Genomic DNA, 54,813 nt, shown 5'->3' with positions numbered 1-54,813 from the left:
GCCATCCCACCATGGGCGCAATATCGGAACACCTCCTCAAACGCCGGTTCACAGCCAAAAAGCCCAACGAAAAATGGCTGACCGACGTGACCGAACTCAAAGGGAGTGACGGCAAACTGTACCTCTCGCCAATATTGGACTTGTTCAACCGCGAAATCGTCGCCTACGCCATGAGCCGCAATGCTAACAGCGACATGGTGAAGGAAATGATCGAAAAAGCCGCCCCCCGGCTGACTGATAAAGGAACGATGCTTCATTCCGACCAAGGTGTGCTGTACCGTACGGCGGGGTATAGGGAATTGCTTGCGGAGCATTCCATGATTCAAAGCATGTCGCGAAAGGCGAATTGTTGGGACAATGCGCCGATGGAGAGTTTCTTTGCGGTGTTGAAGACGGAGTGTTTCTATCGTGCAGGGGAATTGACGGCGGACGAATTGATGAAACAGATAGATGACTATATGGATTACTACAACCGGGAGCGTTGCAGTTTGAAATTGAAAAAGCTGAGTCCTGTCGCATACAGAACCCAGCTTGCACAGAGCGCCTGAAAAGGCTTTTATGAGTGTCCAAGATTTGGGGGCCAGTTCAATGTTTTTCAGACGGCCTTTTGAATATTGATGCGTTTATTTGGCAGGGACGGCGGGCAGGGAACCGTTCAAGAGATAATGAATGGTTTCTTGAACCGTACGGATGGCATTGCCAAACGGCAATGGGTCTTTGCCTCGGAAAAACAGGCCTTTATCAACTTCGCCGCGGAATGCCGCGGAAAGTTGGATGTCAATACAGAATTGACCGGCTTTGGCCAAACCGTCGCGCAAGCCGCAGCTGGTCAGGCAGTTCAGGCCTTGGGTGCAACGGCGCGGATCGTTTTTGGCATTGGCTTGCAATTTGGCTTCACGTTTGATGTAGCTGTCGAGGAATTTGGTGCGCACGCCGCGAGCAGGCAAACCGGCAACAGACATGAATTCAACCACTTGTTCGGTTTCCGCACCGGTCAGCGTTTTTTTGAAGTTGATGTGGGCATCGCCTTCTTCGGTCACGGCAAACGCGGTACCGATTTGGACGGCGGACGCGCCCCAGTTTTTCAAGGCTGTTTTGACTTTTTCAAAGTTTGCCATGCCGCCGGCGAGTACCAACGGGATTTTTTCGCTTTCCAAGCCCAAGTTTTTGAATACTTCAAACGTTTCTTCAATAACGCGTTTGAACTCGAATTTGGCATCGTTCACGCCGTCAACGGTCGCCGCACCCAAGTGGCCGGCTGCGTGGGCAGGGTGTTCGATAACGATGGCATCGGGCAAGATGCCTTTTTTCATCCAACGTTTCAAAACGATGTTGATACCGCGTGATTCGGACAAAATAGGGAAGAGGGCAACATCTTTGTGGTAGCCCTCTGCCATTTCCGGCAGATCCAAAGGCAAACCTGCACCCATCACAATCGCGTCTGCACCAGATTCGCAGGCCTGACGGACGTAGGCGGCATGGTCTTTGACGGCTTTCATGACGTTGACGGCAATCATGCCTTTGCCTTCTGAATCGACTTTGGCTTTTTTGATTTCACGGTCAAGCGCGATGCAGTTGAGGCGGGTGTATTTTTCTTCGCTGGAATCAATTTTTGATTCGGCCAGCAAATCTTCGTGCAAGTGGCGCAAATCGACGCTGGCAATTGTACCCACGCCGTTTTCGCGCGCAACCGCGCTGGAGAGTTTTGATGCGGAAACGCCTACACCCATACCGCCTTGTACGACGGGGATCAGTGATTTGCCACGGATAATCAATGGGTCAAAGTTGTTTTGCATGAATGCTCCTTCATAGATTCTGGATGGCGCCGTCTGAAATCCTATGAAATGGATTGGATAACGGACTGATGTGTATATAAATAAGTGTGTTTTTCGCCGCCGTTTTTCAGACGGTATGGGGCGTGTTTTTAAAATTTTAGGAATTATACTCTAAGTTAGTGTAAAAATTAGAGTATTAATACAGTTTTTTGAAGGAAAAATTGAAAAGTCTTGTTAATAAAAGAATAAATTTTATGGTGGATTGAATTGAGGAGAAGAAATTGCAAACAAAATCTACAAAGAAAAAAGGCCGTCTGAAATTTCAGACGGCCTTAATTATGGGAATCAGACAGATGTCGGATTACATTTGTTTTTTAGCAGCGTCAATGGCGTGTTGGTCGGGGTTGATCAAGATTTCAACGCGGCGGTTTTGTGCGCGGCCTTCAACAGTAGCGTTGGAGGAGATGGGTTGACGGGAGCCGTAACCGAAAGTGCTCAAACGGGTGCTGCTTACGCCGCGGGATTGCAGGAAGGTGGCAACGGATTCGGCGCGGTTGCGAGACAATGGCTCGTTGATGGCATCGTTACCGGTGTTGTCGGTGTGGCCGTTGATGGTCAAAGTCGTGTCAGGATATTGAACCAAAGTTTGCGCGGCGGCAGATAAGGCGCTTTGAGCATGGCCGCTCAGGGCAGCGCTGCCGGTAGCGAAGGTTACGTTTTCAGGCATAACCAGTTTGATTTGGTTGCCTTGACGTTCAACTTCGATGTTGGTGTTGGCCAGGCTTTGACGCAGTTTTTTCTCTTGGTAGTCCATGTAACCGCCGATACCGGCACCTACTGCACCACAAGCCAATGCGGAGTTACGCGCGCCTTTACCACCATGGGTCAGCGCACCAACGATGCCGCAAACAGCCGCACCGCCCAAACCGTACATAGCGGTTTTGCTGGCGGATTGTTGACCGGTAGCAGGATCGGTCACACAGCCGGTGAGTGCCAAAGGAATTGCAGTAGCAATAACGGTCAGGGGTTTCAAGAATTTCATGTCGTATCCTCTTTTTAGATGACGGATCGGGCCGTCTGAAAAAATGAATAAAAACCGCGTGGGTTATTACGAATTAATGATACCGAATATCCGAAACGCAAAAGAATGGGTTTAACCCGATATTACGCAAATATTTGCCAGTTAACATAATACTGAAACATTTCTGCATTTGTCTGACCGTTTGGCCACTTTGTCGCCAGATAAAAAGCAGGTTTCTTTACGATTTCTTCCGTTTTTCCTTTTTACGGCGATACCAGCTGACAAATGCCCATTTCAATCTGACTTTGACATCGTATCCCACCGAGCCTGCGCCCAGTATGAACAAAACGGCGGAGACGGGCAGGGCGAAATGATGGCCGGCCAAATGATAACCCCATACGCCAACGATGCCGCCCAGTAAAAACGACAGCATTAGGCCGCTTAAAAGCCACATTTTCGGTTTGTTGACGCGGACGTGCGGCAGGCGCGGATGATGTTGTTTGGAATAATAAAGTGCGCGTGAAATTTCAATGCCCAAATCGGTTGCCGTGCCGGTCATGTGGGTGGAGCGGATGGCAGAGCCGGACAAAAGCGTAATGACGGTATTGTGCATGCCCATGATAAAGCACAATAAAAACAATGCTAAAGACGGCATGATGAAATCCAAGCCGCCAAAATCCCATTCCATCGCGGTAATGCCGAACAAGCCGAAGATCAACAGATAAACCGCTTCCAGCCACATGGAAAAACCAAAGCTGCCACGGAAACGCATTTGCTGCGTCCACAAAATCACCCAGCCCGAATGCGCGGCTCCTGCAACAAAACACAACACGCTGATTGTGGCAATAATGGCCACACTCCACTCTTGAAGATACAAAACATCTGCCAACAGCGACATTGAGCCGGTAACGTGGGAGGTATAACGTGAGAATGCGAAGTAACCGCCGGCATTAATCGCACCGGCAAGAAAGGCCATGATGTAGCCCAGCCGTCTGAAACGGGCATCGGAAATATTGTGTTCGTGCAGGTACGGGCGGTCTGCCTGCCAAAACGGCGGCGTGTGTTGCCTATGGTGGCGCGGTCGGTAAGAGTGGGGTCGTTTGTCGTCGTTCATTGATTTGAGGATAGGGGCGAGTGTTTATACTGGGTGTATTTTATATGCAACTGCCTGTTGCCAAGAACAAATAATATAAAGTGTCCCCAAGTTGCTACACTTGCCCATTGCAAGATGAGGGCGTACATTAATAGCCATACATGAGTATAAGGAAACATCCGATGAATTCTATCCGCCTGACCTTATTGATTGGTGCTGCCGCATTACTTGCCGCCTGTGCCACCACGCCTGAGCAAAAAGCCGCACGCGCCCAAGCGCAGAAACGTTATGAGCAGGATCTTCAAGTACATCTTGCCGCTCAATGCGACCAAGAGACTGCCGCGCTGATCCGCCGAAAATTTGACGAAGAAGGCAAACCCGGTGCCGCAACTGTGGAACAAAAAGCCTTCCGCCTCAAATATATCGACAAAGTTTCCGATCCGATGTTCCAAGCCTGCTACAAAATGGCATGGCAAAACTATATTTCCCAAGAACAGCTGCGCGAAGCCCGCTACTATCGCTATTACGACGATTGGGGCTATCCGTTTGGCCGTTATCCTTGGTGGTGGTAAGGTATTAACAAACTTTAGGGTCGTCTGAAAGCATATATTTATTGGTTTCAGATGGCCTAAGGTTTATTGAAACGGCAATAACGTTTACAATAGCCGCCTATTCAAACACAATACCACCACCCATGAACATCTGGCTTGGACAGCGACACGCGCCCAAATTTCCGCAAGGAGCCGCCGTAACCATCGGCAACTTCGACGGCGTACACCTCGGGCATAAACACATTCTACAAAAACTCAAACGAGAGGCAGACCAGCGCGGTCTGCCTGTTGTCGTTGTTGTTTTTGAGCCTCAGCCCAAAGAATTTTTTGCGCGTAAAGCCGGGAAAAAGCTGCCTTATCGCATCAGCCCGCTACGTACCAAATTGCGCCTTTTGCGTGAAACCAGTTGTGTAGATGCCGTTTGGGTCTTACGTTTTAACCAAGCTTTCTCCAATATGAGTGCACAAGCGTTTATCGACCAGCTTTTGCGCCAAACGCTCAATACGCGTTATCTGCTGATTGGCGACGATTTCCGTTTCGGTGCCGGCCGTGAAGGCTGTTTTGAACTCTTGGCTCAACAACCTGATATGCAAACCGAGCGCACGCCGTCCGTTATCGTTGAAGACATCCGCACCAGCAGTACCGCCGTCCGCCAAGCCCTTTCAGACGGCAAGTTGGAATACGCCAAAAAACTGTTGGGCCATGATTACGTGTTAAGCGGCAAGGTCAAACACGGGCAAAAACTCGGCCGCACCATCAACGCGCCTACCGCCAATGTCCAGCTTCCTCCGTATCATTATGCGTTAAGCGGCGTATTTGTCGTTGAGGCAGACGGCACATTCGGCACGTGCCGAGGCGTTGCCAGCTTTGGTTTTAACCCCACTATCAGCAACAACCGCTCGCAAAAGTTGGAAGTCCATCTGTTCGATTTCAACGGCGATTTGTACGGCCAGCGTATCTTCGTCCGTTTCCTGCACAAACTGCGTGACGAGAAAAAATTTGAGAGTATCGAAGCATTGAAAACCCAAATTTTGCAAGATATGGAAGATGCGAGGGTTTGGGAAGCATAGAAACGCTTCTAGATGCTTATAAAATCAAGATAATTGGGCTACAATAAGTCCTTTGAATTTTTTCAGACGGCCTGTTCTTTTAAAATGAGCAATCAGGCCGTCTGAAACCGAAATACCGCAACAATAGAGATCAAAAAATGACCGATTACAGCAAAACCGTAAACCTGCTCGAAAGCCCGTTTCCGATGCGCGGCAATCTTGCCAAACGCGAGCCTGCGTGGCTGAAAAGCTGGTACGAGCATAAACGCTATCAAAAACTGCGCGAAATCGCCAAAGGCCGTCCGAAATTCATCCTGCACGACGGCCCGCCGTATGCCAACGGCGACATCCACATCGGTCATGCCGTCAACAAAATCCTCAAAGACATCATTATCCGCAGCAAAACCCAAGCCGGTTTCGACGCGCCTTATGTGCCGGGCTGGGACTGCCACGGCCTGCCCATCGAAGTGATGGTGGAAAAGCTGCACGGCAAAGACATGCCCAAAGCGCGCTTCCGCGAATTGTGCCGCGAATACGCTGCCGAACAGATTGCCCGTCAGAAAAAAGACTTCATCCGTCTGGGCGTGTTGGGCGATTGGGACAACCCCTACCTGACCATGGATTTCAAAACCGAGGCGGATACCGTGCGTATGCTCGGCGAAATCTACAAATCGGGCTATCTCTACCGCGGAGCGAAACCGGTTCAATTCTGCTTGGACTGCGGCTCTTCGCTGGCGGAAGCGGAAGTGGAATACAAAGACAAAGTATCGCCTGCGATTGATGTTGGCTATCCGTTTAAAGACACCGCCGCGCTTGCCGCCGCATTCGGTTTGTCAGGCATCGAAGGCAAAGCGTTTGCCGTGATCTGGACAACCACGCCTTGGACTTTGCCTGCGAGCCAAGCTGTTTCAGCTGGCGCAGACGTGGTGTATCAACTGATTGATACGCCTAAAGGCAAATTGGTGTTGGCCAAAGATTTGGCAGAAGATGCGCTCAAACGTTACGGTTTTTCAGACGGCATTGCTATTCTTGCCGAAACCACCGGCGACAAGCTGGAAAACCTGCACATGAATCATCCGTTCCTCGAACGCGATATTCCCATGCTCAACGGCGACCATGTGACCACCGATGCCGGTACCGGCTTGGTACATACTGCGCCTGCTCATGGTTTGGAAGACTACGCCGTCTGCAATAAATACGGCATTGAGCTTTACAACCCCGTCAACGCCGAAGGCAAATACATCAGCGAAACGCCTCGTGTCGCAGGCATGAGCGTTTGGGAGGCGAATCCCGTCATCCTGCAATGGCTGGAAGAAACCGGCAACCTCTTGGCAAGCAGCAAAATCGAACACAGCTACGCCCACTGCTGGCGCCACAAAACCCCGCTGATTTACCGCGCGACAGGTCAATGGTTTGTCGGCATGGACAAAGCCGGCAGCGACGGCAAGACCCTGCGCGACAAAGCCATCAAAGCTGTGGACGACACCGAATTCTTCCCGTCTTGGGGTCGCGCTCGCCTCGAAGCCATGATCGAAGGCCGCCCCGACTGGGTCGTTTCACGCCAACGCTATTGGGGCACGCCGATGACTTTCTTTGTTCACAAAGAAACCGGTGAACTGCATCCAAACTCTGCCGAGTTGTTGGAAAAAGTTGCCCAAAAAATCGAAGGAAAAGGCATCGAAGCATGGTTCTCTCTTGATAAGAGCGAACTCTTGAGCGCGGAAGATTGCGAAAATTACGACAAACTTTCCGACACTATGGACGTATGGTTCGACTCAGGTTCGACTCATTATTCCGTTGTGAAACAACGCGAAGAATTGGAATGGCCGGCTGACTTGTACCTCGAAGGCAGCGACCAACACCGTGGCTGGTTCCAATCATCTATGTTGACCGGTTGTGCCTCATCAATGGGTCGCGCGCCATACAAACAGCTGCTGACCCACGGTTTCGTGGTTGACCAAAACGGCCGCAAAATGTCGAAATCCATCGGCAATGTCGTTGCACCGCAAGAAGTTTACAACGAGTTCGGCGCGGACATCCTGCGCCTGTGGGCGGCATCCACCGATTACAGTGGCGAATTGGCGATTTCCAAAGAAATCCTCAAACGCGTAACTGAAAGCTACCGCCGTATCCGCAACACCTTGAGCTTCCTGTTTGCCAATCTCAGCGACTTCAATCCTATTGAAGATGCCGTGCAACAGGCAGACATGGTGGAAATCGACCGCTACGCCGTGGTATTGGCACGTCAGCTGCAAGAGCGTTTGGCAGGCGATTACTATCCGCGCTACGCTTTCCACTTCTCTGTAAAAGACATTGTTTCTTTCTGCTCGGAAGACTTGGGCGCGTTCTACCTTGATATCCTGAAAGACCGCCTCTACACCACCAAAGCAGACAGCCATGCACGCCGTAGCGCGCAAACTGCCCTGTATCACATCACTCGCAGTTTGGTTCTGCTGATTGCTCCGATTTTGTGCTTCACCGGCGAAGAAGCGTGGGACATCATCGGTGGCGGAGAAGAAGACAGCGTCCTCTTCCACACATGGCATGAGTTCCCATCTATCAATGAAAAAGCCGAAGCCGAACTGGTGAAAAAATGGACGGCAGTCCGCGAAGCACGCGAAGCAGTAACTGCCGCCATCGAGCCTCTGCGTACGGATAAAACCGTCGGTTCTTCATTGCAAGCCGAAGCCGAAATTACGGCTCCGGAAGAAATTGCCGATTATCTGAACACTTTGGGCGAAGAATTACGTTTTGCTTTGCTGGTGTCTAAAGCTGAAGTGAAAGTAGGTGATGAACTTGCTGTAACCGCTAAAGCCAGTGATGGTGAAAAATGCGAACGCTGCTGGCACTACACCCACGATGTGGGCGTAGTTGCAGGCCATGAAACCATCTGTAAACGTTGTGCAGACAACGTTGATGGCAAAGGCGAAGACAGACATTACGCTTAATGGTTTGGTCTAAGATAAAGGCCGTCTGAAAACTTTGAAAATAGGTTTTCAGACGGCCTTTGTTTATTGAATCTGTTTCGTATAGCGAATAGATTTTGAAGGGTAATTGGGATTTGTTACTTAGGTAAAATGCAGGATAGGGGTTTAAGTTATTTCAGAGTAGGAGTTTAATTGCACAAAATAAAACTATTACTTCAGAGAAAATTTGTTGAGGATATAGGAATTACGAATAATCATTTGTCTAGAATTGAGATTAATTATTACAATTTTGGATTCGTAATTCTTTAATAAAACAATGAGGTATCATATGCGCCCTAAAGATAAGTTTGACATCAAGGCTTGCAAAAAAATTAAGGACTGCAACGATGAGGAATTAATTGAGATGGGGGAGTGGCTCTCAGGATGGTTGGGAGATGCGAACTTTCCTGTTTTTAGTGAAATTGTCGAAATCTTTGTAGAACGACAAGATATATTACTTCCATTCGTTTCAAATATTTTTTACTCAAATGATAGTATATGCATTTATTGGGTTTTACTTGAACTTTATCCAAAATTATCCTATCAGAACCAAGTAGCCTTAACCATTGATTTGGAGCATTGTCTTCATAATATTTCAGAAAAATTAACTTTGGATGAAGATGATGAAAACCTTAAAGAAATCTTGGAAAAAGTTTTAAATTAAGTTGGATACATATTTAATGATTTTGAAATAATGTATTGTTGGAGAAAGTACCTTTCAAAGGGTCTTACTTATTCGATGTGCTTTGAACCTTCAAATAGCCTCATATTTGCATTTTCTCATTAAACGGAAACTTTCGTTTTATCCAATATAAAAGGCCGTCTGAAACAAGTTTTCAGATGGCCTTCAGCTATTCTATTGCTAAGTAGAAATTAGCGTGCAGAGCAGGAAGTTTCTACTTTGTTGCCGTATGGATCAGTGAAGCCGAAGAATGCTTCGCTGCCTTTTTGATGCCATTCAGCGCCTTTGCCGAACAGGCCTTGGTTGGCAACATAGCGTTCGCCTGAACCTGCAACGGCAGAAGACAGGGTGGCAACTTTGTCGTCCAGACGCAGTTCAACTTGGTTGGTGCTCAGGTTGCGGACTTGTACAGACAGGCCGTTTTCGCAGCTGAATGATTGAACACGGTCATGGCTGTGCATGTCATGATGTTGGTGGCCATGTTCGTGTGCATGATTGTGCTCATGATGTTGACCATGGTCATGGCGATGGGCTTCAGGTGCGGCACAGGCAGCGAGGCTCATGGCGGTGGCAATTGCAAGCAGGGCTTTTACTTTCATTTTTGACTCCTATGGTCAGTGTTGAAGGAAGAATGTAGCGGCATGTTATAAATATCTTTATGGCTTCACAATAGGGATAACCATTATTTACTTTTTCTTCCTGTTTCCGGGAGTATGGCAGGATTCTTTGTAGTTTTGATATGAATGATTAATGCCGTTTGAAAAAAAGCCGCACTTGCGCTAGAGGTAAACGAAAGTGCGGAAAATTCAGAGAGTTACATTGAAAGAAGGATAGGACAGCTTAACGCTGGCGTGCTTTAAAACGGGGATTGCTCTTGCAAATGACGTACACTTTGCCTTTTCGGCGGACAATTTGGCAGTCGCGGTGTCGTTTTTTTGCAGTTTTCAGAGATGAGAGAACTTGCATCATTTATCCTTTCTGAAAGAAGACATCATGGATTGGTAACGTTGGTTGAACTTGCTGGCGCGACCTTCGACATTGACGTTGCGTTGTTTGCCTGTGTATACGGGGTGGGACGCGGAAGAGGTATCAAGAGAGAAGAGGGGATACTCTACTCCGTCTTTCCAAACCATGGTTTTTCCGTGGGCATTGGCACATGAACGGATGAGCCATCCTTGGTCCGCACCGCTGTCGTAAAACAGGACGGTACGATAGTTGTCTGGGTGGATATCGGGTTTCATTTTTTTCTCCAGTAAATGTTATGGTATAACATTATACTCCTAGAAAAAGAGCAGGCAAGTGTTTTTTGGTTTTTCTTTATCACGGGGTTGCGGCATTTTGATAAAATATGCTGTTTCAGACGGCTTTTTTTATGAGGCCGTCTGAATATTTTGTTTTCTAATGATAGGGATATGATGTATTTGTATAAGGGTTTCAGATTGGGTGGTGCGGTAAGCAAGGTTATGCCGATTATCCATGTATTGTCCAAGCTGGGGCTGTTGTTTTCACTGCTGTTGGCAGTGCCGACACTGATGTCGTATTTTTATCACGACAGCGCGTTTATCGTGTTTGCCTATACGGCTTTGACGGTATTGTTGGTGTCGTGCGTTACTTGGGTGCTGACTTTGCGTTTCAACCGTGAATTGCGGCCGCGTGACGGATTTACCTTGGTATTGATGCTGTGGCTGGCCTTTGCCATTGTGGCGGCGATGCCGATTTATTTCTATATGCCGTCCATGAGTTTCACCGATGCGTTTTTTGAAGCGATGTCGGGGCTGACGACAACGGGGGCAACAGTGATTTCCGGCTTGGATACGCTGGATCCGTCGGTGAATTTTTGGCGGCACATGCTCAACTGGCTTGGCGGTATGGGTATTATCGTGCTGGCTGTGGCAATTTTGCCGATGTTGGGCGTGGGGGGGACGCAGCTCTTCAAAGCGGAAATTCCGGGTATGGATAAGGAAAGCAAGATGGCTCCCCGTATTTCGCAAGTGGCCAAACGGCTGTGGTTTGCCTATGCGTTGACAACTGCTGCGGCCTTTGTATCCTTACATATTGCCGGCATGGGCTGGTTTGATGCATTGTGTCATGCGATGTCGGCTGTGGCTTTGGGTGGTTTTTCGACACATGATGACAGCGTTGCCTATTTTGATTCTGTGGCAGTCGAATGGACATTGATGTTTTTTACTGTCTGGGGCGGTATCAATTTCGCCAGCCACTTTACTGCGCTGGGCAACCGCTCTTTGCAGGTGTATTGGAAAGATGAAGAATGCCGTTCCATGTTGTTGGTTTTGTCGGGCAGTATTTTGATTTCGGCATTGTATTTATGGCAGCAGGACGTTTATCAAAGCCTTGGCGAAGCTTTGCGCTTTGTCAGCTTCAACTTTGTGTCCATCGGATTGGCAAGCGGTTTCTCCAATGCAGACTTTGCTCAATGGCCGCTGATTGTGTCGTTGTGGATGTTTTTTCTGTCGAACGTATTGGCAAGTTCAGGCTCTATGGGGGGCGGTATTAAAAACGTGCGTGCGTTGGTGTTGTTCAAATTCAGCTTGCGTGAAATGTTGATTTTGCTACACCCGCGTGCGGTTCGTACGGTAAAGGTCAACAACCGCTCCATTCCGGATCGTATGGCGCTGACCGTCATGTCGTTCATCTTTATTTACTTTATGACGGTCATCGTATTCAGCTTTTTACTGATGGCGGCAGGCTTGGACTTTTTATCCGCCTTTACGGCAGTCATTGCCTGTATTACTAATGCAGGGCCGGGTTTGGGGGCAGTTGGTCCGTCGCATAATTACGCCGCGCTGAGCGATGTACAGAAGTGGCTGTGTACGGCGGTGATGTTGTTGGGACGTTTGGAGATTTTTACCGTTCTGATTTTGCTGACTCCGGCATATTGGAAGAAATAAGTTTGAGAAAAAGGCCGTCTGAAATTTCAGATGGCCTTTTCATAATGGCTGGGATTAAGCGTATTGCTTGAGCAATTCTTTGAATTGTTCGCCAGTTTCAGGGTGTTTCAAACCGTAAGCCACGGTTGCTTCAAGGTAACCTAATTTGCTGCCGCAGTCGTAGCGTTTGCCATCAAACGCATGAGCTAACACAAACTCATGGTCGAGCAAGCGGGCGATACCGTCTGTCAGCTGGATTTCGTTACCTGCACCGCGAGGCAGGTTGGTCAACAAGTCAAAAATACGTGGGGTCAGAATGTAGCGGCCGACAACAGCGAGGTTGGAAGGTGCTTCTTCCGGTTTTGGTTTTTCAACTATGTTGGTGATACGTTGATAGCTTTTCAGTTTTTCAACTTCAACGATACCGTAAGAGCCTGTTTGAGAAGGATCAACGGTTTCAACGCCTAAAACGCTGTTACCGCTTTGGTTGTACACATCAACCATCTGTTTCAATGCACCTTTAGGCGCATCAATCAAATCGTCTGCCAAAATAACGGCAAAAGGCTCATCGCCAACAGCAGCTTGAGCGCATAACACGGCATGACCCAAACCCAATACTTCAGTTTGACGGATGTACAAGCAGGTAATATTCGGAGGCAGGATATCGCGAACGTGTGCCAACAGCTTGTCTTTTTGACGCAATTCCAATTCGGTTTCCAACTCGTATGCTTTGTCGAAGTGGTCTTCGATGCTGCGTTTGTTACGGCCGGTAATGAACACCATTTCGGTACAGCCGGCTTCAACCGCTTCTTCAACTGCATATTGAATCAGAGGTTTGTCCACGATAGGCAGCATTTCTTTGGGGCTGGCTTTGGTCGCAGGCAAGAAACGGGTGCCCATACCGGCAACGGGAAAGACGCATTTTTTAATGGGTTTCATATTATTATCCTATTTTAACTATGGGTTTATACCCGAAAAGTGTAAAGATGTAGTCGTATGTAACAATAATACCACATGATAAAGTATCAGGCGGCTCGAAAAAGACTGTATATACTGTCTTATCCCAGCAACGTCAGTAATTCTTCTTCGGTTAATACAGCTACGCCCAAAGTTTGGGCTTTTTCCAATTTACTGCCTGCAGCTTCTCCGGCGACAACGTAGTCGGTTTTTTTTGATACGCTGCCGGAAACTTTACCGCCTGCAGCCTCAATCATGGCTTGGGCTTGGTCGCGTTTGAGTGTGGGTAAAGTCCCTGTCAATACAAAGGTTTTACCTGCTACGGCTTCATTAATGCCGTCTGAAATAGTTTCATCTTGAAGATTAGACCGCGTTTGAGCAAAGAAAGTTTTCATATTTTCAAGCAGGGTTGCGTTTTGCGGTTTATTGCGCCATGTCTGCCAATCGGCAGGCAACGCTTTGTCAGTTTGCAAACCTTCTATGCTTTGTCCGGCAAGCTCCCACAAGGCCAGTGCTTTGGTTTCGCTGATTTTAAAATCTGGCAGGCGGGCAATCCAGCGTTGCGGTTCAGCATGGCGTAGCGGAGGGATAGTGACAGCCTGGCTTTGCGGGGCAACACCTACAGCCAGCAGCTCGTCTATCATCGCCTGTTGTGCTTTTTGGGCAAAAAAGTGAGCGATGGAGCGGGCAACCACCGTGCCGATATCGGGCAGGCAGGCGAGGATGGGTTCGGGTGCATAGCGGACGTTTTCCAGTGTGCCGAATGCCTGTGCCAGCGTTTTGGCGGTGCGTTCGCCGACGTGACGGATGCCGAGGGCAAAAAGGAAGCGGGCAAGTTCGGGTGTTTTGCTGGCTTCTATGCCTGCGAGGATGTTTTCTGCCCATTTGGTCGGCTGTTTTTTAACGTTTTTGGCAAGCAGAGTATTGCCAGTCTCACCTTCAAAGTCTTCAATTTCACTGTTTGATGGTTCTTCCTCATTAGCCGATGCTTTATCCGCTGTTTCCTTCATTTTTTGCAGGGTTGGAATATCGAGGCGGTAGAGGTCGGCGAAATGACGAACCAAATCTTGTGCGACCAGCTGCTCGATTTGTTTTTGTCCAAGTCCGTCAATGTCCATGGCTTTGCGTGAGGCGAAGTGGATTAAACCTTGCGCGCGTTGTGCTTGGCAAAGCATGCCACCGCTGCATCGGGCAACCGCTTCGCCTTCTTCGCGTTCGATTTCGCTGTGACAGATAGGGCAATGGGTGGGTAGGCGGTAAGGTTTGTGAATCGGTTCGGATCGGGTTTCAGAAGGTGTTTCAGCAAACAAATCGTCTTGCAGGCCGTCTGAAACGGAAATCTTGGTCTCCTGCATTGGGCGGCGTTCAAAAATCACGCGCACCACCTCGGGAATCACATCTCCTGCGCGGCGCACGACAACTGTATCGCCAACGCGTACATCTTTGCGCGATACTTCGTCCTGATTGTGCAGGGTGGCGTTGGTAACGGTAACGCCGCCGACGAATACAGGTTGCAGGCGGGCGACGGGGGTTACTGCGCCGGTGCGCCCGATTTGTACATCAATGGCTTCGACAATGGTCAATGCTTCTTCGGCAGGAAATTTGTGGGCAATGGCCCAGCGCGGCGCGCGTGAGATGAAGCCCAGTTTTTCTTGTTGTGCCAGACTGTTGACTTTGACCACCATGCCGTCAATTTCGTAAGGCAAAGTAGGACGTTTTTGCTGCATTTGCTCGTAAAATGCCAATACTTCGTCGATATTTGGGAAACAGCCGAAATTGCTATCGGGCAGGCTGAAGCCAAGCTCTTTACAATAGCTCAGCTCTTGCAGGTGTTCTTCTGCGATAAAACCGCCTTGTTGTCGGGCAATGGAATAGGGGAAGAAATGCAGTTTGCGCTGTGCCGTAATGCGCGAATCGAGTTGGCGCAGACTGCCGGCGGCGGCATTGCGCGGATTGGCGAAAGGTTTTTGTCCGTTTTCAGCCTGTCGTGCGTTTAAAGCGGCAAAATCGGCTTTAAGCATCAGGACTTCGCCGCGTATTTCGATAAGTTCGGGAATGTTTTCTCCATGCAGGCGCAGGGGGATGTTGGATACGGTTTTGACGTTTTGGGTAACGTCTTCGCCCGTTGTGCCATCTCCACGGGTTGCCGCTTGAGTCAATACGCCGTCGCGGTACAGCAGGCTGATGGCCAAACCGTCAAATTTAGGCTCGATAACATATTCCGGTTTTTCGCCGTTTAATCCGCCATGAACGCGCTCATCAAAAGCGTACATTTCGGCATGGTCAAACACGCCGTTTTCATCTTGTGGTGAGAAGGCGTTGGTTAGTGACAACATAGGTACTTCATGACGCACTTCATCAAAGCCTGCCAAAGGTTCACCACCGACGCGCTGGGTTGGGCTGTCGGGCAGTTTCAACTCAGGATGATTCAGCTCCAATGCTTCAAGCTCGCGGAACAATTTGTCGTATTCGGCATCGGGTACGCTGGGTGCATCGAGGGTGTAGTATTCGTAGGCGTAGCGGTTGAGGAGGTCGGTCAGGTATTTGATACGTTGTGTGGTTGGGTTCATGAGCAATCGAAATAGAGTTTTCAGACGGCCTGAGGATAGAGAGGCCGTCTGAAAATCGATGAATATTGAAGATGAAGGGATTTTACCTGAAAAAAGCGGATATGCCGTCATTGCATATCCGCTTTTTGATTGGGGAAGTTTAAGAGAACAGGCGCAGGGCTTGTTTACTGCCGGGTTTGATGCCGACTTTAAGCATTTCTTCCTGACGGGCTAAAACGTAGTTGCGTACGTCTTTAAGCCATTGGGTAGAAACTTCTTCCATTTGGTCGTTAACCAAATCCAAGCTGAGTTGGCCGGAGAGTTTGACTGCCAAGTCCATAAATTTGTCGAAAGTTTTTTCTCTGGCCGGAACATGCGGAATATCCAGAAGCATGCTGAAACCGCGGTAGGCTTGGTTGTCCAACAGAGGGTTGGTAAACGGTTTGTTGTCCAAAGTATGGATGGAGAACAATTGAGGGTTGTTGTTGTCGCCGAAGTGGAAAGCGCCGTCTTCGCCTAGTTTGAAGCCTGTATCTTCCACGGCGGCACGCAATTCTACGCCGCTGATATTGGAATGGGAAACCAAGTGAATGGCGATGGTTTGGTCAACACGCGCACAGAATTGGTCGAGGGCTTGCGCGACTTCGGTGAATGCATCCAAGTCGGTATGCAAAACTTTTCCGTCCATCAGTTGGGCAAAAGCATCAACCTGTTGGTCGAAGTGTTGCAGCTCTTCACGCGCGGCTAAACCGTTGCGGCTGACAGCCTGCAGGCCCATAACGAAGCCTTGGTAGTAAACACCCGGAATCGGCTCGGCAACGCGGAAATGGTCGTCCATGGTGCAACCGATGATTTGGAAGCGGTGAGTGCCGGAAAGGCGCGGCAGTGCGTGTAATTCTTGGGCTTGTTTCAGGGAGATGTAGGCCATGTAGTCGAAGCGCGGATCAAACCAAGGCAACTCGACTTGCGATAATTCGTCCAAGCTGATCAATGGTACTTGTGCCACAGGCTCGGTAGCGGTTTCAACCGGAGCAGAAGCGGCTTCGGCAGGGCTTACGGTAATTTCGTTGTTTAAGCCGATAACAGTGTGTTGGACTTTTTCTTCTGCGGAAAAGTCGTCTTCCACAGTCAACTCGACATCCGTTTTAATCTGTGTAGGGTGGGCCAGTTTGGCTTTTGCCGCGTAGATTTCATCTTGCTCTTGCAGGTTGCGCAATGCCTCTTCGGTTTTTTTGTTTTTCTTGATAAACAAACCCTGTCCGCCGGTTTCTTTACTGTCGCGGACGTGCTTGGTTTTGCTGGTCAAAAGCGCATCTTTATCGGAATGGCCGAATTGTTCGCGCACTTGTTTGCGGTATTGGTTTTCCTGGTACATGTTGTAACCGATGACCGCCAAAAGGGCGGCGAGGGCTAAGACGATGAAAATCATGGAGTAATCACTTTTTAAAAAGGCAGCATTCCGTCTTTTTCAGGGTGCGGAATCTTGCTGCATGGGAAGTTCGTTGGAGCCGGACTTTATGCGTCCGAATGAATAGCTGAATTATAACGAAAATAAACGGTTGTGACAGCATTATGTCTGCCAATCATTGTTCAGGCCGTCTGAAAGTTATCCGCGCCGGACGGGGAAACCTGCTTTTTGAAGGCGTGGCCAATCGAAGAAATGTCCGGGATCGGTTTTCCTGTCCGGCGCGATGTCCTGATGACCGGTAACGGCCTGAATCGGGTAATGTTCGGAGATAGCGGTCAGCAAGGCTTGCAGGCTGGTGTATTGTGCTTCGGTAAAAGGCTCGAAATCGCAGCCTTCCAATTCGATACCGATGGAAAAGGCATTGCATTTTTCTCTGCCTTGAAACGACGATACGCCGGCATGATAGGCCATGTCGTCGCAGGAAACGAATTGGACGGTTTCGCCTTTACGGCTGATGAAAAAATGGCTGGAGACGCGCAGGGTATGGATGATGCTGAAGAAAGGATGCTCGTCAGGGTTGATTTGGTTGGTAAACAAATTTTCCACTGCCCCCGTGTTGTACTCAAAAGGAGGAAGGGAAATATTGTGGAGGACAACCAATGAGATGTCTTCATCCGGTTCGCGTGGGCTGAAATTGGGCGAATGAGTTTGGCGTGCATTCAGCCAGCGGCCGTTTTGCCAAATGTTTTTTGAAGGGGAATTCATGGTTTCAGACGGCCTTTCGGGATAGGAAAGCATACGTTAGGGAAGGTGGCAGGCGTGGTGGACTTATTTTCGGTTATACTGTCGCCCAACACGTTCACAAACCAAGAATCCTACCATGCTGAAAAAATTGTTGAAATGGCTGGCCGTATTTTTGACGGCATTTGCCGCCGTGGTTGCCGCATTGTTGTTTGTTCCGAAAGACAACGGCAAACCATACCGTATTACCATTACCAAAAACCAAGGTATCTCTTCCGTCAGCCGAAAACTGGCTCAAGACGGCATCGTTTATAACCGTTATGTGCTGGTAGCCGCCGCATATGTGATGGGCGTACACAACCAACTTAATGCCGGCTCTTACCGCCTGTTTTCCAAAGTATCGGCTTGGGATATTTTAAAACGCATTAAAAAAGGCCGTCCTGATTCGGTCAGCGTGCAAATTTTGGAAGGCGCGCGTTTTGCCCAAATGCGCCGTATTATCGACAACACTGCCGACATTGCCCATGACACGCGTGGTTGGAACGATGAAAAATTGATGGCCGAAGTAGCGCCCGATGCCTTAAGCAGCAATCCTGAAGGACAGTTTTTCCCAGATAGTTACGAAATTGATGCCGGTGGCAGCGATCTTCAAATTTACAAAATTGCCTACCGTAAAATGCGGGAGAACCTGCAAGAAGCATGGGACGACCGTCAAAGCGGCCTGCCTTATAAAAATCCGTACGAAATGCTGATTATGGCGAGTCTGATTGAAAAAGAAACCGCGCATGAAGACGACCGCGCCCATGTGGCCGCCGTATTCGTCAACCGCCTGAATATCGGTATGCGCCTGCAAACCGACCCGACCGTTATCTATGGTATGGGCGATGCGTATAAAGGCAGAATCCGCAAAGCCGACCTGCAACGCGATACGCCTTACAATACCTATACGCGCAGCGGTTTGCCGCCGACTCCGATTGCACTTCCCGGCAAAGCCGCGCTTGAAGCGGCGGGTCATCCGTCTGATGAAAAATATCTGTATTTCGTCTCAAAAATGGATGGTACGGGCTTGAGCGAGTTCAGCCATAATCTTTCTGAACACAACGCTGCCGTGCGCAAATATATTTTGAAGAAATAAACCGAATAGGCCGTCTGAAACATTTATAATCCCTGTTTCAGACGGCCTTTAAATTGACGATATCCATATGAAACCCAGATTTATTACCCTTGACGGCATAGACGGCGCAGGCAAATCCACCAACCTCGCCGTAATGAAAGCATGGTTTGAAAAACACCAACTGCCCGTGTTGTTTACGCGCGAACCTGGAGGCACTCCGGCCGGAGAAGCATTGCGTGAAATCCTGCTCAACCCAGCCACCCAAGTCAGTCTGCGTACCGAAACGCTGCTGATGTTTGCAGCCAGACAGCAACACTTAGAAACGGTCATTCTGCCTGCCCTGAAAAACGGCACGCATGTCGTTTCCGACCGCTTTACCGATGCAACGTTTGCCTATCAAGGCGGCGGACGAGGCGTTCCCTTGCAAGATATTGCTACGCTTGAGCATTGGGTGCAGGGCGATTTCCGCCCAGATTTAACTTTGCTGTTGGATGTGCCTTTGGAAGTGTCAATGGCGCGCATCAACCAAACGCGTGAGAAAGACCGCTTTGAACAAGAAGAAGCCGAGTTTTTCAATCGGGTGCGCGAAGTGTATTTGCAACGTGCTAACGAACAGCCGGAACGCTATGCCGTCATCGACAGCAGCCAAAGTCTGGACGCGGTAAAAAATCAGATTGAAACCGCGCTAGACAGTCATTTTAAATTGAATGTTTAAGTTTAAATAAAATGCCGTCTGAAAGAAGGATAGTGTAACGAAGAAATATTATTACAGAAGTTTTTAGACATAAAACCAAATAAAACGAAACATCAAAACAAATGTAATAAATATCGGTATGCGCCACCCAAAGAACATGATAAAATTACGGCCTCTTACAAAGCCGGTCTGTTAACAACCCGACTTTAGAAATTTTAAACGTCTGAAGCAGCCTGTTTCAGACTTGTTCGCTGTAAAATCTCTCTCGCAAACAGGATCGATAAATGGAAAATTCATTAAAAGAAGCCGCCCTGCAATTCCACGAATTCCCCGTGCCGGGCAAAATCTCCGTTACCCCAACCAAATCTCTGGCTACTTCTAAAGACTTGGCGTTGGCGTACTCTCCGGGCGTAGCTGCTCCTTGTATGGAAATCCATGCCGATCCGCAAAATGCCTACAAATACACTGCCAAAGGCAATTTGGTTGCCGTGATTTCCAACGGTACCGCAGTGTTGGGTTTGGGCAACATCGGCGCATTGGCCGGTAAACCTGTAATGGAAGGCAAAGGCGTATTGTTCAAAAAATTTGCCGGCGTTGACGTATTCGATATCGAAATCGATGAAAAAGACCCGCAAAAATTGGTAGACATCATCGCTTCTTTGGAACCGACTTTCGGCGGCATCAACCTTGAAGACATCAAAGCGCCTGAGTGCTTCTACATCGAACGCGAATTGCGCAAACGTTGCAAAATCCCTGTATTCCACGACGACCAACACGGTACCGCCATCATTACCGCTGCCGCTGTATTGAACGCTTTGCGTTATACCGGCCGCAAAATTGAAGAAGCGACGTTGGTGTGCTCCGGTGCAGGTGCCGCAGCGATTGCTTGCTTGAACCAATTGCTGGATTTGGGTCTGAAACGTGAAAACGTAACCGTCTGCGACTCCAAAGGCGTCATTTATAAAACCCGCGAAGACAAAGACCGTATGGACGAGTCCAAACAATTCTACGCCATCGAAGACAACGGTCAACGCGTATTGGCTGATGCCGTTAAAGGTAAAGACATCTTCTTGGGCTTGTCCGGTGCAAACCTGCTGACTCCTGAAATGCTGAACACCATGAACGAGAAACCAATTGTGTTCGCTATGGCAAACCCAAATCCGGAAATTTTGCCTCCTTTGGCAAAAGAAACCCGTCCGGATGTGGTAATCGGTACCGGCCGCTCAGACTTCCCGAACCAAGTAAACAACGTATTGTGCTTCCCATTCATCTTCCGTGGCGCATTGGATGTCGGCGCGACCACCATTAACGAAGAAATGAAACGCGCTTGCGTATACGCTTTGGCTGACTTGGCAATGGAAGAAGTAACTGAAGAAGTGGTTGCCGCTTACGGTAAGAAATTTGAATTCGGCGCGGAATACCTGATTCCTACCCCATTCGACTCCCGCCTGTTGCCTCGCGTTGCTTCCGCTACTGCTAAAGCAGCGATGGAAAGCGGCGTGGCAACCCGTCCAATCGCCGACTTGGATGCGTACGCTGCTAAATTGGCTGAATGGAAACTGTAATTCAGTAAGTAGTGCTTGATTGAAAAGGCCGTCTGAAAGTTGTATTTCAGACGGCCTTTTTGTTTATTGAATATTTTAGAAACGGCTTAATGCAGTAATCGGAATGAAGAATACGATAATCTGCTGATTCAAAATCGACGTGGGAATATGGATTGTTTTCTAAGATAGATTTCTTATTTTTGAGTGGCTTTGACTTTGAAGGGTTTGTACGGGATTGAATACAATATTTTTTCAGCTTTTTTAAACAATGTCAGGCCGTCTGAAATCGAGTTTTCAGACGGCCTGAGTTAATAAAACGGTTTATTTTTGCCAATAGGTTTTGACGTTGACGAACTCATACAACCCGAATTCTGATAGCTCGCGGCCATAGCCGGAAGCTTTGACGCCGCCAAAGGGGAGGCGCAGGTCGCTGCTGGTGTGGCGGTTGATAAAGACAGAGCCTGCTTGAATTTTTTCGGCGTATTGCCATGCGTTTGCCGTGTCGGCTGTGTAGATACAGGCGCCGAGGCCGAAAGGTGTGTCGTTGGCAAGTGCGACGGCATGATCCGGATTGTCGGCACGTAAAATCATGGCAACCGGGCCGAAGACTTCTTCGTGCCAAACGCGGCAGTTTGGGTTGACTTGATCCAATACCGTGGCAGGGTAAAACCAGCTTTCTCCCTCAGGGATATAGCCGCCGCTCAAGCATTGCGCGCCATGTGCAACCGCATCTTGAACCTGCTCGTGTACGGTTTGACGCAGGTCTTGGCGGTGAAGCGGGGCAAGGGTGGTGTTCGGATCTTTTGGATTGCCGGTTTGCAGTTTGGCGCACTCGGCAAGGAAGAGCGGGATAAACTGTTCGGCAATATCTTGGGTAACAACGATGCGTTTGGCGGCATTGCAGGATTGTCCGGCATCGCGAAAGCGAGAATAGCAGGCATCGATGGCTGCGCGTTGCAGATCGGCATCGGGCAGAATGATAAACGGATTGCTGCCGCCCAGTTCAAGGACGGTTTTTTTCAGATGTCTGCCTGCATGGGCGGCCAGCAGGCGGCCGGTATGGGTCGAACCGGTAAATGCCATGGCATCGGTATCTTCAATGGCTTTAAGCGTGTCTTCATGGCTCAACCATGCGCCGATAAGCGGCAAACCTTCGGGGGCAAGGCTGAATAGGGTTTCGCTGACGCGGGCAACACTGGGCGCAGGTTTGACCGCGCAGGCATTGCCGGCACAGAGGGCAGGGATGGCAAATCGTAAAATCTGCCAAACAGGATAGTTCCACGGCATGACCGCCAAAACAACGCCCAAAGGCTCGAAGCGGACCTGGCTGAGGCTGGCTTGGGTGGCGATGGTTTTATGGGCAAGCAGCTCGGGGGCAAGACGGACGTAGTAGCGGATAAGCTCGATGGATTTTCTGATTTCTGCACGGCATTCGTGCAGGCAGCGTCCGACTTCTTCGCAAATCATTTCGGCAAGGCGTTCTTGGTTTTGGGTGAGGCTGTCGGCAAATTGCTGTAAGAGGGCGGTGCGCTCGGTAATGCTTGATTGGGCGAAAGTTTGCTGAAGGGTTTGGAGGCAGTTTAATTCGTCGGTGAACTCGGTATAGCTTTGCGCCGGTCGGCGGTAAATGGTTTCTCCGGTGAAGACATGGGTGCTGTGAAACATAGTTGGCTCCTTTGTTTTTATGTTTTTATGAGGCCGTCTGAAAATGTTTCAGACGGCCCTTTTATTGTGATGATTGTACTTCAAGCGACCAGTTGGGGGAAAATGGATTTTAAGCCGGCAACAATAATCTCTACGGAAATGGCGGCAAGCATCATGCCCATGATGCGGTTGAGGATGGTCAGGCCGGTAGTGCCCAAGCGTTTGCTGATGCGTCCGGCCACGACCAAAATGAAATAGCAAATCAGGCTAACCAAAAAGCCGGAGATGATAATCAGGGCAATATCGCTGTAATTTTTGGCGGCAGAGGAATAAATGATGACAGTGGAGATACCGCCGGGGCCGATGGTAATCGGAATGGCAATGGGAACGACGGCAATGGCTTTTTCATTGCGGCGGACTTGTTGCGCATTTTGATGTTCTTCTGAATGGGGATCAATTTTGGGTTTGGCCGGGTTGTCGTTGCCGTTCATTAAGGAGATGGCAATCAGCAAAACCAGAATCCCGCCGCCGACTTGGAAAGAGCCGACGCTGATACCGAGTACTTTCAATAAGATACCGCCGCTCAGTGCAAAGACGATGATTACGATGAAAACGGCCAATGCGGCAGTACGCGCGATTCTGCGCTTTTCTTTGGTGCTGTGGTTTTGTGTCAGATCAAGATAAATCGAGAGCGCGCTGAAAGGATTAATCAGCACGAGAAATGCCACAAGCAGCTTGCCGATTTCTACACCCAGTTCCATATTATTCCTCGCTTTCAGTTAGGTCATCGTTATCCGCATTACGGCGGCGGTTTTTGTGTTCGTTGGCAATACCCATCAGCAGGGCGAGCATCACCATGATGGAAAGCGTAGCCGTGCCGCCGTAGCTGACCAAGGGGAGGGGGACGCCGACGACGGGTAAAATGCCGCTGACCATGCCCATGTTTACAAAGGCGTAGCAGAAAAAAGTCATGGTCAACGCGCCTGCCAGAGTACGGCTGTAAAGGGATTGCGCTTGCGCGGCAATCCACAATCCGCGTGCCAGAATGATAAGGTAAACCAGCAGCAACAGGATATTGCCAATCAGGCCGAACTCTTCGCCGAATACTGCGAAAATAAAGTCAGTCGTTGATTCGGGAATATAGTCCAAATGGGTTTGCGTACCGTTGAGCCAGCCTTTGCCCCATACACCGCCCGAGCCGATGGCAATCATGGATTGGATGATGTGGTAGCCTGCACCTAACGGATCTTTGGTTGGGTCAAGCAGGGTGAGGACGCGGGTTTTCTGGTAGTCGTGCATGCCGTAATTCCACAAAAGTGGCAGTGCGGCCACAAAGGCAATAATAGCGGCAAAAATGGCTTTCCAAGGCAATCCGGCAAAGAAGATGACAAAAATACCCGAAGCCATAATCAATGCTGCCGTACCGAGGTCGGGCTGCTTCAAAATCAGGGCGACAGGAACAAGAATCAGCACGAGGGCGACAATATAATGTATCCATTTCAGATGGCCTTCATAGCGTTGGAAATACCACGCGACAGTCATGGGAATACCGATTTTCATGATTTCGGAAGGTTGGATACGGGTAAAGCCGAGGCTCAGCCAACGGGTCGAGCCGTTGACGGTAACGCCGGCGACTTCGACACCAATCAGCAGTAATACGCCGACAATGTAAACAGGCAGGGCAACTTTGGCAGCCGTTTGCGGCTTGAATACGGCGATAATCCATAACAGGGCAAAGCCCAAAACGGTATGGATGGTTTTGTTTTCCAATTGGCCGAACTCTTGCCCGTCTGCAGAATAGAGCAGGAACAGGCTCATGATGTAGATGGCGAGCATGGCAAAAAACAGCCAAGGGTCAATCGGGGCTGTAATGGTGGATTTGAAATTTTTCCACGCTGATGTGTTATTCATGATGAACCTCCGGCTGTGAGGCAGGGCTTGTCGGAGTCAGTCCGTAGGCAGATTGGAAAATGCTGGTAATAGGCTGATGTTTGTCTGTTGTTTCAGTTTTGGCCGAATCCGGTTCAAGGCCGTCTGAAAACTGTTGCGGTTTGACATGAAGCATATAAAAATCAGTCATTTCACGAGCCAATGGCGCGGCATACGCACCCCAGCCGCCGTTTTCCAAAATAACGGCAATGGCGATTTCAGGTTTTTCCAATGGCGCAAACGAGATAAACCATGCGTGGTCACGGTGTTGTTCGCGCAGGGCTGCGGCATTGTAGCGGCCACCCTGTTTGATTTGTACGACCTGGGCCGTACCGGTTTTACCGCCCATCGTATAAGCAAGTCCGCCACCAATACGGTGTGCCGTGCCGCCCGGTTTCAATACCTTTTCCATTGCGTGTTTGACGTATTCGAAGTTGTCGGCTTTGAATGGAATTTGACGCTCGGGATTAGGGTTGATACGGGTAATTTTGCGTGCGCCGAAATCCAATACTTCTTTGACCAAATGAGGCTGATGGACGATACCGTCATTGGCAAGAGAAGCTGTCGCATGTGCCATTTGCAAAGGCGTGTAGGCGTTGTAGCCTTGGCCGATACTGACAGAAACCATTTCACCGGCGCGCCATTCTTTGGCGGTCGGATCGGAAGACTTGGCAAAGCGTTTGGCTTTCCATTCGCGGCTAGGCAAAACGCCTGTATATTCGCTGGGCAGGTCAATGCCGGTTTTTTGGCCGAAACCGAATTGCGCCAGATACGGAGAGGCTTTATCGATACCCATTTCGTAACCTAAGCGGTAGAAGAAGGTATCTGAAGATACTTGGATGGCTTTGCTCAAATTGGCCGAGCCGTGGCCGCTACGGACTGAGTCGCGGAAAATATGGCGGCTGCCGGGTATGCTCCATGCGCCGGGAGCGGGGATGATGGTGTTTTGAGTGATTTTGCCGCTTTCCAACAAGGCCATGCCCATAAAAGGTTTGAATGTAGAACCCGGCGGATAAAGGCCTTGGGTAACGCGGTTGATCAAAGGCTTTTTCCAGTCGTCATTCAGCATTTTCCAAGTATCGTTGTCGATGCCGTCAATAAAGAGGTTGGGATCGAAAGAAGGCTTGGAAACAAAAGCCAAAACAGTACCGTCTTGCGGATTGATGGCCACCAATGCGCCACGGCGGTCGCCTAAAATGCGGTCGGCTTCCTGCTGCATACGGATATCCATGCCTAGGCGCAAGGTTTGCCCCATTTTGGACGGAACATTTTTCAATACGCGGACGATATTGCCGTAAGCATCTTTTTCGACTTCCTGATAGCCTGGAATGCCATGAAGCTGGTGTTCGTAATATTTTTCCAAGCCGGATTTGCCGATATGCGTACTGCCGCGGTAGAGGGCGGTCAGGCCTTCTTCTTCCAACATTTCTTTGTCTTTGTCGCTAATACGGCCGATATAGCCTAAGAAATGAGAAGTCAGTTTGCCGTAAGGATATTCGCGGAATGTGCGTGAGTTGACCTCTACGCCTTTAAATTCGCGCAGATGTACGGACAAACGGGCGGCCTCTTCATCGGTCAGCCTGAGCTTGAGCGGGATATTTTCAAATTTTCGATAGCTTTCGCGGTATTTTTTGAAGCGTTTTAAATCTGTCGGTGTGATATCGACGTATTTTTTTAATGCTTCGATAACATCTTCCATCTTGCCTTCAATGCGGCTGGGAATAACTTCTAGCGAAAAGACTGGATAGTTTTTGGCCAAAGGAACGCCGTTGATATCGACGATTTCGCCGCGTACAGGCGGCGTTGGAATCAGGGTGATGCGGTTGCTCGATGCCTGACCGGAAAACTCGTTGTGTTGAGTCACTTGTAGGTAAAAGAACCGCGCCAGCAAGATGGAAAAGAAGATGACGATCAGGATAAAAGCAACGAGCAGGCGCAATAGGGCATCGGCTTGTGCTGCCTGAGTGGAAGGTTTTTTGGTATGTTGACCACCGGAAAGACGGCGTGGAAGAATCGGTTTCATCTTTTCAGCGGGAGCGGTAAATACGGGTCACGATCAGCATCAGCTGGCTGAGTATCGGCCAAAGTAATGCGCCGACAAATGGGGCAACAAAACCTTGCAAAGTGATGACCTGATGATTAAGAAACAAACGGGCAACAGTTAAGACGGCCTGATTGAGAAGCAGCGCAGCCAATACAGCGGCCAATTGCATAATGTGGCCGTAAAGCATGATTTGGCGGCGGCGGTTTAAGATGAAATAAGTCATTACGACGTAAGACAGGGCGTGCAAGCCCAAAGTCGCGGCGGTTGCGGCATCGACAATCAGACCGATGGCAAAAGCCAGTCCCATGCCTGCGCGTTGCGGTTGGTGCAATGTCCAATACAGCAACATCAGTGCCGTCATTTCAGGCAGCCAAAAGAATCCGTCAAAGGAAAACGGCATAAAGTCCAGTATCATCATCACTATGAGACTGGCCGCCATGATGTGCAGCGGTACTGCACGGTAAGAATCGTCAAAATCGTTCATGAAATCAGCGTGGGGAAGAAGGGGCGGAAGAAAGTACCAAGACAAAACGGCTGCTGCGTAAAGCGGCCAAAGGCGTCAGTTGTGTATCGTAATAAGGCGTTCCCGATGCACGGACAACCTTGCTGACGGTTGCAACGGGAATCCCCGCCGGATAAGTACCGTCCAAACCGGAAGTCAGCAGAACATCGCCGGGTTTCAAGTCGGAGCCGGTTGGGAAATAGCGCAAATCCAAACCGTTGCCATTGCCGTATGCCAAGTTGCGTTCACCGGTGCGGCTGACGGCTATGGGGACAATGCTTTGTCCGCCTGAAATTAGCCCAATTTCTGCACTTTGTGTGTGAACTTGTGTCAACAGGCCGATCAAACCGCTTTGATTGATGACCGCGTCACCAACTTTCAAGCCGTCTTGACTGCCCTTGCCGATAATCAGTCTTTCGGAAAGCGGATCTTTGCCATTGGAAATGACTTCCGCACCGATAACGTTGTGAATGCCTTTTTGTTGCAAACCGTACAGTTTTTTCAATTCGTGCAATTCATCGGTATTGACTTTATCTCGCTGTAAATCGATTTTCAGACGGCCATTTTCTTCCAGAAGCTGGCGGTTTTGTTCCAAGAGCTCGGATTTGGACTGGGAGAGGTCGGCAAAATATTGATAAAGTTGAACAGGTTGATTCGCCAGCCATTGAGCAGGGTAGAGCATAGGCATGACTGCCGCGCGTACAGGCTGCATCAATGAAAAGCGGTAATCAGCTACCATCAGACCGGCAGCCAGAGCAATATAAACGACAAAACGAGGCAACAGCTTAGGGCCTTTTGCCTCGTCAAAGCGCAAAGAAGAGCGTTCCATAACCATCTACCTTATGGGTTTTCCGTGAATACGGTATCCCATTTGCCGATATAGTCCAAAGCCTTACCGGCACCATAGGCAACGCAGTTCAGAGGTTGGTCGGCAATACCGACGGGTAGGCCGGTTGCATCGGCCAAGACGGTATCGATACCGTGCAGAAGCGCACCACCGCCGGTCAGCATAATACCGCGGTCGGCAATGTCGCCGGCCAGTTCGGGCGGAGCTTGTTCCAAAGCCAGACGGACGGCGCGGATGATTTGATTTACCGTTTCACTCAATGCTTCACGGATTTCATCTGAAGTAACCGCCAAGGATTTAGGCGTACCTTCGGCCAGATCGCGGCCTTTAATGCGCATGGCTGTTTCGGTTTCAAAGCCAGAGGCAGAGCCGATTTGTTTCTTCAATTCTTCAGCCGTAGCTTCACCAATCAAGACACCGCGATGGCGGCGCAGGTAATGGATGATGCTTTTATCGAATTCATCGCCGGCAGCGCGGACAGAAGCAGAATAGGCCATACCGCCCAGTGAAAGAATACCAATTTCAGTCGTACCGCCACCAATATCGACAATCATCGAACCTGCCGCATCTTCAATCGGCAAGCCTGCGCCCAAAGCGGCAGCCATCGGTTCTTCAATCAAATGTACGCTTGCCGCGCCGGCAGCAAACGCAGAATCCAAAATCGCTTTACGTTCCACTTGGGTAGAGCCGCCCGGAACACAGATAACCACACGAGGCGGAACCAAAGACCGTCCTTCGGTGGCTTTTTTAATCAACATACCCAGCATACGCTCGGTAATCACAAAATCAGCAATCACGCCGTCCCTCATCGGGCGGACAATTTCAATATTGCGCGGCGCACGCCCCTGCATTTTTTTGGCTTCCGTGCCCACGGCTATAATTTTACTTTTATTGCCTGCGCCGGATTGAATCGCAACCATGGACGGCTCATCCAAAACAATCCCTTTGCCGCGTACAAAAATCAGCGTGTTGGCCGTGCCCAAGTCGATGGCAATATCATTAGAGAGGAAACGAGATAAAAGGCGAAACATAGGATTCCTGAAATTCCGGCCCAGCCCGGATGTGTTTAGCATTATTTAAAATAAGAAAAACAGGTACACAGTTTTAGACGGATAAATGCCCCCTTAAAAGGCCGTCTGAATTAAAACACCATGCCAACCTGTTTGGTTTTCGGTTATAATTCTTCGCTTCATAGAAGACGAAATGCAATGATACCCCAAACCAAAGAGGCATTGCTATCAGACAAGGATTTTTTATGGCTTTAAGCTTAAATGATGTGGAAAAAATCGCAAAACTCTCGCGCCTCACTTTAACGGACGAAGAAAAAAACAAAACGCTTGCCGAGTTGAACGACATTTTCGCCATGGTTGAAAACATGCAAAGCGTCAATACCGACGGCATCGAACCCATGGCGCATCCGCATGAAGCCGCTTTGCGCCTGCGCGAAGATAAAGTGACTGAAACCGATCATGCTGCCGAATATCAGGCTGTTGCCCCCGAAGTGCGCAACCGCCTGTATATCGTTCCTCAAGTGATTGAAGAATAAGGTTTCAGACGGCCTTTGCTTATCGGCAAGCCCCTATTGCAAGGCCGTCTGAAAGGATATTCTGTTTAGACGGCCCGATTTATTGATTTAAACGGATGTTTTCAATATCTGTTTTGAAAGCAAAAACTGTTTTATAGAAAGTACGGCACAATGACCGCTTACACGCTCAAACAAGCCAGCAGCCTGCTGCAATCCAAACAAATTTCCGCAGTCGAATTGGCGACCGAATATTTGGCCGCTATTGCTGCGAAAAATCCTGCCATCAACGGCTACGTTACCATCGATCAAGATAAAACCCTTGCTGAGGCCAAAGCAGCCGATGCGCGTATCGCGGCCGGTAATGCAACGGCTTTGACCGGTGTGCCGGTTGCTTACAAAGATATTTTCTGCCAAACAGGTTGGCGCAGTGCATGTAGTTCCAAAATGTTGGATAACTTTGTTTCTCCTTATACTGCCACTGTAGTGCAAAACCTGTTGGATGCCGGCATGGTTACTCTTGGCCGTACCAATATGGACGAATTTGCCATGGGTTCGACCAATGAGACTTCGTTCTACGGCGCAACCAAAAATCCATGGAATCTTGAACATGTTCCCGGCGGTTCGTCAGGCGGTTCGGCTGCCGTGATTGCGGCTCGTTTGGCACCGGTTGCCTTGGGTTCGGATACCGGCGGTTCTATCCGTCAGCCTGCATCGCATTGCGGTATTACCGGCATCAAGCCGACTTACGGTACGGTTTCACGCTTCGGTATGGTTGCTTATGCTTCCAGCTTCGACCAAGCCGGCCCTATGGCGCAAACGGCCGAAGACTGTGCGATTTTGTTGAACGCCATGGCCAGCTTTGACGAGCGCGATTCCACCAGTTTGGAGCGCGACAAAGAAGACTACACCCGTGATTTGGACAAACCGCTCAAAGGTTTGAAAATCGGTTTGCCTAAAGAATATTTCGACGAAGGCGCAGATACCGATGTTCAGACGGCCTTGCAAAGCGTTATTGATTTGCTTAAAGCTCAAGGCGCAGAGACTGTTGAAGTTTCCCTGCCGCAAACATCATTGTCGATTCCTGCTTATTACGTTCTCGCCTCTGCGGAAGCAAGTACTAACTTGTCCCGTTTCGACGGCGTACGTTATGGCCATCGTGCGGCTCAATTCAGCGATTTGGAAGAAATGTACAGCAACACCCGTGCCGAAGGTTTCGGCAGCGAGGTCAAACGCCGTATCATGATCGGTACTTATGTATTGAGCCATGGTTACTACGATGCATACTACTTGAAAGCGCAAAAACTGCGCCGTCTGGTTGCCAATGATTTTCAGACGGCCTTTGGTCAATGTGATTTCATTTTGGCGCCAACTGCGCCGACTGCCGCGCCTAAACTCGGCAGCGACATTCACGACCCTGTGCAAATGTATTTGTCCGATATTTACACCATCGCCGTGAACCTTGCCGGTTTGCCTGCACTGACTCTGCCTGCTGGTTTCAGCGCAAACGGCCTGCCGATTGGTGTGCAATTTATCGGCAACTATTTCTCCGAAGCCAAAATTTTGGGTGCTGCATATCAGGTTCAACTGAACAGCGATTGGCACACTAAAGCGCCGAAATAAGGGTAGGGAGTCTATATGCCTGAAAAGTTTTCTTTTCCGGGATTTAAAACTGTTTATCAGAATGCACCAAAGTTTAAAACGCAACATTTAAAATTTACATTGAGGACATTGTGGTATCGTAAAGAAATTAAGGCATTTGAGCAGTTTGTAAATGCTTCAGAAATATGCCAAAGTTTTTTTAGTCAAATGCCTCAAGATGCCTATCCTTTGATACATGAGTTTGTTGATAAGAAACTTAGTGGTCAAGATAGGTTAAAAATTATGCAGTCAGATTTTGAGGCTGCAGAAAAGCTGTTTGGAAAAGAAAGAGTAATGGGTATGAAAACCCGTTCCTTTCATATTGTTTTGGCAAAACCTTCAGACGGCCTTGAGATTTGGCTTAACCGAAATGACAATTGTGTCGATGAGGGAATGTGGTCTCTTTCTTTACGAGAAAGCAATGGAAGACGTCTGTATATGACAACATTCGCCTTTGTAAATAATATGCTGCTTGCAGCCTCCCTTCAGGGACCAGCAGGAGAAGAGGCGAAAGATACTGTAAGGGTTTTAACTAAGAAGCTACATGGATTGCGTCCTCAGCAATTGATGGTGCATGCATTGCAATATTTTGCTATTGCATTAAAGCTGGATGGTGTGATTGGTATCACACAAGATAGGCAAGTTAAGCTACGTTGGCGCTTGAAGAAACGTGTCAAAATGAACTATGACCAATTTTGGCAGGAGCATGGTGCTCAAAAGGGTGTTGATGGATTATGGCATCTTCCAAAAGAGCCGGTGCGTAAAGATTTTGAGGAAATCGAAAGCAAAAAACGGTCTATGTATCGTAAGCGTTATCAGATGTTAGATGAAATCGAAGAGCAAATAAGAAATGGTTTAGCTCCTATAAAATAAACTATCATCTGATGAATAAAGCATATATATGAATACAACCGACTTCATTCAAATCATTGGGACAGCTGCGTTTGCCATTTCCGGCTATTTGGTCGGCTACAACAAGCAATTGGATGTACTCGGTGTCGTCATTACGGCGTTACTGACGGCTGTTGACGGCGGCATGATACGCGATGGTTTGGTCGGCCGGATTCCGCAAGTGTTTTTGAAAACCGATGCGTTGATTGTTGTGTTTGCCACGCTTGCCATTGCATGGTTGATAAGGGTACAACGCTATCGCAGCACCTATTTGGCCGCTGTTTTTATTATTGCGATGCCATCGGTTTGGCAGCTTTCAGCATTACCGGCGCACAAATCGGTATGGCCTTGCAGCTCGATTTGTTTGGCGTTATTTCTTTGGCTTTTGTGACTGCCGTTGGCGGCGGTATTGCGCGCGATATTTTGGTCAATGATGTGCCGATGATTTTGCGCACCGACCTTTACGGCAGCGTAGCCATTTTGATTGGCGGGCTGATTTATCTGTTCGGGCATTTGGGCTGGATTAATATTTTTACGTTAAACCTGCTCTTTGCCGGCGGATTGTTGTTTCGCCTGACTGCATACCGTTTCCATTGGCAACTTCCCGGGTTCCAACGCCGCAGGAAATAAACTTATCTTACAGACGGCCTCTTATGGATTTCTTATTCAGGCCGTCTGAAAAACGAATCACTCATTTAACCGATTAACTTTTTTTCGACAGAAAGACCCTTATGACTTGGGAAACCGTAATCGGACTGGAAATCCACGTCCAACTCAACACCCAATCCAAAATCTTCAGCGGCGCATCCACTGCATTCGGTGCCGAGCCTAATGCCCACGCCAGCGTGGTTGAGTGTGCGTTGCCGGGCGTATTGCCGGTAATGAACCGCGAAGTCGTCGAAAAAGCCATCAAACTCGGTTTGGCTTTGGATGCGAAAATCAATCAGAAAAACGTGTTTGACCGTAAAAACTATTTTTATCCTGATTTGCCAAAAGGCTATCAAATCAGCCAGTTGGATTTGCCGATTGTTGAACACGGCAAACTGGAAATCGTAGTAGGCGATGAAGTTAAAACCATCAATGTTACCCGTGCGCACATGGAAGAAGATGCGGGTAAATCCGTACATGAAGGTTTGAACGGTGCTACTGGTATTGACTTGAACCGTGCCGGTACGCCTTTGTTGGAAGTTGTCTCCGAGCCGGAAATGCGTTCCGCAGCCGAAGCCGTGGCATACGCTAAAGCATTGCATGGTTTGGTAACTTGGTTGGATATTTGCGACGGCAATATGGCGGAAGGCTCGTTCCGCGTCGATGCCAACGTTTCTGTACGTCCAAAAGGTCAGGCTGAGTTCGGTACACGCCGTGAAATCAAAAACCTCAACTCTTTCCGCTTCTTGGAACAAGCCATCAATTATGAAGTGGAAGCGCAAATCGAAATCTTGGAAGACGGCGGTAAAGTACAGCAGGCAACCATGCTGTTTGACCCTGAAAAAGGCGAAACCCGCGTGATGCGTTTGAAAGAAGATGCGCACGATTACCGCTATTTCCCGGATCCGGATTTGTTGCCGGTCATTATTTCAGACGGCCAGTTGCAAAAAGCCAAAGAGCAAATGCCTGAATTGCCGCATGAAATGGCGGCGCGTTTTGTTGCCGATTACGGCGTGTCTGACTATGATGCGCGTCTGTTGACTGCCAGCCGCGCTCAAGCTGCCTATTTTGAAGAAGCGGCCAAAGCTTGCGGTCAAGGTAAATTGACTGCAAACTGGATGAACGGCGAGCTTGCCGCCACCTTGAATAAAGAAGGCTTGGAATTGGCTGAAAGCCCGATTACGGCTCCACGCCTTGCCGAGTTGGTTGCTAAAGTTGCAGACGGAACATTAAGCAGCAAACTGGCGAAAAAAGCTTTTGAAGCAATGTGGGCTGAGCCTGAAGCAGGTATTGCCGAAATTATCGAGAAACATGGTTTGCAACAAATTACTGACACTGGTGCAATTGAAGCGATGGTAGATGAAGTATTGGCAAACAATGCGAAAGCCATTGAGCAATTCCGTTCCGGCAATGAAAAAGCCTTGAATGCGATTGTCGGCCAAGTGATGAAAGCAAGTAAAGGCAAGGCCAATCCGGCTCAAGTTCAAGAGCTGATTAAAGCCAAATTAGCTTGATAGATAGGACAGGTCGTCTGAAAACAGGTTTATTTTCAGATGGCCTTTATTTTTGATTTTAAAACTATTCTAAAATACCATGACACATACTATTACCTTATCAGATGAAATCACATTTACGGCAAACGAGGATGAAACCGTTCTTGCTGCCGCGACCCGTCAAAATTTAAATCTGCCCCATTCTTGTAAAAGTGGTGCCTGCGGACAATGCAAGGCCGAGTTGATGAGTGGCGAATTTGAAATGGGCGATCATATTGATAAAGCCATCAGCGCCGAAGAAAAAGTGCAGGGTAAAGTGTTATTGTGCTGTACTACTGCGAAGAGCAACCTGAAAATCAATGTGCCGGGGTTTAATCCGAATGCTTTGCCGGTGCGCACTTTGCCTGTACGCATCGAAACGATTGAAATCAAACATGATGTTGCTTTGTTGAGGTTGGCTTTACCTAAAGTGCCGTCATTTGCATTTTATGCCGGACAATATATTGATTTGCTGCTTCCCGGCAATATCAGCCGCAGCTATTCAATCGCCAATTCGCCTGACCAAGAAGGTGTTTTGGAACTGCATATCCGTAAACGTGAAAACGGCGTATGTTCGGAAATGATTTTTGGTGCCGAGCCGAAAGTCAAAGAAAAAGGTATTGTCCGCGTTAAAGGTCCATTGGGTACGTTTACTTTGCAAAAGGACAGCGATAAACCGATTGTTTTGTTGGCAACGGGTACAGGTTACGCACCTATCCGCAGTATTTTGCTTGATTTGATTCATCAGAATAGCGAACGTCCGGTTCATTTCTACTGGGGGGCACGTCAGCAGGAGGATTTGTACGCATTGGAAGAAGCAGAAGCATTAATAGGCCGTCTGAAAAATGCAAAATTCTCGCCTGTCCTTTCTAAGCCTGATTCCGATTGGAAAGGGGAGAATGGATATGTGCAAAACGTTGCCGCACAAAATTATCCTGATTTGAGCCAATATGAAGTTTATGCTTGCGGGTCACTAGCTATGACAGAGAGTGCACAAAGTTTGCTGACTCAAAAATGTGCTTTACCGGAAGATGCCTTCTTCTGTGATGCTTTTTCACCGGCATAATGATGTTTATACAGAATTTATATGTTTGAATGCAGGTGTTAAGAGTAAAATTTGATGGCAATCTGTTTGAGAAAGAGTGTGTTTTTGCACACTCTTTTTTCTATGTGGTAGTTATTGCATAGATATTTATGGCTTGAAGAGATAGCTATTTTGTTTTTAAAAATTGAATTTATTATTTATCATAAAGAAAAGTGAACTGCACCCCAAAAGTTGGACATCCCCCCTCCAACTCACAAGGTGCAGTTTTTTTATGAGCAAATATACATTACACTTCAAATACCAAGCCGTACTCCACTACCTGCACATACGCAGCCAACAGCGTACCGCAGATCATTACGGTATTTCCCGAACCCACCTGCGGCGATGGATAACCGCCTATCAAGAAGGCGGCATCGGCGCACTCGAACATCCACAATCCAAAACCATGAACGACCACCGCAAAAACCCCTTCATCGCCGACAAACCCGACCATGAAAAAACACAGGCAGAGCTTATCGAAGAGTTGTGCTATATGCGCGCAGAGGTCGCCTATCTAAAGGAGTTAAAAGCCCTCAGCCAAAAGCAGACCGAAAAGAACAAAGCCAAACCGTCCAAACACTGAGGGCGCAACACCCGCTCAAATACCTGCTGCACATCGCAAACCTGCCCAAAAGCAGCTTTTACTACCACCACCAAGACCGACCCGACCCCGACGCAGCCGACAAAGCCCTCCTCGTCGAAACCTACCGGCGGCATAAAGGACGCTACGGACAAAGGCGCATTGCCGCATCATTGGATTGGAACCGCAAAAAAGCAGCGAGGTTGATGAAGCAGTTGGGGCTGAAAGCCAAAATACGGGCGAAAAAAGCCTACCGCCATCCCACCATGGGCGCAATATCGGAACACCTCCTCAAACGCCGGTTCACAGCCAAAAAGCCCAACGAAAAATGGTTGACCGACGTGACCGAACTCAAAGGAAAGGACGGCAAACTGTACCTCTCGCCGATCTTGGACCTGTTCAACCGCGAAATTGTCGCCTACGCCATGAGCCGCAATGCTAACAGCGACATGGTGAAGGAAATGCTCGAAAAAGCCGCCCCCCGGCTGACTGATAAAGGAACGATGCTTCATTCCGACCAAGGTGTGCTGTACCGTACGGCGGGGTATAGGGAATTGCTTGCGGAGCATTCCATGATTCAAAGCATGTCGCGTAAGGCGAATTGTTGGGACAATGCGCCGATGGAGAGTTTCTTTGCGGTGTTGAAGACGGAGTGTTTCTATAACGCAGGGGAATTGACGGTGGACGAATTGATGAAACAGATAGATGACTATATGGATTACTACAACCGCGAGCGTTGCAGTTTGAAATTGAAAAAGCTGAGTCCTGTCGCATACAGAACCCAGCTTACACAGAGCGCCTGAATAGGCTTTTATGAGTGTCCAAGATTTGGGGGCCAGTTCATCTTTTCAGACGGCCTTCTCGATGGTAAACCTCATTGTATCTTCATCCCCAACACATTCATTTTAAAGCCCACTTAAGCTATAATACCCACCACACACACTACCCAGTCATACCATAACCATGCAACTTACCGTCGTCGGACTCAATCACCAAACCGCGCCCTTGAGCATACGCGAAAAACTGGCATTTGCAGCTGCAAATCTGCCGGATGCCGTGTCCAACCTCGCGCGCAGTGAGGCGGCGGAAGAAGCAGTCATTCTTTCTACCTGCAACCGCACCGAGCTCTACTGCGTCGGTGAAACCGAAAAAATCATCGACTGGTTGGCGCAATATCACGACCTGCCTGCCGAAGAAATCCGCCCTTACCTCTATACCTTGGATAACAATGAAACCGTCCGCCATGCCTTCCGCGTCGCCTGCGGTTTAGATTCTATGGTCTTGGGCGAACCGCAAATTCTCGGTCAAATCAAAGATGCCGTCCGCGTTGCGCAAGAACAGGAAAGCATCAACACCCATTTAAACGCCCTGTTTCAAAAAACCTTTGCCGTTGCCAAAGAAGTGCGTACCGACACTGCTGTCGGCGAAAACTCCGTCTCCATGGCTTCTGCATCGGTCAAAATGGCAGAGCAAATCTTCCCTTCCATTTCCGATCTGAACGTTCTCTTTATTGGCGCAGGCGAAATGATTGAACTGGTGGCCACTTATTTTGCCGCCAAAAATCCCAAGCTCATTACCGTTGCCAACCGTACACACCAGCGCGCGCAGGAATTGTGCGACAAACTCGGCGTCAACGCCGAAGCCTGCCTGTTGAATGAATTGCCCGATATTCTTCACGATTACGACGTGGTCGTTTCTTCCACCGCCAGCCAACTTCCCCTCGTCGGCAAAGGCATGGTTGAGCGCGCATTGAAAAAACGCCACAACATGCCTGTTTTCCTGCTGGATTTGGCCGTTCCGCGCGACATCGAAGCCGAAGTCGGCGAATTGGAAGACGCATATCTCTATACCGTAGACGACATGATGGACATTGTCCAAAGCGGTAAAGATGCGCGCAAAAAAGCAGCGGCGGCGGCTGAAAGCATGGTGGAAGAAAAAGTCAGCGAATTTATCCGCCTGCAGAAAAACCGTCAAAGCGTTCCGCTTATCCGCGCCTTGCGCGACGAAGGCGAACGTGCGCGCCGCCAAGTATTGGAAAATGCCATGAAGCAACTGGCAAAAGGCGTATCTGCCGAGGATGTCCTCGAACGCCTCTCCATCCAGTTGACCAACAAACTGCTCCACTCTCCGACACGCACGCTCAATAAAGCCGGCTCGGACAACAGCGAATTAATCGATGCCGTAGCGCAGATCTACCATTTGGATCAACACGACTGACCACAATTTAAAGGCCGTCTGAAAGAAGCAAACCGACCGATAGGTCATATCCCAAAGTTTTCAGACGGCCTTAAAACAATAAAATCCCAATTATCATTTTTTCATTTAAAATGAAATGCTTGAAAAAAAATCGTTAAAGTGTAAAAATCCTACCTTATACATTTAAACAGCATTCAAACAATAAAACTACCTGCCGGCTCAAACGCATACCGACAATACGATAGGCACCGGCAAAAGGAACTTTCGTGAACATTAAAACAAACACATATCTGGCTCTTGCTGTCCTCTCAGCTTCCCTTCTTTCAGGTTGCGACAAAGTCAGCACCTTTTTCGGTAAAGACGAAAACAAAGAACTCGTCCAACGCATAGAAACCAATACCGATGACGGAAAAGTCGGTATGTTGCTGCCCGACTTCGCCCAACTGGTGCAAAACGAAGGACAGGCAGTCGTCAATATTCAAGCGACACCGGCAAAACGCACTGCGACACCGGATGACGACCACAGCATGGACCTGAGTCAATTCCCCGACAACGATCCATTTTACGAGTTCTTCAAGCGCCTTGTTCCCAATATGCCCGACATGCCGCAGGAAGATACTGAAAGCGACGCTTTGAATTTCGGTTCCGGCTTCATCATCAGCAAAGACGGCTATATCCTGACCAATACCCACGTGGTTGCCGGCATGGGCAATATCAAAGTCCTGCTCAACGACAAACGCGAATACACAGCCAAACTGGTCGGCTCAGATGCCCAATCCGACGTTGCCCTCTTAAAAATTGAGCCGCAAGAAGACTTGCCGGTTGTCAAAATCGGCAATCCGAAAGATTTGAAACCGGGCGAATGGGTAGCCGCCATCGGCGCGCCTTTCGGCTTTGACAACAGCGTAACCTCCGGCATCGTCTCCGCAAAAGGCCGCAGCCTGCCGAATGAAAACTACACGCCGTTTATCCAAACCGACGTTGCCATCAACCCCGGTAACTCAGGCGGCCCATTATTCAACCTCCGCGGCCAAGTAGTCGGCATCAATTCGCAAATTTACAGCCGCAGCGGCGGTTTCATGGGCATTTCATTTGCCATTCCGATTGATGTTGCCATGAATGTGGCCGAACAATTAAAAGCCAACGGCAAAGTCCAACGCGGTCAATTAGGCGTGGTTATTCAAGAAGTTTCTTATGATTTGGCCAAATCTTTCGGTTTGGACAAAGCAAGTGGCGCACTGATTGCCAAAATCATGCCGAACAGCGCAGCACAACAAGCCGGTTTGCAGGTTGGCGACATCGTGCGCAAAGTTAACGGCGAAGAAGTCCGCGCTTCCAGCGATTTGCCTGTTATGGTCGGCTCGATTATGCCGGGCAAAGAAGTGACTTTGAGCATTTGGCGCGGCGGCAAACAAACCGATGTCAAAGTCAAACTTGGCAGCGCAGCCGAGCAAACGGAAACTTCTGCAAAAGAAGCCGAACACCCACAACATGAAGGCAGCCATGACGGATTTACCGTTGAAAACGCAGGCGTTACCCTGCAGGTTGAAAACGCAGACGGCAAACAACGCTTAATCGTTCTGCGCGTTAGCGGAGCGGCCGAACGTGCCGGCCTCAAACGCGGCGACGAAATCATTGCCGTCAGCCAAATCAGCGTCAATGACGAATCCACTTTCCGTAGCGCATTGGAAAGCTCAGGCAAAAACGTACCGCTTTTGGTACAACGCGATGGCAATACTTTGTTCCTCGCACTAAATCTGCAGTAGTCCGATTTTTCAGACGGCATGATGATGTGTTAGATGATAAAATACCCATCTGTCAAAGGCGGTGGGTATTTTGTTATCCGCCTTCCAATTTAGGCCGTCTGAAAATATTTCACCGCTTATATACAATATAATTATGCAACTCATTAATTATTCAAATTCTATTTTATCTATCGTCCCGGCAGCCATTGCGCTCGCCCTGGCCATTGCCACACGCCGTGTGTTGCTGTCCCTGGGTGTCGGCATTATCGTCGGCTCCTTCCTGCTGGTAGGCGGTAATCCACTCGATGCTTTGGTTCACTTAAAAGACATGGCTGTCAGCCTAACGTGGGCGGATGGCAATTGGTCTTTGGGCAAACCCAAAATCCTGCTCTTTTTGGTGCTTTTGGGTATTTTCACTTCCCTGCTGACGCATTCCGGCAGCAACCAAGCCTTTGCCGATTGGGCAAAACAACACATCAAAGGCCGTCGCGGTGCGAAGCTGCTGACTGCCTGTCTGGTATTCGTTACCTTTATTGACGACTATTTCCACAGTCTTGCCGTCGGTGCAATTGCCCGCCCTGTAACCGACAAATTCAAAGTTTCCCGCGCCAAACTGGCTTATATCCTAGACTCCACTGCCGCGCCGATGTGCGTTTTGATGCCGGTATCCAGCTGGGGGGCATCGATTATCGCTACTTTGGCCGGCCTTTTGGTGACTTACAACATCACAGACTACACACCAATGGGCGCATTCGTGGCCATGAGCCTGATGAATTACTACGCCGTCTTCGCATTGATTATGGTGTTTGTCGTTGCCTGGTTCTCCTTTGACATCGGCTCTATGGCTCGTTTGGAACGTGCCGCTTTGAATGAAATTCATGATGAAACCGTTGAAACAGGCCATCCCAACGGCCGTGTATTTGCACTGATTGTGCCGGTTTTGGTACTGATCATCACCACTGTTTCCGCCATGATTTACACTGGCGCACAAGCTTCTGAGACCTTCTCTTTGCTCAGCGCATTTGAAAATACCGATGTGAACACTTCCCTCGTGTTTGGCGGTACTTGCGGCGTATTGGCCGTCATCCTCTGCACCATCGGCACCATCAAAACCAGCGATTATCCTAAAGCCATTTGGCAGGGCATCATCTCTATGCGCGGAGCCATTACCATCTTGATTTTGGCATGGATTATCAGCACCGTTGTCAGCGAGATGCACACCGGTGAATACCTCTCCACTTTAGTGGCAGGCAATATCCACGCAGGCTTCCTACCCGTGATTTTGTTTATGCTTGCAGGCGTGATGGCCTTCGCTACCGGCACAAGCTGGGGTACATTCGGCATCATGTTGCCGATTGCCGCCGCCATGGCCGTCAAAGTCGAACCATCGCTGATTATCCCTTGCATGTCTGCCGTAATGGCTGGTGCCGTATTTGGCGACCACTGCTCGCCGATTTCCGACACCACCATCCTCTCTTCTACAGGCGCACACTGTAACCACATCGACCACGTTACCTCGCAATTCCCTTACGCGCTGACCGTAGCCGCGTCTGCCGCCTCAGGCTACCTCGCACTGGGCATGACCGGCTCTGCACCTTTAGGTTTTGTGGTAACCGGCATCGTGATGGTTATATTGATTTTTATCTTGAAAGACAAGAAAAAAGCAACTGCCTAATTCAAAACCAATATTCAGACGGCCTGAGATATTCCTACACTCTCAGGCCGTCTGAACATAACGATTATCCAATATATACATTATTCAGGACAAAACAATGAATACGCCTCATCTTCCACGCGGCCCAGTCATGGCCGATGTTGCCGCCTATCATCTGACCGAAGAAGAAAAACAACGCCTGCTCGACCCTGCCGTCGGTGGCGTTATTTTGTTCCGCCGCAACTTTGAAAACGTTTCCCAGCTCAAAGCTTTGGTTCAAGAAATCAAAGCCGTCCGTACACCTGAACTCATCATCGCCGTCGACCACGAAGGCGGACGGGTTCAACGTTTTATTGACGGCTTCACCCGCCTGCCGGCCATGAACGTATTGGGCGAAATTTGGGACAACGAAGGCAAAGAAGCCGCCTGCGCCCAAGCAGAACAAGTCGGCTGGGTTTTAGCAACCGAACTCTCCGCCTGCGGTATCGACCTATCCTTCACGCCTGTTTTGGATTTGGACTGGGGGCAATGCGCCGTCATCGGCAACCGCAGTTTCCACCGCGACGCCAACATCGTTACCCAGCTTGCCCTTGCCCTGCAAAAAGGACTGAACAAAGGCGGCATGAAATCTTGCGGCAAACACTTCCCCGGCCACGGCTTTGTCGAAGGCGACAGCCATCACGTCCTGCCTTGTGACGAACGCAGCCGCGAAGCGCTAGAAGCTGCTGACCTTATCCCCTTCCGCGCATTGAGCCAAGCTGGCATGGCGGCAGTGATGCCTGCCCACGTCGTGTACCCGCAAACCGACAACCAACCTGCCGGTTTCTCCGAAAAATGGCTGAAACAAATCCTGCGCCAAGAAATCGGATTTAACGGCGTTATCTTTTCAGACGACCTGACCATGGAAGGTGCATGCGGTGTCGGCGGTATTAAAGAACGCGCACGCCTTTCTTTTGAAGCAGGCTGCGATATTGTACTGGTATGCAACCGTCCCGATTTGGTAGATGAATTGCGAGACGGTTTCCACGCACCGGCAAACGCCGATTTGGCAGCACGTTGGCAATACATGGCCAACACATTGACTGTACAAGAAGCTGCCGACATCATGGCAACCGAAGAATTCCAAGCTGCCCAACAGGCAACTGCCAAACTGGCAACGCCAAAAGACATCTCAGGCGGTATCAAAGTCGGCGAAGCATTCTGATTCAAGGCCGTCTGAAACATTGACGGTAAATAAAAAAGGAAGACTTTTTCAAGTCTTCCTTTTTTTGATTCAAACCGATTAGCGGTGTTGCGGATTGTAACGGCTTTCCAATCGCAGGAATACCCAACCCAAAAAGCTTGTCAGCACCAAATAAATCAGCGCGATTGTATAAAGCGGCTCTTCATAGACAGAATAGCGGCCGGTAATCGTGCTTTGTACATAAGCCAACTCTGCCACGCCGATGACGGAAAGCAATGAGCTGTCTTTCAACAACGTAATAAACTCACTGGCCAATGGCGGCAACATACGGCGCAAAGCTTGCGGCAAAATCACATAACGCATCGCCTGAGTATAGGTCAGACCCAAAGAACGCGCAGCTTCCATTTGGCCTTTATCAATCGACTGAATACCGGCACGGAAAATTTCACAAATATACGCACCCGAGTTCGCAATCAACGCCAAAGAACCGGCAATCAACGCACCATAAGAACGGCGCAAATCAATGGCGGCTTCGCCGCTAATCAATACACCGTCGGCCGGATGAACGAAAAATGGGAACCAAACATAAGCCCAAATCACAATTTGTACAAACAATGGCGTACCGCGAAACAGCGTAACATACCAAAAAGAAATCTTACGCAACACCCAAGCCAAGGCACGCATCGGCACACCGGCTTTTTCCGGATTAATCAAACGTGCCAATGCCAGCAGCAAACCCAAAATCGAACCGCCTGCTGTTGCAACCACCGTCAGCCCCAGCGTCGTCAATACGCCGTATAAAAACATCCAGCGGTATTCATAAATAATGTCAAAACGAAAATCCATAACCCTTCCGTCGGTCAAAATCGGTAACTAATCCGAATATTTTTTAAAATGAAGCTTGATATTTTACAAGAAAATACATTGCTTGAACGGTTTTTTGTTAAATTATTCCACCCAACCCTGCTTTTTTTACATTTCCAATGAATTAAAGCCCCTTTTCACCTTTCATCATATAAGACATTTTCCGTATAAAAAACAAAGCGCAAACCCGACACAAAATTGACCGAAACACAAAAACAGCGGATAATCCGCCCATTCTTCAAACATCTTTCAGACGGCCTTCCCTCTTCCCTTGAGGGCCGTCTGAAAACATTTTAAAAAGCATAAAACATGAAAGCACCTGAACTCTTATTGCCTGCAGGCGGCCTCGAACGTATGCGCGCCGCCTACGATTACGGCGCAGATGCCGTTTACGCCGGCAGCCCGCGTTACTCACTGCGTGCCCGCAACAACGAATTTGCCAAACTCGACGTCCTCGAGCAAGGCATTAAAGAAGCGCACGAGCGCAACAAAAAATTCTTCCTGACCGTCAATACGCTGCCGCACAACTCCAAACTCAAAACCTTTGTTTCCGATATGGAGCCCTTGATTGCCATGAAACCCGACGCGCTGATTATGGCGGATCCGGGTTTGATTATGACCGTGCGCGAAAAATGGCCGGAAATGCCGATTCACCTGTCCGTACAGGCTAACACCACCAACTATTGGGGCGTGAAATTCTGGCAGAACATCGGCGTCGAACGCATTATTCTGTCGCGCGAATTGAGCATGGAAGAAATCGCCGAAATCCGCCAAGAATGTCCCGACATCGAGCTCGAAGTCTTCATCCACGGCGCATTGTGCATCGCCTACTCCGGCCGTTGCCTGTTGTCAGGCTATTTCAACCACCGCGACCCCAACCAAGGCACCTGCACCAACTCCTGCCGTTGGGATTACAAAGTCCACAACGCCACTGAAAGCGATGCGGGCGACGCCCAGCTTCTGCAAGGTTTCAACTTTGAAAAAGCCCAAGAAGAAGCCAACCAAAACTTCGAAGGCATCAACGGTCAGAAACGCCATCCCTACGCCGACAAAGTCTTCCTGATTGAAGAGTCCAACCGCCCCGGCGAAATGATGCCGATTATGGAAGACGAACACGGCACCTACATCATGAATTCCAAAGACCTGCGCGGTATCGAAGTTGTTGAAAAACTCGCCAAAATCGGCGTGGACAGCCTCAAAGTCGAAGGCCGCACCAAGTCGCTCTACTACGTTGCCCGCGTCGCCCAGTCCTACCGCAAAGCGATTGATGATGCCGTCGCAGGCCGTCCGTTCGACTACGGTTTACTGAGCGAACTCGAAGGCCTTGCCAACCGTGGCTACACCAGCGGCTTCCTCGAGCGCCACCAAACTCAGGATTACCAAAACTACCTCAGTGGTCATTCGATTGCCAAACAAAGCCAATATGTCGGCCACGTTACCGAAATCGATGAAAACGGCTGGGCAACAATCGAAGTCAAAAACCGCTTTGCCGTCGGCGATTCACTCGAAATCATCCACCCAAGCGGCAACCAAACCATCAAATTGGAACAAATGACCCGCAAAGGCCAGCCTGTCGATGTGGCACCAGGCAACGGCATTCAAGTCAAAATCCCCAATATGCAGGGCAAAGAAAAAGCTTTGATTGCGCGGATTATGAATCCTTAAGCATCAATAAAACAAAGGCCGTCTGAAAGTTTCAGACGGCCTTTTTAAATTATCTATGCTGTTTTAAGTCTGTTCTTGCAATACGGCGGCAATCAATTCTTCCGCACCATCATCTGCCAGTTTTTTGGCGACTGCACGACCCAAAGCATCGGCGTATTCGGCAGGGGCTTGCGCGTCCGCCTGCAAAATGACCGAACCGTCAGGATGACCAACCAAGCCGCGCAAGGTCAGCAAGCCGTTTTCTTCAGTGCAATATGCGGCCAGCGGCACTTGGCAGCTTCCGCCCAGAGCGCGCGCCAAAGCGCGTTCGGCAGTAACGCAGGCGTGCGTGGTATCGTGGTTCAAAGGCTTTAAGACTTCGTACAAATCTTCGCGATGCGCTGCAATTTCAATACCCAATGCGCCTTGTCCGGCGGCAGGCAGGCTGTCGGATTCCGACAAAATCATGCGGATGCGTTCGTCCAATTCCAGACGCTGCAAACCGGCGGCAGCCAAGATAATCGCGTCGTATTCGCCGTTATCGAGTTTGGACAAACGGGTTTGCACATTGCCGCGCAAAGGTTTGATAACCAAATGCGGATAGCGTACACGCAATTGGGCTTCACGGCGCAGGCTGGATGTGCCGACGATGGCACCTTTGGGCATTTCTTCCAATCGCGCGTATTGGTTGGACACAAACGCGTCAAACGGATTGGCGCGTTCGCCGATGGCTGCAAGCGCGAAACCTTCAGGCAAATCCATCGGCACGTCTTTAATCGAATGCACAGCCAAGTCGGCCCGGCCGTCATACAAAGCCTGTTCCAACTCTTTGACAAACAAGCCTTTACCACCGACTTTTGACAAAGTTCTGTCCAAAATCTGGTCGCCGCGCGTGGTCATGCCCAAAATCTCGACTTCGCAATCGGGATATAGGGCTTTCAGACGGCCTTGGATATGTTTTGCCTGCCACATGGCAAGCAGGCTTTCGCGACTGGCGATAACGAGTTTTTTCGGGTTCATAATGGTTGCCTGAAAGATGGAAAACGGCATGAAGTCTATCATAATTCTGAAAATGAGCGCTATTGAAAAGACTGTCTTCTTTTTGTGCCATTTTTACTTCTTTTAATTGCAATGAGAAGCATAAATTTAATATGCATAAAATATCAAATGGAGTAAAAAAGTTTAATTTTTATGCTAAAATCTTAAGCGAAGTGCAAGGGTGTATTTCTTATCATTGATGATAACTAGTCTATTTTTTAACTTTATGGTACCTATTATGAAAAATGTAAGTAAGTTAAATAAAAATACAAGCATGAAATTATCTACGGCAGCGGTCGTACTTCTTTCTGCATTGGGTGTTTCTACGATTGCTAATGCAGCAGATAATTTTATTCGTGTTAGTGATGGCACTGAAGAAGCTACAGTTGGTATTTCAAAGGATGTCGCTGTTGGTCGCAATGCTAAGGCTAATGATGGAAACACTAGCCCTGCTATTGGCGGTGCGACAACAGTAGGTACAGACACCGTTGCAAAAGGAAACGGTGCGAGTGCATACGGTTATGGTGCTAAAGCTGATGGAGCTAATGCTTCGGCTCTTGGTAATCAAGCTAATGCTACAGGGCTAGCTACAACTGCTGTTGGGGTATCCACCCAAGCAACAGGCGCTTATTCTGTTGCTGTAGGTTCAAATGCTAAAGCTACAGGTGTAGGGGCTGTAGGTATTGGTTTGGCATCTACAGCGGGTACTGGAGCAACTAAAAATTTTACTGTATCTGTCGGGGCATATTCAGGCGCTGATGTAGAAAATGGCGTTGCATTAGGTTCATACTCTAAAGCAACTGTTAATAAAGAGGCTGTAGGATATGATCCATCAACTCAAGCTGCTACAACTGAGACAAGTGCAGCTTGGAAAGCTTCACATGCTGCGGTTTCTGTTGGTGACGTTGACAACAATATCACCCGTCAAATCACCAGCGTTGCTGCGGGTACAAAAGATACTGATGCAGTGAACGTGGCTCAATTGAAATCTTTAGACGGTAAAGTTGAGAAAAACAAAACCGATATTGCAACTAATAAAGCCGATATCGCAACCAACAAAACCAATATTGCGACTAACACGGGTAATATTGCGACTAATACAGCTAATATTGCTGCTAACACGGGTAATATTGCGACTAATACAGCTAATATTGCTGCTAACACGGGTAAGATTACGGCTAATACGGCTAATATTGCGGCTAACACAGCTAACATTCAGACTAACGCGAATAATATTGCGGCGATTAACACTCAATTAGCGGATAATAACGATTCCATCAATGAATTGCGTGGCAATGTAAACCTCTTAAATAAAGACTTGAGAGGCGGTGTTGCGAGTGCGATTGCTCACGCTTCTGTTCCTCAATCCACCAAAGCCGGTGCTATCGGTGTGGGCGTGGGTACCGGTTTCTATGGTGGTCAATCTGCGGTTTCTCTTGGTGTGTCCGGTGTTACCCCTAATGAAAACTGGGTGTTTAAAGCCAGCGTTTCTACCAACAGTCGTGGTAACTACGGTGTGGGTGCCGGTGCGTTTTACCAATGGTAATAAACTGTTAATTCCGAGTTAATCGGAGCATAATAAAAAAGCCATTCTGAAATAGAATGGCTTTTTTTGTTGCGATGAGGAATTATGCTAAGATTTTATCTAATGCTTTGCTGACATCTTCTACTTTTTGCGTGCCGTCTAAGCGGAAATATTGGGTGTTGCCCGCTTTGGCTTCTGCTTGGTAGTAATCCACTAATGGTTTGGTGGTGTTGTGATACACTTTTTTTGGGCGGTTTTTCAGACGGCATGAGGGTGAATATGTTATATTTACGCCTAAAAACCCAATTTTCCGGACAACATGAAACGCGCCAAACAATATCCTTTTTTATCCTTACAGCGGCAACGTTTTCATCTAAACTTTGAAAACGCTTCTTCCGCCGCCAACCTTCCGAGCGAACGCGATTTTTACCGCTGGGCGTGGTCTGCCTTAAAAAACGAATACCGCCGCGCAGACATCAGCCTGATTCTTCTGGACGAAGAAGAAGCCCGCGACTACAACCGCGACTACCGCGGCAAAGATTACGCCACCAATGTCTTGAGTTTCGCGCTCAACGAAGGCGAAATCCTGCCCGACCAGTTTTCAGACGGCCTGTATGGCGATTTGGTGATTTGTCCGCAAGTGGTTTTGAAAGAAGCCGCCGAACAAGGCAAAACACCCGAGCAGCATTTTGCCCACCTGACCATACACGGTACTTTACACCTGATGGGCCACGACCACATCGAAGACGATGAAACCGAAATAATGGAAGCCGAAGAAATCCGCCTGATGCTGGCGGCAGGCTTCCCCAACCCCTACCAAGAGGACGAATATTAAAATGGACGGTACGCAGTCGAAACCCAAATTTTTCGAACGCCTAATCTCCCGACTTGCCGGCGAGCCCGACTCCGCCGAAGACGTATTGACCCTGCTGCGCCAAGCACACGAGCAGGAAGTTTTTGACGCCGAGACACTGACCCGGCTGGAAAAAGTATTGGACTTTGCCGAGCTGGAAGTGCGCGATGCGATGATTACGCGCAGCCGCATGAACGTATTGAAAGAGAACGACAGCATCGAGCGCATCACGGCCTACGTCATCGAAACCGCCCATTCGCGTTTCCCTGTCATCGGTGAAGACAAAGACGAAGTTTTGGGTATTTTGCACGCCAAAGACCTACTCAAATATATGTTCAACCCCGAACAGTTCCACCTGCAATCCGTCTTGCGCCCTGCCGTTTTCGTTCCCGAAGGCAAATCTTTGACCGCCCTTTTAAAAGAGTTCCGCGAACAGCGTAACCACATGGCGATTGTCATCGACGAATACGGCGGCACATCCGGCTTGGTCACCTTTGAAGACATCATCGAGCAAATCGTTGGCGAAATCGAAGACGAGTTTGACGAAGACGACAGCGCCGACAACATCCATGCCGTTTCTTCCGAACGCTGGCGCATCCACGCGGCTACCGAAATCGAAGACATCAACACCTTCTTCGGTACGGAATACAGCAGCGAAGAAGCCGACACCATCGGCGGCCTGGTCATTCAAGAGTTGGGGCATCTGCCCGTACGCGGCGAAAAAGTCATCATCGGCAGCCTGCAATTTACTGTTGCACGCGCCGACAACCGCCGTCTGCACACCCTGATGGCCACACGAATTAAAGAAAACACGGATAAACCATGATTATTCTGGATCACGTCTCCAAACACTATCAAACACGCGACAAAAAGGATTTTGTCGCCGTCAAGCCGACCAGCCTCGAAATCAAACAGGGTGAAATCTTTGGCCTGATGGGCTACTCCGGCGCAGGCAAATCCACCCTGTTGCGCCTGATTAACTTATTGGAACGTCCGGATACAGGTACCGTCAGCGTGTGCGGTCAAGAACTGACCGCGCTCAACGCCACGCAACTGCGCCACGCCCGACAAAATATCGGCATGGTATTCCAACAGTTCAACCTGTTGAGCAACCGTACCGTTGCCGAAAACGTCGCTTTTCCTTTAGAAATTGCCAAATGGCCGTCTAAAAAAATCCAAGCGCGTGTTGAAGAATGTTTGGAAATCGTCGACTTGCAAGACCGTGCCAACCATTACCCGTCCCAACTTTCCGGCGGTCAAAAACAACGTGTCGGCATTGCCCGCGCGCTGGCGCCGCAACCTCAAGTCATCCTCGCCGACGAACCCACTTCCGCCCTCGACCCCGCCACTACGCGCAGCGTTTTGAAGTGTTTGGAAGACATCAACCGACGTTTCAACGTAACCATCGTCATCGTTACCCACGAAATGAGCGTTATCCGCCGCCTGTGTGACCGTGCCGCCCTCTTGGACAAAGGCCGTCTGCTGGAAATCGTTGAAGTACACGGCAACCAAATCCATGCCCAATCCGAAATCGGGCAAGAGCTGATTCGAGAGGACTAAATATGGCAGATTTAACATTTGAAAGTGCTGTTGAGACCATCGTCAGCATGAAGGGCGAAATTATCCAAGCCTTGGGCGAAACCTTTATTATGGTCGGTCTATCGACTACTTTCGCCGTTATCTTCGGTACGATTTTGGGCGTATTGCTGTTTGTGACATCAAGTCATCAGTTGCACTATAATAAACAGCTGAATTTATTTTTGGACAATCTGGTCAACCTGATGCGCGCATTCCCTTTCGTCATCCTGATGATTGCCATGATTCCTGTTACACGCGCCATCATCGGCACGACCATCGGCCCGGTTGCCGCCTCATTGGTATTGAGCGTATCCGGCCTGTTCTACTTCACCCGTCTGGTCGAGCAAAACCTGCGCGAAGTGCCCAGAGGCGTGATTGAAGCGGCCTCCGCAATGGGTGCTTCGACCATGAGCATCATCTGTAAAGTGCTTTTAAATGAGGCGCGTGCAGGTATGGTTTCCAGCATTACCGTACTGGCTATCGGCCTTCTGTCGTACAGCGCGGCAGCAGGTATGATTGGCGGCGGCGGTTTGGGCGACCTTGCCATCCGTTACGGCTACTACCGCTATCAAATGGAAGTCATCATCTTCATCGTCGCCATCCTGGTTTTACTCGTTATCCTGATTCAAGGTATCGGCAACAGATTGGCACGCAAACTGGATAAACGTTAAACAAACCAGGCCGTCTGAAATGGACTTACTATTTTTCAGACGGCCTATTATCTATTTAGAACATATTAGGATATATATTCCAAATAAATTTACAAAAAACATCCTCATATTTCCAAAATAGATTTACAATCCCTCTTTATTTTGACGGCGGCAGCTTGAGGCCGTCTGAAACCGCTTTATCATCCATCAGGAGCAAAATATGCAAATCAACACATTCTTCAAAACCCTTTCAGCCGCTACGCTGGCCATCGTACTGGCTGCCTGCGGCGGTCAAAAAGACAGCACGCCTGCTGCTTCTGCCGCTTCCTCTGCCGACAACGGCACAGAGAAAAAAGAAATCGTCTTCGGTACAACCGTCGGCGACTTCGGCGATATGGTAAAAGACCAAATCCAACCGGCTTTGGAGAAAAAAGGCTATAAAGTCAAACTAATCGAGTTCACCGACTATGTGCGCCCCAACCTTGCTTTGGCTGAAGGCGAATTGGACATCAACATCTTCCAACACAAACCTTATCTGGACGACTTCAAAAAAGAACACAAACTGGACATCGTTGAAGCCTTCCAAGTACCGACCGCACCTTTGGGCCTATACCCTGGCAAACTGAAATCTTTGGACGAAGTGAAAGACGGTGTCAGCGTTTCTGCACCTAACGACCCATCTAACTTTGCCCGTGCATTGGTTATGTTGAACGAATTGGGCTGGATTAAACTGAAAGCCGACGTTAATCCGCTGACTGCTTCTAAAAACGATATTGCCGAAAATCCGAAAAACATCCAAATCGTAGAGCTTGAAGCCGCCCAACTGCCACGCAGCCGTGCCGACGTTGACTTTGCCATCGTTAACGGCAACTACGCCATGAGCAGCGGCATGAAACTGACTGAAGCCCTGTTCCAAGAGCCAAGCTTTGCCTACGTTAACTGGTCTGCCGTCCGCACTGCCGACAAAGACAGCCAATGGCTGAAAGATGTAGCCGAAGCCTACAACTCTGACGAGTTCAAAGCCTACTCACAAAAACGCTTTGCCGGTTACAAATATCCTGCTGCATGGGGTGAAAACGCAGCTGCAGGTGCTCAAGCCGAAGCTGCTTCTACTGCTTCTGCAACCAAATAAGTAACTTTTTGAAAAAGGCCGTCTGAACATTCAGACGGCCTTTTTCTATTGATTATCTATTCCCAAAGCTTGAAACAAGTTTTTTGATTAACGCCAAATACTTACACAATTCCCTTTTTAAACCAAATCAATATGTTTTAAAAAAGTTCAATAAGGAATCATGTTTTTATTCAATATAATCAATCACTAAATGAATTATTCTACTTTTTTATAATATTCACTAGTAATGTTCCGCTTATCCTGATATTATACCGTTCATCTAAAGACATCCGGTTATCTGCATTACAGACCGTTCATCTGAATTGCTTCAAACCACTTTGTCGGATTTTCCTATAGTATGTTGTGTTTCTCCGTATCGAAGGGGTTTGAGCGGTCGAAATACCGTATTGCTTAGATATTAAAGCTTCGTGCTTTGAAATGAGTGAATTTTTGTTTTAAGTGTCGTAATCTCTTGCTAATTACTCCCAGCTGCAAGAGTTTCAGGGTTGCCCCCTTGGGCAGCCCTTCTTTTTTATCTTCCATTTTTTCAGCAATCAAGCCTTCCCTGCCCTATACACATAGTCAAAATCGCAGGCAAGGCCGCCCTTCTCCTCAACTTCCAATCTTTTTCAATTTATTATTCGGCATCACCAGCCAAACCTGTGCCTTTTTAACTTGAGCCGCAGTACGGATGGCCGCCTCATCCATAATGGAGAACGCTGTAGAAAAGGCATCGGCAACCGCCGCACTCTCCGCCATGACGCTCATGCTTTTATAACGCGGTTGGCTTCCGCCTGTACGCGGATCAAAAAGATGGGTAAATTTGGCAGCTTCGTCCATTACCGTGCCATAGCCGCCCGATGTGGCAAAGGCTTGGTTTTTCATGGCAATGGTGGTCAGGATTTGGTCTTCTTGGTCAGGATTGCGAATGCTGACATTCCACTCGCGCTGGTTGGCATTATCAAAGCCGTAAATCTCCCCCATATCAATCAATGCTTGGGTAACGCCTTGCTGCTTTAATAATTCGACTACTTTATCAGTGATATAACCCTGCGCAATGCCGTTGAGCGACAAGCCCATGCCTTTTTGGGCAAAACGGATTTCTTTGGTATCAAAATCGACTTTGTTGAAATCCACTAATTTGAGCGTGTCTTTGATACTGCGTGCGGATGGTAGCGTTTCGGTTTTGGGGTTTCGCCTGAAATGGTCAGCATACAGATTCCACAAAGGCTGAATGCTGGGATCAAATGCACCCTGTGTCAGCTGATGAATATCTCGACTGATGCTGAGCAGCTGCAAAAAATCGGATGGCGGATTTTTCAGACGGCCTTCTCGGTTTAAACGGCTGATCAGGCTGTCATCCCGATACAGGCTGAAGATTTTTTCCAATCGTGAAACTTCCGCCAATACTTTGTTGACCAATATTTCCGCCTGCTTGCGCTCAACGCCGAACAAACGCAACTCTGCACCCGAACCCAATGCAATGCCTCTCCAAATAACTGGCTGCTCTTCTTGATTCGGGCTAGCCGAATGAGTCGGCTGATTAGTTTTGCGGCTAATGGCAAAGGGAATACCGACACCAGCGGCAAGTGTGGCGGCGATGGTAAGGAAACGGCGGCGCGTTAAAGGGGTGGACATAAAGTATTCCTTAGATTTTTATCTTTATATTGAAAGCCGCATTCATTAAATCATCAATCGGCAGCTTCCAACACAAAGGCCGTCTGAAACTGTTTCAGACGGCCTTTTATTGATTGTTTTATTTAAAAATGTATTCGTCGGGCATCTCTGCAAAACCGACTACTCTGCCGCCTTTTTCTTTGGCGAATTTTTCAGCCTGAGCCTTGTCGGCAAACGGAAGCGCGTCTTCCGCACCCATGCCGCCGATAAAGCTGCTTTCGATAACGTAATAGGCTTTTTTCGCATCTATCCATTCGGCGTCGGCATTGGGTTTTTCCCAATCTTTGACTTTGCCCATATCGGTAACATAGATGGCATTAATGCCTTTAGGCTCTTCAGGCAGCTTGGTGTAGCCGAACATCTGCTTGATGGTGGAAAACCAAACCGGTTTGTCAGGTTTGCCGTTCAAGAAGATTTGCGCTTTAGGACCGTTGTGTTCGGTCAAATTCATGCTGCAGTAATGACCGACTGCGCTGTCGCTGATTTGTTGGGGTGCAGGCGGAGGAGTATTTTCCTGTTTGCTACAAGCAGATAAAGCAAGGATGGTGAATGCTGTAAATAATATTTTTCTCATATTTGTCTCTTTCCGAAAATCCAGGCGGCTAAGACCAAGGGAATGATAACCCATAATACCTGCGCCGTCAGCAAAACCGGCATAGTCAGGCTGATTTGATCGCTCAAACCGGCCATACCTGCGTACATGGCGGTGTTTTCATAACCGGTCAGGTTGAGCAGACGGTAAATGTCGGAAGGATTGAACAAGAGAATGGTTTCTACAACAGGTGCGGTAATGACTTGTTCAGTATCGGCAACCAAAATACCCAAAAGCGCCATATCGAAAATCACCACAAAAAACAGCCATACGCCGATGGCGATACCGGCGGCGGTGCCGCGTTCTTTCACTTTCGCGCTGATGAGGTAGCCCATGGACAGGAATGCCGCGCCCAAAATGACGCTGGCGGCAATCAGGAGGGCGAAGGGTTTCCATGCGGCGATGTCGAAGCTGCCGTTGGCGAGTTGGAGCGTGATGCCAGCGATTCCGTAGCCTGCGGTGGTGGCAAGGGCGAGGATGATGAGGTGTCCGATGAATTTTCCGGCAAGGATTTGGTTGCGGGAAACGGGGTAGCTCAACAGCAGCGCCATAGTGCCGCGTTCGATTTCGCCGATGAGGGAATCGTAGGAGAGGAGCATGGCGATGA

50 protein-coding genes and 1 pseudogene (1 of these 51 only partly in view) are annotated in these 54,813 nt (G+C 48.9%); 28 read left to right on the top strand and 23 right to left on the bottom strand.

What is annotated here, in order from left to right; genetic code table 11:
• The coding region (locus tag ACTHSQ_RS02940; protein WP_440375941.1) for an IS3 family transposase at positions 1–548 on the top strand (548 nt) is incomplete at its 5' end.
• Positions 549–623: 75 nt separating this feature from the next.
• Here ACTHSQ_RS02940 and ACTHSQ_RS02935 read toward each other — a convergent pair.
• The 3 genes from ACTHSQ_RS02935 to ACTHSQ_RS02925 all read right to left on the bottom strand — a co-directional run bounded on the left by ACTHSQ_RS02935 (position 624) and on the right by ACTHSQ_RS02925 (position 3,910).
• Positions 624–1,796 (bottom strand): NAD(P)H-dependent flavin oxidoreductase, encoded by a 1,173-nt coding sequence (locus ACTHSQ_RS02935; protein ID WP_440371272.1) that lies wholly within the window; start codon positions 1,794–1,796, stop codon positions 624–626.
• A 340-nt stretch (positions 1,797–2,136) separates the two neighbouring features.
• Positions 2,137–2,817, bottom strand: a complete 681-nt coding sequence (locus tag ACTHSQ_RS02930) for an OmpA family protein (RefSeq protein WP_250589738.1) — start codon at positions 2,815–2,817, stop codon at positions 2,137–2,139.
• Between the two features lie 217 nt (positions 2,818–3,034).
• On the bottom strand, positions 3,035–3,910 hold the full coding sequence (locus ACTHSQ_RS02925; protein WP_440371271.1) for a YoaK family protein: 876 nt from the start codon (positions 3,908–3,910) through the stop codon (positions 3,035–3,037).
• A 161-nt stretch (positions 3,911–4,071) separates the two neighbouring features.
• Between ACTHSQ_RS02925 and ACTHSQ_RS02920 the strand changes: the two genes are divergently transcribed.
• The 4 genes from ACTHSQ_RS02920 to ACTHSQ_RS02905 all read left to right on the top strand — a co-directional run bounded on the left by ACTHSQ_RS02920 (position 4,072) and on the right by ACTHSQ_RS02905 (position 9,119).
• Complete coding sequence (locus tag ACTHSQ_RS02920; protein ID WP_440371270.1) at positions 4,072–4,461, top strand: hypothetical protein; 390 nt, start codon at positions 4,072–4,074, stop codon at positions 4,459–4,461.
• 122 nt (positions 4,462–4,583) lie between these two features.
• Positions 4,584–5,510 (top strand): bifunctional riboflavin kinase/FAD synthetase, encoded by a 927-nt coding sequence (gene ribF / locus ACTHSQ_RS02915; protein ID WP_440371269.1) that lies wholly within the window; start codon positions 4,584–4,586, stop codon positions 5,508–5,510.
• 137 nt (positions 5,511–5,647) lie between these two features.
• Positions 5,648–8,437 (top strand): isoleucine--tRNA ligase, encoded by a 2,790-nt coding sequence (ileS, locus tag ACTHSQ_RS02910; RefSeq protein WP_440371268.1) that lies wholly within the window; start codon positions 5,648–5,650, stop codon positions 8,435–8,437.
• A gap of 307 nt (positions 8,438–8,744) precedes the next feature.
• Positions 8,745–9,119 carry a DUF5071 domain-containing protein gene (locus ACTHSQ_RS02905; protein WP_036472908.1) on the top strand — a complete coding sequence of 125 codons (375 nt, stop codon included), beginning with the start codon at positions 8,745–8,747 and terminating at the stop codon, positions 9,117–9,119.
• Between the two features lie 209 nt (positions 9,120–9,328).
• Here the strand turns inward: ACTHSQ_RS02905 and ACTHSQ_RS02900 are convergent, their stop codons facing one another.
• The 3 genes from ACTHSQ_RS02900 to ACTHSQ_RS02890 form a co-directional block, all read right to left on the bottom strand.
• Positions 9,329–9,736 carry an MliC family protein gene (locus ACTHSQ_RS02900; protein WP_003684935.1) on the bottom strand — a complete coding sequence of 136 codons (408 nt, stop codon included), beginning with the start codon at positions 9,734–9,736 and terminating at the stop codon, positions 9,329–9,331.
• Positions 9,737–9,977: 241 nt separating this feature from the next.
• Entirely contained in the window at positions 9,978–10,103 is a 126-nt protein-coding gene (gene ykgO / locus ACTHSQ_RS02895; RefSeq protein ID WP_003685279.1) for a type B 50S ribosomal protein L36, read from the bottom strand.
• Positions 10,103–10,378 (bottom strand): type B 50S ribosomal protein L31, encoded by a 276-nt coding sequence (locus ACTHSQ_RS02890; RefSeq protein ID WP_003685040.1) that lies wholly within the window; start codon positions 10,376–10,378, stop codon positions 10,103–10,105. Before ACTHSQ_RS02890 ends, ykgO begins: the two co-directional genes overlap by 1 nt.
• Positions 10,379–10,549: 171 nt before the next feature.
• On the opposite strand from ACTHSQ_RS02890, the gene ACTHSQ_RS02885 reads away from it, so the two are divergent.
• Positions 10,550–12,046: a potassium transporter TrkG gene (locus ACTHSQ_RS02885; protein WP_050770517.1), complete on the top strand. Its 1,497-nt coding sequence runs from the start codon at positions 10,550–10,552 to the stop codon at positions 12,044–12,046.
• 54 nt (positions 12,047–12,100) lie between these two features.
• Here the strand turns inward: ACTHSQ_RS02885 and galU are convergent, their stop codons facing one another.
• The 4 genes from galU to ampD form a co-directional block, all read right to left on the bottom strand.
• A complete protein-coding gene (galU, locus tag ACTHSQ_RS02880; RefSeq protein ID WP_440371267.1) occupies positions 12,101–12,964 on the bottom strand; it encodes a UTP--glucose-1-phosphate uridylyltransferase GalU in 864 nt (287 codons plus the stop codon).
• Between the two features lie 119 nt (positions 12,965–13,083).
• Entirely contained in the window at positions 13,084–15,552 is a 2,469-nt protein-coding gene (gene ligA / locus ACTHSQ_RS02875; protein ID WP_440371266.1) for an NAD-dependent DNA ligase LigA, read from the bottom strand.
• A 139-nt stretch (positions 15,553–15,691) separates the two neighbouring features.
• Entirely contained in the window at positions 15,692–16,960 is a 1,269-nt protein-coding gene (locus tag ACTHSQ_RS02870; RefSeq protein WP_003685167.1) for a cell division protein ZipA C-terminal FtsZ-binding domain-containing protein, read from the bottom strand.
• 177 nt (positions 16,961–17,137) lie between these two features.
• A complete protein-coding gene (gene ampD, locus ACTHSQ_RS02865) occupies positions 17,138–17,704 on the bottom strand; it encodes a 1,6-anhydro-N-acetylmuramyl-L-alanine amidase AmpD (RefSeq protein WP_036472913.1) in 567 nt (188 codons plus the stop codon).
• Positions 17,705–17,819: 115 nt separating this feature from the next.
• On the opposite strand from ampD, the gene mltG reads away from it, so the two are divergent.
• The 3 genes from mltG (at position 17,820) to ACTHSQ_RS02850 (ending at position 21,053) form a co-directional block, all read left to right on the top strand.
• On the top strand, positions 17,820–18,815 hold the full coding sequence (gene mltG / locus ACTHSQ_RS02860) for an endolytic transglycosylase MltG (RefSeq protein ID WP_440371265.1): 996 nt from the start codon (positions 17,820–17,822) through the stop codon (positions 18,813–18,815).
• 67 nt (positions 18,816–18,882) lie between these two features.
• Entirely contained in the window at positions 18,883–19,509 is a 627-nt protein-coding gene (gene tmk / locus ACTHSQ_RS02855; protein ID WP_440371264.1) for a dTMP kinase, read from the top strand.
• Between the two features lie 263 nt (positions 19,510–19,772).
• Positions 19,773–21,053, top strand: a complete 1,281-nt coding sequence (locus tag ACTHSQ_RS02850; protein WP_440371263.1) for a malic enzyme-like NAD(P)-binding protein — start codon at positions 19,773–19,775, stop codon at positions 21,051–21,053.
• Between the two features lie 300 nt (positions 21,054–21,353).
• On the opposite strand, the gene ACTHSQ_RS02845 is transcribed toward ACTHSQ_RS02850, so the two are convergent.
• The 7 genes from ACTHSQ_RS02845 to ACTHSQ_RS02815 form a co-directional block, all read right to left on the bottom strand.
• Positions 21,354–22,697, bottom strand: coding sequence for an aldehyde dehydrogenase family protein (locus ACTHSQ_RS02845; RefSeq protein ID WP_440371262.1), 1,344 nt, complete (start codon positions 22,695–22,697; stop codon positions 21,354–21,356).
• A gap of 80 nt (positions 22,698–22,777) precedes the next feature.
• Positions 22,778–23,437 (bottom strand): MarC family protein, encoded by a 660-nt coding sequence (locus tag ACTHSQ_RS02840; RefSeq protein ID WP_003685320.1) that lies wholly within the window; start codon positions 23,435–23,437, stop codon positions 22,778–22,780.
• 1 nt (position 23,438) lies between these two features.
• Positions 23,439–24,587, bottom strand: a complete 1,149-nt coding sequence (gene rodA / locus ACTHSQ_RS02835) for a rod shape-determining protein RodA (protein ID WP_440371261.1) — start codon at positions 24,585–24,587, stop codon at positions 23,439–23,441.
• Positions 24,580–26,628 carry a penicillin-binding protein 2 gene (mrdA, locus tag ACTHSQ_RS02830; protein ID WP_440371260.1) on the bottom strand — a complete coding sequence of 683 codons (2,049 nt, stop codon included), beginning with the start codon at positions 26,626–26,628 and terminating at the stop codon, positions 24,580–24,582. The genes rodA and mrdA overlap by 8 nt, the downstream gene beginning before the upstream one ends.
• A 4-nt stretch (positions 26,629–26,632) precedes the next feature.
• Complete coding sequence (mreD, locus tag ACTHSQ_RS02825; protein WP_036472915.1) at positions 26,633–27,133, bottom strand: rod shape-determining protein MreD; 501 nt, start codon at positions 27,131–27,133, stop codon at positions 26,633–26,635.
• A gap of 4 nt (positions 27,134–27,137) precedes the next feature.
• Positions 27,138–27,980, bottom strand: a complete 843-nt coding sequence (mreC, locus tag ACTHSQ_RS02820; protein ID WP_440371259.1) for a rod shape-determining protein MreC — start codon at positions 27,978–27,980, stop codon at positions 27,138–27,140.
• 11 nt (positions 27,981–27,991) lie between these two features.
• Positions 27,992–29,029, bottom strand: a complete 1,038-nt coding sequence (locus ACTHSQ_RS02815) for a rod shape-determining protein (RefSeq protein WP_314052961.1) — start codon at positions 29,027–29,029, stop codon at positions 27,992–27,994.
• Between the two features lie 224 nt (positions 29,030–29,253).
• Here ACTHSQ_RS02815 and gatC point away from each other — a divergent pair, with 224 nt between their 5' ends.
• The 12 genes and pseudogenes from gatC to nagZ all read left to right on the top strand — a co-directional run bounded on the left by gatC (position 29,254) and on the right by nagZ (position 42,695).
• A complete protein-coding gene (gene gatC / locus ACTHSQ_RS02810; protein WP_003685110.1) occupies positions 29,254–29,544 on the top strand; it encodes an Asp-tRNA(Asn)/Glu-tRNA(Gln) amidotransferase subunit GatC in 291 nt (96 codons plus the stop codon).
• Between the two features lie 150 nt (positions 29,545–29,694).
• On the top strand, positions 29,695–31,143 hold the full coding sequence (gatA, locus tag ACTHSQ_RS02805; RefSeq protein ID WP_440371258.1) for an Asp-tRNA(Asn)/Glu-tRNA(Gln) amidotransferase subunit GatA: 1,449 nt from the start codon (positions 29,695–29,697) through the stop codon (positions 31,141–31,143).
• Between the two features lie 15 nt (positions 31,144–31,158).
• Positions 31,159–32,034 (top strand): VirK/YbjX family protein, encoded by an 876-nt coding sequence (locus tag ACTHSQ_RS02800; RefSeq protein WP_003685003.1) that lies wholly within the window; start codon positions 31,159–31,161, stop codon positions 32,032–32,034.
• A gap of 28 nt (positions 32,035–32,062) precedes the next feature.
• A pseudogene (locus ACTHSQ_RS02795) lies at positions 32,063–32,682 on the top strand (trimeric intracellular cation channel family protein).
• Positions 32,683–32,783: 101 nt separating this feature from the next.
• On the top strand, positions 32,784–34,214 hold the full coding sequence (gene gatB / locus ACTHSQ_RS02790; protein ID WP_003685244.1) for an Asp-tRNA(Asn)/Glu-tRNA(Gln) amidotransferase subunit GatB: 1,431 nt from the start codon (positions 32,784–32,786) through the stop codon (positions 34,212–34,214).
• A gap of 79 nt (positions 34,215–34,293) precedes the next feature.
• A complete protein-coding gene (locus ACTHSQ_RS02785; protein ID WP_440371257.1) occupies positions 34,294–35,298 on the top strand; it encodes an FAD-binding oxidoreductase in 1,005 nt (334 codons plus the stop codon).
• 250 nt (positions 35,299–35,548) lie between these two features.
• The gene (locus ACTHSQ_RS02780; RefSeq protein ID WP_440371256.1) at positions 35,549–35,899 is read left to right on the top strand and encodes a helix-turn-helix domain-containing protein; all 351 of its coding nucleotides are present in this window, start codon (positions 35,549–35,551) and stop codon (positions 35,897–35,899) included.
• Entirely contained in the window at positions 35,803–36,699 is an 897-nt protein-coding gene (locus ACTHSQ_RS02775; protein ID WP_440371255.1) for an IS3 family transposase, read from the top strand. Before ACTHSQ_RS02780 ends, ACTHSQ_RS02775 begins: the two co-directional genes overlap by 97 nt.
• A 160-nt stretch (positions 36,700–36,859) precedes the next feature.
• Positions 36,860–38,113, top strand: a complete 1,254-nt coding sequence (gene hemA, locus ACTHSQ_RS02770) for a glutamyl-tRNA reductase (RefSeq protein WP_003684306.1) — start codon at positions 36,860–36,862, stop codon at positions 38,111–38,113.
• 245 nt (positions 38,114–38,358) lie between these two features.
• The gene (locus ACTHSQ_RS02765) at positions 38,359–39,858 is read left to right on the top strand and encodes a DegQ family serine endoprotease (RefSeq protein ID WP_003684314.1); all 1,500 of its coding nucleotides are present in this window, start codon (positions 38,359–38,361) and stop codon (positions 39,856–39,858) included.
• Positions 39,859–39,991: 133 nt separating this feature from the next.
• On the top strand, positions 39,992–41,512 hold the full coding sequence (locus ACTHSQ_RS02760; protein WP_036472636.1) for a Na+/H+ antiporter NhaC family protein: 1,521 nt from the start codon (positions 39,992–39,994) through the stop codon (positions 41,510–41,512).
• 97 nt (positions 41,513–41,609) lie between these two features.
• Positions 41,610–42,695 (top strand): beta-N-acetylhexosaminidase, encoded by a 1,086-nt coding sequence (gene nagZ, locus ACTHSQ_RS02755; RefSeq protein WP_003684295.1) that lies wholly within the window; start codon positions 41,610–41,612, stop codon positions 42,693–42,695.
• Between the two features lie 78 nt (positions 42,696–42,773).
• Here the strand turns inward: nagZ and ACTHSQ_RS02750 are convergent, their stop codons facing one another.
• A complete protein-coding gene (locus ACTHSQ_RS02750; protein WP_003684370.1) occupies positions 42,774–43,520 on the bottom strand; it encodes an amino acid ABC transporter permease in 747 nt (248 codons plus the stop codon).
• Positions 43,521–43,847: 327 nt separating this feature from the next.
• Here ACTHSQ_RS02750 and trhP point away from each other — a divergent pair, with 327 nt between their 5' ends.
• A complete protein-coding gene (trhP, locus tag ACTHSQ_RS02745; RefSeq protein WP_003684307.1) occupies positions 43,848–45,203 on the top strand; it encodes a prephenate-dependent tRNA uridine(34) hydroxylase TrhP in 1,356 nt (451 codons plus the stop codon).
• 63 nt (positions 45,204–45,266) lie between these two features.
• Here trhP and hemC read toward each other — a convergent pair whose 3' ends face one another.
• Positions 45,267–46,202: a hydroxymethylbilane synthase gene (gene hemC / locus ACTHSQ_RS02740; protein WP_440371254.1), complete on the bottom strand. Its 936-nt coding sequence runs from the start codon at positions 46,200–46,202 to the stop codon at positions 45,267–45,269.
• A 256-nt stretch (positions 46,203–46,458) separates the two neighbouring features.
• Between hemC and ACTHSQ_RS02735 the strand changes: the two genes are divergently transcribed.
• Positions 46,459–47,766 (top strand): YadA family autotransporter adhesin, encoded by a 1,308-nt coding sequence (locus ACTHSQ_RS02735; protein ID WP_440371253.1) that lies wholly within the window; start codon positions 46,459–46,461, stop codon positions 47,764–47,766.
• A gap of 82 nt (positions 47,767–47,848) precedes the next feature.
• On the opposite strand, the gene ACTHSQ_RS02730 is transcribed toward ACTHSQ_RS02735, so the two are convergent.
• Entirely contained in the window at positions 47,849–47,986 is a 138-nt protein-coding gene (locus ACTHSQ_RS02730) for a hypothetical protein (RefSeq protein ID WP_003684388.1), read from the bottom strand.
• Positions 47,987–48,064: 78 nt separating this feature from the next.
• On the opposite strand from ACTHSQ_RS02730, the gene ybeY reads away from it, so the two are divergent.
• The 5 genes from ybeY to ACTHSQ_RS02705 all read left to right on the top strand — a co-directional run bounded on the left by ybeY (position 48,065) and on the right by ACTHSQ_RS02705 (position 51,958).
• Complete coding sequence (gene ybeY, locus ACTHSQ_RS02725) at positions 48,065–48,580, top strand: rRNA maturation RNase YbeY (protein WP_308186498.1); 516 nt, start codon at positions 48,065–48,067, stop codon at positions 48,578–48,580.
• 1 nt (position 48,581) lies between these two features.
• On the top strand, positions 48,582–49,424 hold the full coding sequence (locus ACTHSQ_RS02720; RefSeq protein ID WP_049329553.1) for an HlyC/CorC family transporter: 843 nt from the start codon (positions 48,582–48,584) through the stop codon (positions 49,422–49,424).
• Complete coding sequence (locus ACTHSQ_RS02715; protein ID WP_250599769.1) at positions 49,421–50,158, top strand: methionine ABC transporter ATP-binding protein; 738 nt, start codon at positions 49,421–49,423, stop codon at positions 50,156–50,158. The genes ACTHSQ_RS02720 and ACTHSQ_RS02715 overlap by 4 nt, the downstream gene beginning before the upstream one ends.
• A gap of 2 nt (positions 50,159–50,160) precedes the next feature.
• Complete coding sequence (locus tag ACTHSQ_RS02710) at positions 50,161–50,847, top strand: methionine ABC transporter permease (protein ID WP_440371252.1); 687 nt, start codon at positions 50,161–50,163, stop codon at positions 50,845–50,847.
• A 199-nt stretch (positions 50,848–51,046) separates the two neighbouring features.
• A complete protein-coding gene (locus ACTHSQ_RS02705; RefSeq protein WP_070632485.1) occupies positions 51,047–51,958 on the top strand; it encodes a MetQ/NlpA family ABC transporter substrate-binding protein in 912 nt (303 codons plus the stop codon).
• Positions 51,959–52,549: 591 nt separating this feature from the next.
• Here ACTHSQ_RS02705 and ACTHSQ_RS02700 read toward each other — a convergent pair.
• The 3 genes from ACTHSQ_RS02700 to ACTHSQ_RS02690 form a co-directional block, all read right to left on the bottom strand.
• Entirely contained in the window at positions 52,550–53,575 is a 1,026-nt protein-coding gene (locus ACTHSQ_RS02700; RefSeq protein WP_440371251.1) for an FAD:protein FMN transferase, read from the bottom strand.
• Between the two features lie 118 nt (positions 53,576–53,693).
• A complete protein-coding gene (locus ACTHSQ_RS02695; RefSeq protein WP_070749331.1) occupies positions 53,694–54,188 on the bottom strand; it encodes a nitrous oxide reductase accessory protein NosL in 495 nt (164 codons plus the stop codon).
• Positions 54,185–54,813, bottom strand: the 3' portion of a protein-coding gene (locus ACTHSQ_RS02690; RefSeq protein ID WP_070749332.1) for an ABC transporter permease. 202 nt of this gene lie beyond the right edge of the window; only the last 629 of its 831 coding nucleotides appear in the window; its start codon lies off the right edge, out of view; the stop codon is at positions 54,185–54,187. The genes ACTHSQ_RS02695 and ACTHSQ_RS02690 overlap by 4 nt, the downstream gene beginning before the upstream one ends.

The sequence above is a fragment of the Neisseria sp. P0009.S008 genome, from assembly GCF_051958615.1.
GTDB classification, from domain to species: Bacteria; Pseudomonadota; Gammaproteobacteria; order Burkholderiales; family Neisseriaceae; genus Neisseria; species Neisseria subflava.
The sequence above is the reverse complement of the archived record's forward strand: the minus strand, read 5'-3'. Positions and strand labels throughout refer to the sequence as shown.

Bases quoted from the DNA above. Each gene is read 5' to 3' on its own strand.
- ybeY (WP_308186498.1), top strand. From the start codon at position 48,065: ATGAAACGCGCCAAACAATATCCTTTTTTATCCTTACAGCGGCAACGT.
- nagZ (WP_003684295.1), top strand. From the start codon at position 41,610: ATGAATACGCCTCATCTTCCACGCGGCCCAGTCATGGCCGATGTTGCC.
- ACTHSQ_RS02735 (WP_440371253.1), top strand. From the start codon at position 46,459: ATGAAAAATGTAAGTAAGTTAAATAAAAATACAAGCATGAAATTATCT.
- ACTHSQ_RS02720 (WP_049329553.1), top strand. From the start codon at position 48,582: ATGGACGGTACGCAGTCGAAACCCAAATTTTTCGAACGCCTAATCTCC.
- gatC (WP_003685110.1), top strand. From the start codon at position 29,254: ATGGCTTTAAGCTTAAATGATGTGGAAAAAATCGCAAAACTCTCGCGC.
- ACTHSQ_RS02800 (WP_003685003.1), top strand. From the start codon at position 31,159: ATGCCTGAAAAGTTTTCTTTTCCGGGATTTAAAACTGTTTATCAGAAT.
- ACTHSQ_RS02750 (WP_003684370.1), bottom strand. From the start codon at position 43,520: ATGGATTTTCGTTTTGACATTATTTATGAATACCGCTGGATGTTTTTA.
- ACTHSQ_RS02935 (WP_440371272.1), bottom strand. From the start codon at position 1,796: ATGCAAAACAACTTTGACCCATTGATTATCCGTGGCAAATCACTGATC.
- ribF (WP_440371269.1), top strand. From the start codon at position 4,584: ATGAACATCTGGCTTGGACAGCGACACGCGCCCAAATTTCCGCAAGGA.
- mreD (WP_036472915.1), bottom strand. From the start codon at position 27,133: ATGAACGATTTTGACGATTCTTACCGTGCAGTACCGCTGCACATCATG.
- mrdA (WP_440371260.1), bottom strand. From the start codon at position 26,628: ATGAAACCGATTCTTCCACGCCGTCTTTCCGGTGGTCAACATACCAAA.
- galU (WP_440371267.1), bottom strand. From the start codon at position 12,964: ATGAAACCCATTAAAAAATGCGTCTTTCCCGTTGCCGGTATGGGCACC.
- ACTHSQ_RS02900 (WP_003684935.1), bottom strand. From the start codon at position 9,736: ATGAAAGTAAAAGCCCTGCTTGCAATTGCCACCGCCATGAGCCTCGCT.
- ACTHSQ_RS02850 (WP_440371263.1), top strand. From the start codon at position 19,773: ATGGAAAATTCATTAAAAGAAGCCGCCCTGCAATTCCACGAATTCCCC.
- ACTHSQ_RS02785 (WP_440371257.1), top strand. From the start codon at position 34,294: ATGACACATACTATTACCTTATCAGATGAAATCACATTTACGGCAAAC.
- ACTHSQ_RS02715 (WP_250599769.1), top strand. From the start codon at position 49,421: ATGATTATTCTGGATCACGTCTCCAAACACTATCAAACACGCGACAAA.
- hemA (WP_003684306.1), top strand. From the start codon at position 36,860: ATGCAACTTACCGTCGTCGGACTCAATCACCAAACCGCGCCCTTGAGC.
- tmk (WP_440371264.1), top strand. From the start codon at position 18,883: ATGAAACCCAGATTTATTACCCTTGACGGCATAGACGGCGCAGGCAAA.
- mltG (WP_440371265.1), top strand. From the start codon at position 17,820: ATGCTGAAAAAATTGTTGAAATGGCTGGCCGTATTTTTGACGGCATTT.
- ACTHSQ_RS02845 (WP_440371262.1), bottom strand. From the start codon at position 22,697: ATGTTTCACAGCACCCATGTCTTCACCGGAGAAACCATTTACCGCCGA.
- ampD (WP_036472913.1), bottom strand. From the start codon at position 17,704: ATGAATTCCCCTTCAAAAAACATTTGGCAAAACGGCCGCTGGCTGAAT.
- rodA (WP_440371261.1), bottom strand. From the start codon at position 24,587: ATGAATAACACATCAGCGTGGAAAAATTTCAAATCCACCATTACAGCC.
- ACTHSQ_RS02870 (WP_003685167.1), bottom strand. From the start codon at position 16,960: ATGATTTTCATCGTCTTAGCCCTCGCCGCCCTTTTGGCGGTCATCGGT.
- ligA (WP_440371266.1), bottom strand. From the start codon at position 15,552: ATGAACCCAACCACACAACGTATCAAATACCTGACCGACCTCCTCAAC.
- ykgO (WP_003685279.1), bottom strand. From the start codon at position 10,103: ATGCAAGTTCTCTCATCTCTGAAAACTGCAAAAAAACGACACCGCGAC.
- hemC (WP_440371254.1), bottom strand. From the start codon at position 46,202: ATGAACCCGAAAAAACTCGTTATCGCCAGTCGCGAAAGCCTGCTTGCC.
- ACTHSQ_RS02890 (WP_003685040.1), bottom strand. From the start codon at position 10,378: ATGAAACCCGATATCCACCCAGACAACTATCGTACCGTCCTGTTTTAC.
- ACTHSQ_RS02760 (WP_036472636.1), top strand. From the start codon at position 39,992: ATGCAACTCATTAATTATTCAAATTCTATTTTATCTATCGTCCCGGCA.
- gatA (WP_440371258.1), top strand. From the start codon at position 29,695: ATGACCGCTTACACGCTCAAACAAGCCAGCAGCCTGCTGCAATCCAAA.
- ACTHSQ_RS02920 (WP_440371270.1), top strand. From the start codon at position 4,072: ATGAATTCTATCCGCCTGACCTTATTGATTGGTGCTGCCGCATTACTT.
- mreC (WP_440371259.1), bottom strand. From the start codon at position 27,980: ATGGAACGCTCTTCTTTGCGCTTTGACGAGGCAAAAGGCCCTAAGCTG.
- ACTHSQ_RS02780 (WP_440371256.1), top strand. From the start codon at position 35,549: ATGAGCAAATATACATTACACTTCAAATACCAAGCCGTACTCCACTAC.
- ileS (WP_440371268.1), top strand. From the start codon at position 5,648: ATGACCGATTACAGCAAAACCGTAAACCTGCTCGAAAGCCCGTTTCCG.
- ACTHSQ_RS02710 (WP_440371252.1), top strand. From the start codon at position 50,161: ATGGCAGATTTAACATTTGAAAGTGCTGTTGAGACCATCGTCAGCATG.
- ACTHSQ_RS02885 (WP_050770517.1), top strand. From the start codon at position 10,550: ATGATGTATTTGTATAAGGGTTTCAGATTGGGTGGTGCGGTAAGCAAG.
- ACTHSQ_RS02700 (WP_440371251.1), bottom strand. From the start codon at position 53,575: ATGTCCACCCCTTTAACGCGCCGCCGTTTCCTTACCATCGCCGCCACA.
- ACTHSQ_RS02840 (WP_003685320.1), bottom strand. From the start codon at position 23,437: ATGGAACTGGGTGTAGAAATCGGCAAGCTGCTTGTGGCATTTCTCGTG.
- ACTHSQ_RS02695 (WP_070749331.1), bottom strand. From the start codon at position 54,188: ATGAGAAAAATATTATTTACAGCATTCACCATCCTTGCTTTATCTGCT.
- trhP (WP_003684307.1), top strand. From the start codon at position 43,848: ATGAAAGCACCTGAACTCTTATTGCCTGCAGGCGGCCTCGAACGTATG.
- ACTHSQ_RS02905 (WP_036472908.1), top strand. From the start codon at position 8,745: ATGCGCCCTAAAGATAAGTTTGACATCAAGGCTTGCAAAAAAATTAAG.
- ACTHSQ_RS02815 (WP_314052961.1), bottom strand. From the start codon at position 29,029: ATGTTTCGCCTTTTATCTCGTTTCCTCTCTAATGATATTGCCATCGAC.
- ACTHSQ_RS02925 (WP_440371271.1), bottom strand. From the start codon at position 3,910: ATGAACGACGACAAACGACCCCACTCTTACCGACCGCGCCACCATAGG.
- ACTHSQ_RS02930 (WP_250589738.1), bottom strand. From the start codon at position 2,817: ATGAAATTCTTGAAACCCCTGACCGTTATTGCTACTGCAATTCCTTTG.
- gatB (WP_003685244.1), top strand. From the start codon at position 32,784: ATGACTTGGGAAACCGTAATCGGACTGGAAATCCACGTCCAACTCAAC.
- ACTHSQ_RS02705 (WP_070632485.1), top strand. From the start codon at position 51,047: ATGCAAATCAACACATTCTTCAAAACCCTTTCAGCCGCTACGCTGGCC.